We start from the raw sequence: 54546 nt of genomic DNA, 5'->3' as shown, positions 1-54546 counted from the left end.
GGAAGAACGGTGCAGCGGACGCCTATCTCAGCCTGCCGCAAAGTGACTGGTCGAAGTGGCTGCCGGAGCGTCTGACCCGGCACTGGAATTTCACCGAGATCAAGGCCGGCGGCGAGCTGTGGGTAAACTGGAGCAAGGGCGCGCTGCAGAGCGCGGCCGTGCGTCTGAACGCGCCGCAAATCAAAGGTGCCTACGCCGAGCGCAAGCCGATCCAGATCAGCAACCTGGCACTCAACGCCTATTTCCAGCGTGACGCCGCGGGTGCGCTGGTCATACTCGACTCCTTGGCCATGAACTTCGGCGAAACCCGTTGGGAATCGCGCCTGCAACTCAAGCAGAGCGGGGCCAGTGATAACACCCCGGAACTGTGGCACCTGCAGGCCGATCGCCTCGACCTTACGCCGCTCACGCCGCTGCTGAATGCGCTGGGCCCCTTGCCTGAAGGCGTCGCCACGGCGGTCGAGCGACTTAAAGTGACTGGTAGCCTGCGTAATGTACTGCTCGACTTCCGGCCAGCGGCCACGGACGACAGCAAAATCAGCTTTGCCGCCAACCTCGACCGGGTAGGCTTCAATGCCTATCACGGTGCACCGGCGGCGCGAAATGTCAGTGGCAGTATCAGTGGCGACCTGGGGCAGGGCGAGTTGCGCATGGACAGCAAGGACTTTTCCCTGCACCTGGACCCGATCTTCGCCAAGCCCTGGCAGTACCTCCAGGCCAACGCCAAGCTGACCTGGAAAATTGATAAAGAAGCCTTCACCCTGACCGCGCCCTACCTGAAGGTGTTGGGCGAGGAGGGCAAGATTGCCGGCGACTTCCTGATCCGCCTGCATTTCGATCATTCCCAGGAAGACTACATGGACCTGCGGGTCGGCCTGGTGGACGGTGATGGTAAATACACTGCCAAGTACCTGCCGACCGTATTGAGCCCGGCGCTGGACGAATGGCTGCGCACCGCGATTCTCAAGGGCGCGGTAGACGAAGGTTTCTTCCAGTACCAGGGCTCGCTGGCCCACGGCGCTGCAGAAGCCGATCGCAGCATCAGCCTGTTCTTCAAGGTTCATGACGCAGAACTGGCCTTCCAGCCAGGCTGGCCGCATGTCAGCAAGGTCAGTGGCGATGTGTTCATCGAGGACAGCGGGGTGCGGATTCTTGCCAGCAAAGGGCAGTTGCTCGACACCCAGGTTCGCGATATCTACGTCGAAATTCCCCATGCGGCTGCCGGCAAAAGCAGTCACTTGCTGCTCGACGGCGCTTTTGCCGGGGGGTTGGGCGATGGCCTGAAAATTCTCCAGACCGCGCCGATCGGTACCGCGCAGACCTTTGCCGGCTGGGAAGGCGAGGGCGACCTGCAGGGCAAGCTGAAGCTGGATATTCCGCTGGCCAAGGGCGAGCTGCCGAAAATCCTGGTCGACTTCAAGACCGCCAAGGCGCGCCTGAAATTGAGCGAACCGGCGCTGGAATTGACCCAGCTCAAGGGTGATTTCCGTTTCGACAGTACTAAAGGCCTTAGTGGTCAGAACATCACGGCACGGGCCTTTGATAAGCCGGTCTCCGCGCAGATCTTTGCCGATGGCAGTGCCGGCAATCTCAAAACCCGGGTGACGGCGTCGGGCCAGGTCGAGGTGAAAAAACTCACCGACTGGTTGAGCGTGACCCAGCCGTTGCCGGTCACCGGTGTGATTCCCTATCAACTGCAACTCAACCTTGGCGGAGCCGACAGCCAGTTACTGGTCAGCTCCAACCTCAAGGGCGTTGCCATCGATCTGCCTGCGCCGTTTGGCATGGCGGCGGATGTGGGGCGCGACACCACGTTCCGCATGACCCTGCAGGGTGAGGATCGGCGTTACTGGGTCAATTACGGCGAGCTGGCGAACTTCACCTATGAAGCGCCCGTCAGCAATTTCGCCGAAGGTCGTGGCGAACTGCTGCTGGGTGGCGGTCAGGCCGTCGTGCCGGGTGCCAAGGGCCTGCGAGTGCGCGGTTCGCTATCGGAACTGGACGTCGGGCCCTGGAAGGACCTGGCAGACAAATATGCCGGCAAGGATCCTGGCGGCAGTGCCAAGCAGTTGCTCAGCAGCGCCGACCTGAAGATCGGCAAACTCACCGCCATGGGCACGACGCTGGATCAGGCATCGGTGCAGTTGAACCGCAGGCCGGCCTCGTGGGCTTTGCAGCTCGACAGCCAGCAGGTCAAGGGCACGGTCGCCATCCCTGACGCCAAAGGTGCGCCGATTGCCATCAACCTGCAGTACGTGAAGTTGCCAGCGCCCGATCCGACGGTCCTCGCCGATGAGAACTCGCCGGACCCGCTGGCCACCGTGGACCCGACAAAGATTCCGGCGCTGGATGTCACGATCAACCAGCTGTTCCAGGGCAAGGACCTGGTTGGCGCCTGGTCGCTGAAGGTCCGCCCCACAGCCAAAGGCATTGCCCTCAACACCCTGGACCTGGGCCTCAAGGGCATCCTGCTGCAGGGCAGCGGTGGCTGGGAAGGCACACCGGGCGCATCGAGCAGCTGGTACAAGGGCCGGATCAGCGGCAAGAATCTCGCCGACGTACTGAAGGGTTGGGGATTCGCGCCGAGTGTCACCAGTGAAAACTTTCACATGGACGTCGACGGTCGCTGGCCCGGTTCGCCAGCCTGGCTGGCCACCAAGCGCTTCTCCGGCAGCCTCGATGCGTCGCTGAACAAAGGCCAGTTCGTCGAAGTTGATGGCGGCGCCCAGGCGTTGCGGGTATTTGGCCTGCTGAACTTCAACTCCATCGGCCGTCGCCTGCGCCTGGACTTTTCCGACCTGTTCGGCAAGGGCTTGAGCTACGATCGGGTCAAGGGACTGCTGGTCGCAAGTGACGGGGTCTACGTCACCCGCGAGCCGATCCTGATGACTGGCCCATCGAGCAACATCGAGTTGAACGGCACCCTGGACCTGGTGGGCGACAAGGTTGATGCCAAGTTGCTGGTGACCTTGCCGGTGACCAATAACCTGCCAATTGCCGCGCTGATTGTCGGCGCACCGGCCATCGGCGGCGCGCTGTTCCTGATCGACAAGTTGATCGGCGACCGCGTGGCGCGTTTCGCCAGCGTCAAGTACACCGTCAAGGGGCCGTGGAAAGAACCGAAAATCACTTTCGACAAGCCTTTTTGAAATCATCAGCCAGGCTCGATGGAGTAGCATGGCCCCTGTAGGAGCTGCCGCAGGCAGCGATCTTTTGATCTTGGCGATTTTAAAATCAACATCAAAAGATCGCAGCCTGCGGCAGCTCCTACGGGGTATGTTTCGATTTCACGATAGGAATACGTCATGTCATTTGCGGTGATTCAAATGGTCAGCCAAAGCGATGTGCTGGCCAATCTGGCCCAGGCCCGCCGCTTGCTCGAAGAGGCCGCCGCAGCTGGCGCGCGCCTCGCCGTGCTGCCAGAAAACTTCGCCGCCATGGGCCGCCGTGATATCGCTGACATCGGGCGCGCCGAGGCGTTGGGCGAAGGTCCGATCCTGCCATGGTTGAAACAGACCGCCCTCGACCTCAAGTTATGGATAGTGGCCGGCACGTTGCCGCTGCCGCCGGTGGATCAGCCGACGGCCAAGGTGCACGCCTGCTCGTTGCTGGTCAATGAACAGGGCGAGACGGTGGCGCGCTACGACAAGCTGCACCTGTTCGATGTGGATGTGGCAGACAACCGCGGGCGTTATCGCGAATCCGATGACTATGCTTATGGCAGTGGTGTCGTGGTAGCGGATACGCCAGTCGGCCGGGTCGGCCTGACGGTGTGTTATGACCTGCGTTTTCCAGAGCTGTACAGCGAATTGCGGGCTGCCGGCGCGGAGTTGATTACCGCACCTTCAGCCTTCACTGCGGTGACGGGCGCGGCGCACTGGGAGGTGCTGATTCGCGCACGGGCCATCGAGACACAGTGTTACGTGCTCGCGGCAGCCCAGGGTGGAACTCATCCGGGACCGCGCGAAACCTGGGGGCACGCCGCCATCATCGATCCTTGGGGGCGTGTGCTGGCCCAGCAGGATCAAGGCGAGGCCGTGCTGCTGGCCGAGCGCGATAGTAGCGAACAGGCGTCCATCAGGGCGCGGATGCCGGTGTCCAGTCACCGGCGCTTTTTCTCGCAGGGCGCACAGCGACCTGCCTCGCAATGAACGAATTTAAGGCGCAAAGCATATGAGCGAGTTGTTGTCCTCAGTCAGTGAACACCTCCTGGCACCTGGCGGCGTAACCATCGAGAGCCTGCAAGGTGTGCTCGGCGATCTCGCCGGCCCGGGCATCGATGCCGCCGACCTGTACTTCCAGGGACAGATCTCCGAGTCCTGGGCACTGGAAGACGGCATCGTCAAGGAAGGCAGCTTCAACCTCGACCAGGGCGTCGGCGTGCGCGCGCAGTCCGGTGAAAAAACCGGCTTTGCCTACAGCAACGCCATCACCCTCGAAGCCTTGGGCGCAGCGGCCCGTGCCGCGCGTTCGATCTCCCGTGCCGGCCAGAATGGCAGCGTGCAGGCTTTTACTACCCAGGACGTCGCCCAGTTGTACGGGCCGGATAACCCGCTGGAAGTGATGAGCCGTGCCGAGAAAGTCGAGTTGCTCAAGCGCATCGACGTCGCAACCCGTGCTCTCGATCCGCGCATCCAGCAAGTCACCGTGAGCATGGCCGGTGTGTGGGAGCGCATTCTGGTGGCTTCCACCGACGGCAGCCTGGCAGCGGATGTGCGTCCACTGGTGCGCTTCAACGTCAGCGTGATCGTCGAACAGAACGGTCGCCGCGAGCGCGGTGGCCATGGCGGCGGCGGTCGTACCGACTACCGTTATTTCCTCAGTGATGACCGCGCCATGGGCTACGCCCGCGAAGCGCTGCGTCAGGCGCTGGTGAACCTGGAAGCCATTCCGGCACCGGCCGGCACCTTGCCGGTCGTACTGGGCTCGGGCTGGTCCGGTGTGTTGCTGCACGAGGCGGTTGGTCACGGCCTGGAAGGCGACTTCAATCGCAAGGGCAGCTCCGCCTACAGCGGACGTATGGGCGAGATGGTTGCCTCCAAGCTGTGCACCATCGTCGATGACGGCACGCTGGCCGGTCGTCGCGGCTCGCTGAGCGTCGACGATGAAGGCACTCCGACCGAGTGCACCACGTTGATTGAAAACGGCGTGCTCAAGGGCTACATGCAGGACAAGTTCAACGCGCGCCTGATGGGCGTGGCCCGCACTGGCAACGGTCGACGTGAATCCTACGCGCACCTGCCGATGCCGCGCATGACCAATACCTACATGCTGGCAGGCGAGAGTGATCCGCAGGAGATCATTGCCTCGGTGAAACGCGGCATCTACTGCGCCAACCTCGGCGGTGGCCAGGTCGACATCACCAGTGGCAAGTTTGTGTTCTCCACCAGCGAGGCGTACCTGATCGAGGACGGCAAGATTACCGCGCCGGTCAAAGGCGCAACCCTGATCGGTAACGGGCCGGAGGCGATGAGCAAGGTGTCGATGGTCGGCAACGACCTGTCGCTGGACAGCGGCGTCGGAACCTGTGGCAAGGATGGGCAGTCGGTGCCGGTCGGTGTCGGCCAGCCAACGCTGAAGATTGATGCAATCACTGTGGGTGGCACAGGATCGTAAGGAACACGTGTTCCGTGCAGGAGCTGCCGCAGGCTGCGATCTTTTGCTTTTACAAGATCAAAAGATCGCCGCCTTTGGCAGCTCCTACCTCGGATGGGTTGTGCGCTACTTAACGCAAACCGCGTTGAGTCTCGTCCAGCTCACGGATGTACTTGAAGATTTTACGGCTCGATGCCGGCGGCTTGTTGGTCGCCAGTTCGTGCTGGGCCTGACGGATCAGGGAGCGCAACTGCTGGCGATCAGCCTCCGGGTAGTCGAGCACGAACTTCTCCAGGACCGCATCGTCGCCCGCGATCAAGCGATCGCGCCAGCGTTCCAGGCCATGGAAACGTTCGTTGTACTGCCGGGTGGAGGCATCGAGTTGATCGAGCAGAACAAGAATGGCGTCAGTGTCCTGGTCGCGCATCAGTTTGCCGATGAACATCAGGTGCCGTTTACGCGCGATATTCGCGGTGTGCTTGGGCGCATCGGCCAGTGCCCGGCGCATGGCGTCGGTCAACGGCAGTTTTGCCAGCAAGTCAGGCTTGAGTGTTGTAAGGCGCTCGCCAAGGTCAACCAGAGCATGCAGCTCGCGTTTAACCTGGGATTTGCTTTTTTCTCCCGTATCGAGGGAGTCGTCGTAAGAATCAACCATGGTGGCCGTCCGCAAAGAAACGCCGCCATGATAACCAGTCGGGGGCCGCTTGTCCGGCCCGGTCGCTCGATGACCCTCGCCGAAAGCAGAATTTGAGTGGAGAACAGCATGAGTGCAGTTGAAAGCGTCGGCCCGCAAGCGTTGCCGGCACTGCAGGAACAAGTCGAGCAGATCATTGCTGAAGCCAAGCGCCAGGGCGCCAGTGCCTGTGAAGTAGCAGTATCCCTGGAGCAGGGCCTGTCGACTTCGGTGCGCCAGCGTGAGGTCGAGACTGTTGAGTTCAACCGCGACCAGGGCTTTGGCATCACTTTGTACGTCGGTCAGCGCAAAGGCTCGGCCAGCACATCGGCCAGTGGGCCAGAGGCGATCCGGGAAACCGTGGCCGCCGCACTGGCAATTGCCAAGCACACCTCCGAAGACGAAGCCTCGGGCCTGGCAGATGCTGCGCTGATGGCCAAGGACCTGAAGGATTTCGACCTGTTCCACCAGTGGGACATTACCCCGGAGCAGGCCATCGAGATGGCCCTTAGCTGTGAAGCGGCGGCGTTTGCAACCGACAGCCGGATCAAGAACGCCGACGGTACCACCGTCAGCACGCATCAGGGCTGCCGAGTCTATGGCAACAGCCACGGGTTCATTGGCGGTTATGCATCGACCCGCCACAGCCTGAGCTGCGTGATGATCGCCGAGGCCGATGGCCAGATGCAGCGCGATTACTGGTATGACGTCAGCCGCCAGGGCAATTTGCTGGCCGATCCGGTGAGCATTGGCCAGCGTGCCGCGCAGCGGGCTGCCAGCCGGTTGGGCGCGCGCCCGGTGCCAACCTGTGAAGTGCCGGTACTGTTCTCCGCCGAACTTGCCGGTGGCTTGTTCGGCAGTTTCCTTTCGGCGATCTCCGGCGGCAGCCTGTATCGCAAATCTTCATTTTTGGAAGGCACCTTGGGGCAGCAACTGTTCCCGCAATGGCTGACCATCGACGAGCGTCCACACCTGATGCGCGCCATGGGCAGTTCGGCGTTCGACGGCGATGGCCTCGCGACCTATGCCAAGCCGTTCGTCGAGAAGGGCGAGCTGGTGTCGTACATCCTTGGCACCTATTCCGGTCGCAAGCTGGGGATGCCGAGCACCGCCAACGCCGGCGGCGTGCACAACCTGTTCGTCACCCATGGCGACGAAGACCAGGCAGCCTTGTTGCGCCGCATGGGCCGCGGCCTGCTGGTAACCGAGTTGATGGGGCAGGGCCTGAACATGGTCACTGGCGACTATTCCCGCGGTGCTGCCGGCTACTGGGTTGAAAACGGCGAAATCCAGTTTGCGGTCCAGGAAGTGACCATCGCCGGCAACATGCGCGACATGTTCAAGCAGATCGTTGCCGTGGGCAATGACCTGGAACTGCGCAGCAATATTCGCACGGGGTCGGTGCTGATCGAGCGGATGACCGTCGCAGGCAGCTGATATTTTTGCTGCAACACTAAAGGCACGCCACCCAACCGGATGGCGTGCTTTTTTTTCGCCTGCATATCACGGCAGGTAAAGCACGCCTGTTGGAGCAAGCTTTGCTCCCCAGAGGGATATCCGGGATCTCGGGGTTGTGTTGGTTATCATTATCATATAATAATAAATCTCATTACCGAATGAGCCCGGATCATGAGTTCTGCCTTGCACGAGCAGCCCTATCAAGAAAGCTGGCGCTGGATGAGTCGCCAGATCCGTTGCGCAATGGACCCTGACGAGCCGCGCCTGATTGAGCACTACCTGGCCGAAGGCCGGTACCTGGCGTGTTGCACGGCCACTTCTCCCTGGACCATAGCCGAAACCTCTTTCCGTTTGCTGCTTGATACCGCCGCCGACGTCGCACTGCCCTGGCACTGGCGCAGCTTGTGCCTTGACCAGGCCTGGCGTCCTCTGCGCGACCTGGAACGCCTCTCCTTGTGTAAATGCCGCCTCAAGCGCTGGCAACGCTACACCTGGCAACTGGCCACCTGCGAGTTGCAGCCCTCCATTCCTCTAGACGAACTGGTGCAAGGATTTTCTGATGAACAAGACACGTATTGAGCGCGACAGCATGGGCGAATTGAACGTCCCGGTAGACGCCCTGTACGGCGCGCAAACCCAGCGCGCAGTGGACAACTTCCCCATCAGCGGCAAGCCGATGCCGGTGCAGTTCATCCGTGCATTGATCCTCGCCAAAGCTGCAGCGGCCCGCGCCAACGTCGAGCTCAAGCAGATCAGCGAGTCCCAGGGCAAAGCCATTGTCGATGCGGCGCAAGGCTTGCTTGAGGGCGACTTCATGCAGCACTTCCCGGTGGATATCTTCCAGACCGGCTCGGGCACCAGTTCCAACATGAACGCCAATGAAGTGCTCGCCACCCTGGCCAGCCGTCTGCTCGGTGAGCCGGTCAATCCCAACGACCATGTCAACTGCGGCCAGAGCAGCAATGACATCATCCCGACCACGATCCATGTCAGCGCTGCCCTGGCGCTGCATGAGCAACTGTTGCCGGCATTGACCCGCCTGGTGCAGGTGATCGAGCGCAAGGCCGAAGAGGTTCACCACCACGTCAAGACCGGTCGCACGCACCTCATGGATGCCATGCCGGTGCGCATGAGCCAGGTGCTCAACGGTTGGGCCCAGCAACTCAAGGCCAACGTCGGGCACCTGCAGGATTTGCTGCCGAGCCTGCAATCCGTGGCTCAAGGCGGCACGGCGGTGGGCACCGGGGTCAACGCCCATCCCGAATTCGCGGTACGTTTCAGCGAACAGTTGAGCAAGTTGACCCTGGTGGAGTTCACCCCGGGCCAGGATCTGTTTGCGCTTATTGGCTCGCAAGATACGGCCGTCAGTGTTTCCGGCCAGTTGAAAGCCACCGCCGTGACCTTGATGAAGATCGCCAACGACCTGCGCTGGATGAACTCCGGCCCTTTGGCCGGTCTCGGTGAAATCGAACTCGAGGCGCTGCAGCCGGGCTCCTCGATCATGCCTGGCAAGGTCAATCCGGTCATACCGGAAGCCACCGCCATGGTTGCCGCCCAAGTGATCGGCAACGACACGGTCATCACCATCGCCGGTCAGTCGGGCAATTTCGAGCTCAACGTGATGTTGCCGATCATCGCCCAGAACCTGCTGAGCAGCATCGAATTGCTGGCCAATTCCAGCCATCTGCTGGGTGAAAAAGCCATTGCCAGCTTCAAGGTCAACGAAGCCAGGCTCAAGGAAGCGCTGTCGCGCAACCCGATCCTGGTCACGGCCCTGAACCCGATCATTGGCTACCAGAAAGCCGCTGAAATTGCCAAGAAGGCCTATCAGCAAGGCCGCCCGGTGATTGATGTCGCCCTTGAACACACTGACCTGACGCGCAGCCAGCTCGAGCTTTTGCTTGACCCGGTAAAGCTCACTGCAGGCGGCGTGTAACCACCGCTACCGTTTTGGAGGCTCACCATGGAGCACTGGAAACGCACGATCGAAAGAGCAAATCGCTGTTTCATGCAGGGCGAACTGGTCGATGCGCGCGAGGCTTACTTGCAGGCATTGGCGCTGGCCCAGGTGTTGTTCGAGCGCTGGGCGGATGCTGACCAAGCGGTGGCAGCCTGCGTCATCTCCCATCACAACCTGGCAGACCTGCACCTGCGGCTCAATCAGCCGGAGGAGAGCGCCGAATACCTGTGTGCCATCCACCAGCGGTTGCTGCAGGCCATGCAGGACACGCGACTGGCGCCAGCGTTGCGCGAAGCTGCGCTGCGCCAGAGCAGCAAGACCTATGTCGAGCTGCTGAATTTCATCAGCGAACACGGTGAATACCCACGGACCCACCGCCTGCTGCACATCGACGTTCCAACTGCCTACCGTCCTGCGCCTCTTCATCATGGAGTTCACTGAACATGGCCTTTACCCTGCCTGACTTGCCCTACGCCTACGATGCCCTGGAACCGCACATTGATGCCAAGACCATGGAGATCCACTACACCAAGCACCACCAGACCTATATCAATAATCTGAACGCGGCCGTCGAAGGCACCGAATTCGCCGAATGGACCGTGGAAGAGCTGGTGGCGGCCGTCCAGCAGCTGCCGGAAAAACTGCGTGCCGCCGTTATCAACCAGGGCGGTGGTCATGCCAACCATTCGCTGTTTTGGGAAGTCATGGCCCCGCACGGTGGCGGCGCCCCTGACGGCGCGTTGGCCCAGGCAATCGACGAGCAACTGGGCGGGCTCGACAGTTTCAAGGAGGCGTTCACCAAGGCTGCGCTGACCCGTTTTGGCAGTGGCTGGGCATGGCTGAGTGTGACCCCGCAGAAAAAACTGGTGGTGGAAAGCAGCGGCAATCAGGACAGTCCGCTCATGAATGGCAACACGCCCATCCTTGGCCTGGACGTGTGGGAGCACGCCTACTACCTGCAGTACCAGAACCGTCGCCCGGAATACGTCAACGCGTTCTACAACGTAATCAATTGGCTTGAAGTGGCGGCGCGCTACAAGGCGGCCCAGGGTTGAATCTCCAATGAAAAACCACCAAGGCTGATTATGGGCACTGAAACGCTGGCGATCGGAAGTGGGCGGATGTTTCGTTACGCATTCGGATCGCTGTTATTGCTGGCGGGTATGTCCTTGCTGGTCGCCCAAGGGCTGGCGTGGCTGGATCTTGAACCGAAACTGCTGCGTGCATTGCAGGGTGGGGCGATCTGCGCACTGGGTACGGCGCTGGGCGCGGTGCCGGTGCTGGTGATTCGCCGCATGCCGCAAGCCGTCAGCGATACGCTGTTAGGTTTCGGCGCGGGGGTCATGTTGGCGGCGACGGCGTTTTCGCTGATCGTGCCTGGGATCTCCGCCGCGCAGAGCCTCGGGCTTAAGCCTTGGGTCGCCAGTGGCCTGATCAGCCTTGGTATCATGCTTGGCGCTTTGGGTTTGTATCTGGTGGACCGCAAGGTCTCCGGGGCCTGCCCGGAAATGCTGGCAGGCGCGCAGGAAGGGCCGGCGATTGCGCCGAGGATCTGGCTGTTCGTGTTTGCCATCATTGCCCACAACATTCCCGAAGGCATGGCGGTCGGCGTGTCAGCCGGGGGCGGCATGCCTGATGCCGATAGCCTGGCGATGGGTATTGCGCTGCAGGATGTGCCGGAAGGGCTGGTGATTGCGCTGGTGTTGGCGGGGGCGGGGATGTCGAGGGTCAGGGCATTCCTGATCGGTGCCGCTTCAGGGTTGGTCGAGCCGGTTTTTGCGCTGCTGTGTGCGTGGCTGGTGAGCTTGGCCGAACTGCTATTGCCGCTTGGGCTGGCACTGGCGGCCGGGGCCATGTTGCTGGTGGTTACGCACGAAGTGATCCCCGAGTCGCGACGTCACGGTCACGACAAGCTGGCGAGCCTGGGGTTGCTGATTGGGTTTTGCTTGATGATGGTGATGGATACGGCGCTGGCTTGAAAATCAAAAGATCGCACAGGGTTCGTGTACCCCTGCAGGCGCTGCCGCAGGCTGCGATCTTTTGATCTTGACCTTGTTCTTTACTCGCCTTCGTCGAAGTAGTTGTTGATCAACGCTACCAGCGCATCCAGCGCTTCGTCCGCCTCTTCGCCTTCGGTACTCAAATGGATCTTGGTGCCCTTGCCAGCCGCCAGCATCATCATTGCCATGATGCTCTTGCCGTCCACCGTGGTTTCCGGCGTTCGTCCTACCCTGATGGTGCAATCCTTGAACTTTCCTGCGACCCCGACAAATTTCGCCGACGCGCGGGCATGCAGGCCCAGCTTGTTGATGATTTCAATTTCCAGAGCAGGCATCGCGATGTGAATCCTTTAGCTGAGGTCGCGGTGGCGGACCTGGACGTTCTTCAGGGATTGTTGCAGAACCTGGCCCAGACGTTCGGTCAGGTAGACGGAGCGGTGATGCCCGCCGGTGCAGCCAATGGCTATGGTGACATACGCGCGGTTGCTGGCAGCAAAGCGTGGAAGCCATTTGAGCAGGTAGGTGGAGATGTCCTGGAACATTTCCTCGACGTCCGGTTGCGCGGCCAGGTAGTCGGCTACCGGTTGATCGAGCCCGGATTGCTCGCGCAACTCTGGTTTCCAATAAGGGTTGGGCAGGCAGCGCACGTCGAACACCAGGTCGGCATCCACAGGCATGCCCCGCTTGAAGCCGAAAGACTCCACCAGGAACGCGGTGCCAGGCTCAGGCTGGTTCAACAGCCGCAGCTTGATGGTATCGCGCAACTGGTACAGGTTCAGGTTGGTGGTGTTGACCTTGAGGTCAGCCAGGTCGGCAATCGGACCCAGCAGATTGGACTCGTCCTGAATTGCCTCGGCGAGCGAGCGATTGGCATTGCTCAGCGGATGGCGGCGACGGGTTTCGGAAAACCGCTTGAGCAGGGTTTCTTCGTCGGCGTCCAGGTACAGCACGTCACACTTGATGTGACGGCTGCGCACTTCCTCCAGCAATTCCGGAAAACGGGACAGGTGGCTTGGCAGGTTGCGCGCGTCAATCGACACGGCCACCAGCGGTTGCGCGAGCTCGGTGTGGATCAGTGCTCGTTCGGCCAGCTCGGGCAAAAGCCCGGCGGGCAAGTTGTCGATGCAGTAGTACCCGCTGTCTTCAAGGACATCGAGCGCGGTACTTTTACCTGAGCCGGAGCGGCCGCTGACAATGATCAAGCGCATGATTAATGACCGTTCTGCTCGTCCAGGACAACCTGGTACAAGGCTTCATTGCTCGGGGCGCTGCGCAATTTTTCGCGCACTTCCTTGCGATCAAGCATGCTGGCAATCTGGCGCAAAAGCTCCAGGTGCGCATCGGTGGCGGCTTCCGGGACCAGCAACACGAACAGCAGGTCAACCGGAGCACCGTCGATGGCGTCGAAATCAATAGGGGCGTCGAGGTGCATCAGGGCGCTGACCGGCGAGGTACAGCCCTTGAGGCGACAGTGGGGGATGGCGATGCCGTTGCCAAAACCGGTCGAGCCGAGTTTTTCACGGGCGATCAGGGCCTCAAAGACATCTTGCATCTCCATATCCGGCACTTCGCGATGGATTAGGTTGGCAATTTGTTCGAGGGCTTTCTTTTTACTGCCGCCCGGCACGTTCACGAGGGAACGGCCGGGGGTCAGGATGCTTTCAAGTCGGATCATGAGTTGGGAGTGTTAACGACCGGTTGCGCCCTGGAGGAGGCTCTGGGTCTTTTCCTTATGCTTTTTGAGTTGGCGATCCAGCTTGTCGGTCAGCAGGTCGATGGCGGCATACATGTCCGTATGCTCGGCATTGGCGACCACTTCTCCGCCGGGGATATGCAGCGTGGCTTCGATTTTCTGCAGCAGCTTCTCGACGGTCATCGTGACTTGCACGTTGGTTATCTTGTCGAAATGCCTTTCCAATCGGGCGAGTTTTTCGCCGATGTAGGTGCGCAGGGGTTCGGTCACTTCCAGTTGGTGTCCACTGATGTTGACTTGCATACAGCTTCTCCTTCGTTGCCAGTGCATAAAGCGGTAGACCCGATGGTCTACCACTGGAACGCTGTGGCGTGGCTTTACATCAACCGCTTGCGTTCGCTCGAAGGCGCGATCCCAAGGGATTCGCGGTACTTGGCGACGGTGCGGCGAGCCACCTGAATGCCTTGTGCCTCCAGTAAACCAGCGATCTTGCTGTCACTCAACGGCTTTTTCTGATTTTCCGCTGCAACCAGTTTTTTGATGATCGCGCGGATCGCCGTGGACGAGCATTCACCGCCTTCCGAGGTGCTGACGTGACTTGAGAAAAAGTATTTCAGTTCATAAATACCCCGTGGGGTATGCATGAATTTTTGCGTGGTCACCCGGGAAATCGTCGATTCGTGCATGCCGACGGCTTCGGCGATGTCATGCAGTACCAGCGGCTTCATGGCTTCGTCGCCGTACTCCAGAAAACCCCGTTGATGCTCGACGATCTGGGTGGCAACTTTCATCAGGGTTTCGTTGCGGCTCTGCAGGCTCTTGATGAACCAGCGGGCTTCCTGCAACTGATTGCGCATGAAGGTGTTGTCCGCGCTGGTGTCAGCGCGACGCACAAACCCGGCGTACTGGGCGTTGACCCGCAATTTGGGCACCGACTCCTGGTTGAGTTCCACCAGCCAGCGCTCGTTGTCCTTGCGCACGATCACGTCCGGGACCACGTATTCGGCCTCGCTGGACTCGATCTGCGAGCCGGGTCGCGGGTTGAGGCTCTGCACCAGTTCGATCACCTGGCGCAGTTCATCTTCCTTGAGCTTCATGCGGCGCATCAGCTGGCTGTAGTCGCGGCTGCCCAGCAGGTCGATGTAGTCCGTGACCAGGCGCTTGGCTTCTGCGAGCCAGAGGGTCTTGGCGGGCAACTGGCGCAATTGCAGCAACAGGCATTCGCCGAGGTTTCGGGCAGCGATACCGGCCGGTTCGAATTGCTGGATGCGGTGCAGGACGGCTTCGATTTCGTCCAGCTCGATGTCCAGTTCCGGGTCGAAGGCTTCGAGAATTTCCTCGAGGGTTTCGTCCAGGTAGCCCTGATTGTTGATGCAGTCGATCAGGGTGACGGCGATCAGGCGGTCAGTGTCGGACATCGGGGCGAGGTTGAGCTGCCACAGCAGGTGGCTTTGCAGGCTTTCACCGGCCGACGTGCGGGTGGTGAAGTCCCACTCGTCATCATCGTTGCTGGGCAGGCTGCTGGCGCTGGTCTGGTAGACGTCTTCCCATGCAGTATCGACCGGCAGCTCGTTGGGAATGCGCTCGTTCCAGTCGCCTTCCTCAAGGTTGTCGACCGTTGGCGCGGTCTCCTGATAGGAGGGCTCCGAAACATCGGCGTTGGGCTGCTGCTCGGCTTTGTCGGCCAAGGGATCGGCGTTGTCGAAGTCGTCGCCGTCTTCCTGGCGTTCGAGCATCGGGTTGGACTCCAGCGCCTCCTGGATTTCCTGCTGCAGGTCCAGGGTCGACAATTGGAGCAGGCGGATGGCCTGTTGCAGCTGAGGTGTCATCGTCAGCTGCTGGCCCATTCTCAAGACTAGCGATGGTTTCATGGCAGGGGCTTAAACCTTATTCGCCGGCGCGCATGCGCCATCCACTACAGGGCGCCGAAGCGCCAAACGTAAGCAAATTATATGCCCGATTTTGCAGTGTTTGCCTAGAGCGCTGTAACAATAAAAAAGTATTGATTTTTCAAAGTGACAAGCGCTCGCGCGACTGGGCAGGCACCTCAGCGCTCGCGCGACTGGGCAGGCACCTCAGCGCTTACAGGCGGAACTCATGGCCCAGATACACTTCCTTGACCAGGTCGTTGGCCAGGATGGTCGCGGAGTCGCCCTCGGCAATCAGCTGGCCATCGTTGACGATGTAGGCTGTTTCGCAGATATCCAGGGTTTCGCGGACGTTGTGGTCGGTGATGAGTACACCAATGCCCTTGGCCTTCAGGTGATGGATAATCTGCTTGATATCGCCAACCGAGATCGGGTCCACGCCGGCGAAAGGTTCATCGAGGAGGATGAACTTCGGGTTGGTGGCCAGCGCCCGGGCAATTTCCACACGGCGTCGCTCGCCGCCCGACAGGCTCATGCCGAGGTTGTCGCGGATGTGGCTGATGTGGAATTCCTGCAGCAGGCTCTCCAGCTCCTTGCGGCGCCCGGCCTTGTCGAGTTCCTTGCGGGTCTCGAGGATGGCCATGATGTTATCGGCCACCGACAGTTTGCGGAAGATCGACGCTTCTTGCGGAAGATAGCCAATACCTGCCTTGGCGCGGCCGTGCATGGGCTGGTGACTGACATCCAGGTCGTCGATCAGCACGCGGCCCTGATCAGCCTGCACCAGGCCGACGATCATGTAGAAGCAAGTGGTCTTGCCGGCGCCGTTGGGGCCAAGAAGCCCGACGATCTGACCGCTGTCGATGGACAGGCTGACGTCACGCACGACCTGGCGGCTCTTGTAACTCTTGGCCAGATGCTGAGCTTTCAGAGTTGCCATTACTGGGCCTTCTGCTCGTCGGTTTTCTTTTTAGGCTGGATAACCATGTCGATTCGCGGGCGCGACTCGGTCACCTTGTTGCCCGTGGCGCGACCGGCGCTTGCCAGCTTCTTCACGGTGTCGTAGACGATTTTCTCGCCCTGGGTGACGTTGTTGTCCTTGTCGATGACCTTGGCTCGATCGATCAGCACGACGCGGTTCTGCGAGGCGTGATACTGGATCGTGACGCCATAGCCCTGGACAGGCTTGGCGTCGCCCTGGGTCTGCAATTGCTCGAAGTAAGCCAGGTTGCCCACGGAAGTCACCACGTCGATGTCGCCTGCCGGGGTGCGAGTGATGGTCACGGTGTTACCGGTCACCTTCATGGAGCCCTGGGTGATGATGACGTCGCCTTTGTAGGTGGCGATGCCGTTCTTGTCGTCCAGTTGGGCGTCGTCGGCCTGAATGCGGATAGGCTGCTCTTGATCGTTCGGCAGAGCCCAGGCGCTCACGCTTCCCAGTGCTGCGCCCAGGCTGAGCAAAATAGGGAGGGTTTTAACGAGCCTCATACTGTCCTCTTACGTTCGATAGCAGGTGTATCCTGCTTTCTTTCAAATACGCTTTCATTCCCGTGCCAGTCGACACGCCACCGGCGCCGTCGATTCTAACGGGTTGCTCCGTCTGCGCATATTGCTGCTTCGGGAACACGGTCATACGGGTGGTGGTAATCAGCGTCTTGCGGTTTTTCTCGTCGAAACGTGTGATACGCACCGAGTCGATCAGTTCCACTTCCGTACCATCCGGATTCACTTCACCGCGTTCGCTCTGTACATGCCAGGGAAACTCGGTGCCGCGGAACATGTTCAGGTCCGGGTTGGTCAGCAGCGTCACTTCAGTGGCTTTAAGGTGTTCGACCTTGTCCGACGTCATCTCGTACTGCAGCTTGCCATCGGGCAGGAACTGCACGCTGTGGGCGTTCAGGGCGTAATAGTCGATCGCCGTCTCATCGACGGCCACGGTCGGCTTGTCGAGAAAGCGTTCAGGGCTGATGTTCCAGTAGCCGACCGCAGCAAAAATCGCGGCGATGCAACCGAACAGCAGTATGTTGCGAAACTTTTTGCTCAGCATAGTTGGCTCACAGGTACGCGGCGTTTGCCGCATCGAGGCGGCCCTGGGCGCGCAGGATCAATTCGCAGAACTCGCGGGCAGCACCTTCGCCTCCGCGGGCCTGGGTGATGCCGTCGGCATGTTCACGCACGAAGCTGGCCGCATTGGCCACCGCCATGCCCAGGCCAACGCGGCGTATCACCGGCAGGTCAGGCAAGTCGTCGCCGAGGTAGGCGACTTGCTCATAGCTTAGGCCTAGTTCGCCAAGAAGTTCGTCCAGCACCACCAGTTTGTCTTCGCGCCCCTGGTACAGATGGGGAATGCCGAGGTTTTTCGCCCGACGCTCAACCACCGGGGTCTTGCGACCGCTGATGATAGCGGTCTGAACGCCGGCTGCCATCAACATCTTGATGCCTTGGCCGTCGAGGGTGTTAAAAGTCTTGAATTCACTGCCGTCTTCGAGAAAGTACAGGCGCCCATCAGTGAGCACTCCGTCGACATCAAAGATTGCCAGCTTGATATTCTTGCCACGTTGCAGCAGATCGTTGCTCATTACATGACTCCTGCGCGCAGCAGGTCGGAGAGGTTGAAGGCGCCGATCGGGCGATCCTCATCGTCCACCACTACGAGAGCGTTAATTCGGTTGTCTTCCATGATCTTCAAGGCTTCGGCGGCGAGCATCTCAGCCCGCGCGGTCTTGCCGTGAAGGGTCATGACCTGGTCGATGGTGGCGTGATGAATGTCGATGGCGCGGTCCAGGGTGCGGCGCAAGTCACCGTCGGTGAAGATCCCGGCGAGTTTGCCGTCGGCCTCCAGTATCGCGGTCATGCCCAGGCCCTTGCGAGTCATTTCCATCAGCGCGTCCTTGAGCAGGGTGCCACGCTGGACCCGGGGCAGGGCGTCGCCGGCATGCATGACGTTCTCGACCTTGAGCAGCAGGCGACGACCAAGTGCACCACCCGGGTGGGAAAAAGCGAAATCTTCCGCCGTGAAGCCACGCGCTTCCAGCAGCGCGACGGCCAGTGCGTCGCCCATGACCAGTGCCGCAGTGGTGGAAGAGGTGGGCGCCAGGTTCAGCGGGCAGGCTTCATGCTCGACTTGCACGTCGAGATTGACTTCGGCGGCCTTGGCCAGGGTCGAGTCAGGGTTGCCAGTCATGCTGATCAACTGGATGCCCAGGCGCTTGATCAGCGGCAGCAGGGTTACGATTTCAGTGGTCGAGCCGGAGTTGGACAGGGCCAGGATGATGTCGTCCCGGGTAATCATGCCCATGTCGCCGTGGCTGGCTTCGGCCGGGTGGACGAAAAACGCCGTGGTCCCGGTGCTGGCCAGGGTGGCGGCGATCTTGGTGCCGATATGCCCCGATTTTCCCATGCCGACCACGACCACGCGGCCCTTGCTTGCCAGAATCATCTCGCACGCGCGTACGAAATCTGCGTCGATGCGTGGAAGCAAGCCTTGTACAGCTTCCAGTTCGAGACGGATGGTGCGTTGTGCCGATTGAATTAGGTCGCTGGATTGGCTCATGTCGGAAATCGTATAGCCTGATGAAAAGGCGGCGATTATAGCGGTTATGATCGAAACCCTCACGCTAGTTCGTCGTGCTTTGTCATTCCCTGTTACGTAATCCTCTCGCTGGGAGTCTTTTGACCTGTCGTGCAGCTGAACATCGCCCGGCTTTAGCCTTGGGCGCCAAGCCCTTGCAGTGATATAGTTCGCCGCCAGTTCGGCCTGCCCACGGTGAATGTGCTTTCGCCAGAAAGACAGGCGTCCGAGTGTGAGGCTGCATCGCAAGGAGTTTAGATGAGTGCCGATAACGCCTACGCGGTCGAGCTGAAGGGACTGACCTTCAAGCGCGGTGCGCGCAGCATTTTCAATAACGTCGATATCCGTATTCCACGGGGCAAGGTCACCGGCATCATGGGGCCTTCAGGGTGCGGCAAGACCACGCTGTTGCGCCTGATGGGCGCACAGTTGCGGCCGACTGCCGGCGAAGTCTGGGTTAACGGCCAGAACCTGCCGAAGCTGTCTCGAAGCGATCTGTTCGACGCTCGCAAGCATATGGGCGTGCTGTTCCAGAGCGGTGCGCTGTTCACCGACCTCGACGTGTTCGAGAACGTGGCTTTCCCATTGCGTGTGCACACCCAGCTTCCGGAGGAAATGATCCGGGATATCGTCCTGCTCAAGTTGCAGGCCGTAGGCTTGCGCGGCGCGATCGACCTGATGCCCGACGAACTGTCCGGTGGCATGAAGCGGCGTGTCGCGCTCGCGCGGGCCATTGCCCTTGATCCGCAGATCCTCATGTACGACGAGCCCTTTGTCGGGCAGGACCCGATCGCCATGGGCGTGCTGGTGCGCCTGATCCGCCTGCTCAACGATGCGCTGGGTATCACCAGTATTGTGGTTTCCCACGACCTGGCAGAGACCGCGAGCATCGCCGACTACATCTATGTAGTGGGTGAGGCGCAGGTTTTGGGGCAGGGCACGCCGGACGAGCTGATGAACTCGGACGATCCGCGGATCCGCCAGTTCATGACGGGCGAACCTGATGGCCCGGTCGCGTACCACTTTCCAGCGACGGATTACCGCGCAGATCTTCTGGGGAAGCCTTGATGCGCAAGATTTCACTGATAGAACGTGTACGCCGGTTCGGCGCGGCGGCAATCGATGCCGTCGCGGTGTTCGGGCGGGCGACCTTGTTCCTGTTTCATGCCTTGCTCGGCCGTGGCGGCATCGGTGGTGGCTTCGGCCTGCTGATCCGGCAATTGCATTCGGTGGGCGTCATGTCCCTGGTGATCATCGTCGTCTCCGGGGTGTTCATCGGCATGGTGCTGGCGCTGCAGGGTTTCAACATCCTGTCCAGCTACGGCTCGGAGCAGGCGGTCGGGCAGATGGTTGCGCTGACCCTGCTGCGTGAACTGGGGCCGGTAGTCACCGCCTTGCTGTTCGCCGGGCGCGCAGGCTCTGCCTTGACGGCCGAGATTGGCAACATGAAGTCCACCGAGCAGTTGTCCAGCCTGGAAATGATTGGTGTCGACCCGCTCAAGTACATCATTGCCCCGCGCCTGTGGGCCGGCTTCATATCCCTGCCAGTGCTGGCGATGATTTTCAGCGTGGTGGGTATCTGGGGCGGTTCATGGGTGGCCGTCGACTGGCTGGGAGTCTATGAAGGTTCCTACTGGTCGAACATGCAGAACAGCGTGACGTTCTCTGAAGATGTGCTCAATGGCATCATCAAGAGTGTCGTCTTCGCCTTCGTCGTGACCTGGATTGCCGTATTCCAAGGCTATGACTGCGAGCCCACTTCCGAGGGTATCAGTCGTGCCACTACCAAGACCGTCGTATACGCCTCGTTGGCGGTGCTCGGCCTGGACTTTATTCTGACCGCCTTGATGTTTGGAGATTTCTGATGCAAAACCGCACCCTGGAAATCGGTGTCGGCCTTTTCTTGCTGGCTGGCATCCTGGCTTTGCTGTTGCTTGCGTTGCGGGTCAGTGGCCTGTCCCCGAGCGCAACAACCGATTCTTATAAACTTTACGCATATTTTGACAATATCGCCGGTTTGACGGTCAGAGCTAAGGTGACCATGGCCGGTGTGACCATCGGCAAGGTCACTGCGATCGATCTGGACCGCGACAGTTTCACCGGCCGGGTGACCATGCAGCTGGACAAGAGCGTCGATAACCTGCCGACGGACTCCACTGCATCTATCCTGACCGCTGGGCTGTTGGGCGAGAAGTACATCGGCGTCAGCGTTGGTGGTGAAGAAGCGCTGCTCAAGGATGGCGGGACCATCCACGATACGCAGTCGTCGCTGGTGCTCGAGGACCTGATCGGTAAATTCCTGCTCAACACCGTTAGCAAAGAAGCCAAATGAGGAGTTTTTGAATGATCTCTACCTTGCGACGTGGCCTGTTGGTATTACTCGCGGCTGTGCCGCTGATGGCTAACGCCGTGGCGGCGCCGTCGGCGCACGATCTGGTGCAGGACACCACTACCCGGTTGCTGGCCGATCTGGCTGCCAACAAGGCAAAGTACAAGCAGGACCCTAACGAGTTCTACAACGCCTTGAACGGCATTGTCGGACCGGTGGTCGATGCCGACGGCATCTCCCGCAGCATCATGACCGTGAAGTATTCGCGCAAGGCCTCGCCTGAGCAGATGCAGCGCTTCCAGGAAAACTTCAAGCGCAGCCTGATGCAGTTTTATGGCAATGCGTTGCTCGAATATAACAACCAGGGCATCACCGTTTCCCCTGCCAAGGATGAAAGCGGTAACCGGACCAGCGTTGACATGCAGGTCAAGGGCAGCAGTGGCTCCATCTATCCTGTGTCCTACACGCTGGAGAAAATCAACGGCGAGTGGAAAGTCCGCAACGTCATCATCAACGGCATCAACATCGGCAAGCTGTTCCGCGATCAGTTCCAGGACTCGATGCAGCGCAATGGCAACGATCTCGACAAGGTGATCAACAACTGGGCCGGCGAAGTTGCCAAGGCGAAGGAAACCACCGAGCAAGCTGCCGAGAAGCAAACCCAATGAGTGAGTCGGCCGTCCAGATGAATGAATCCGGCGAACTGCACCTCAGTGGTACGCTGGATTACCGCAGCGGCCCGGTTCTGCGCAAGCAGGGCCAGGCGCTGATCAAGGCCAGCAAGGCTGCGGCGCTGGTGGTTGACTGTTCGCAGGTGGTTAAGTCCAGCAGTGTCGGCTTGTCGTTGCTGCTGTGCTTCATGCGAGATGCCCAGGCCGCCGGCAAGGCCCTGAGCATCCGCGCGATGCCCGAAGATATGCGCGAAATCGCTCAGGTCAGTGAATTGACCGAGTTATTGGCGCATCCCTAACCGCATCTACAGGGAAGCCCCCCGTCAGAGTCCTGCTTAGCGGGGTTCGCAGGCGCGGGGCTTTTTTGTATGATGTCCGACCCGCGCGCACAAGGCGCCGATTGAGGTTGAGCATGCAGGCCGTAGAAGTGAAGAGCTTCCTTGAAGGAAAGCTGCCAGACACGAAGGTGGAAGTTGAAGGCGAAGGCTGCAATTTCCAGCTGAACCTGATTAGCGATGAACTGGCGGCGTTGAGCCCGGTGAAGCGTCAGCAGCAGGTCTATGCCCATTTGAACCCATGGATCACCGATGGCAGCATCCATGCGGTCACTATGAAATTTTTCAGCAGCGCGGCCTGGGCCGAGCGCACCTGAGCCCAAGGGCGTCGAGATTCTTATGGATAAACTGATTATTACTGGTGGCGTTCGTCTTGATGGCGAAATCCGCATCTCCGGGGCAAAGAACTCCGCCCTGCCGATCCTGGCCGCAACCTTGCTGTGCGATGGCCCGGTTACCGTTGCCAACCTGCCGCACCTGCACGACATCACCACCATGATCGAGCTGTTCGGCCGCATGGGCATCGAGCCGGTGATCGACGAGAAGCTCAGCGTCGAAATCGACCCGCGCACCATCAAGACCCTGATCGCCCCGTACGAACTGGTGAAAACCATGCGTGCGTCGATCCTGGTACTGGGCCCGATGGTTGCCCGTTTCGGCGAAGCCGAAGTTGCGCTGCCTGGCGGTTGCGCCATCGGCTCGCGTCCGGTTGACCTGCACATCCGCGGTCTCGAAGCCATGGGCGCGGTGATCGACGTGGAAGGTGGCTACATCAAGGCCAAGGCGCCTGAAGGTGGCCTGCGCGGCGCGCACTTCTTCTTCGACACCGTCAGTGTGACCGGTACCGAGAACATCATGATGGCCGCTGCGCTGGCCAAGGGTCGCAGCGTCCTGCAGAACGCCGCTCGCGAACCTGAAGTCATCGACCTGGCGAACTTCCTGATCGCCATGGGCGCCAAGATTACCGGCGCCGGCACCGACACCATCACCATTGATGGCGTCGACCGCCTGCACCCGGCTACTTACAAGGTAATGCCGGACCGTATCGAAACCGGTACCTACCTGGTTGCTGCTGCTGTTACCGGCGGTCGCGTGAAGGTCAAGGATACCGATCCGACCATCCTTGAAGCGGTGCTTGAGAAACTCAAGGAAGCGGGCGCGGAAATTACCTGCGGCGAAGACTGGATCGAGCTGAACATGCACGGCAAGCGGCCTAAAGCCGTCAACGTGCGTACGGCTCCGTACCCGGCATTCCCGACTGACATGCAGGCGCAGTTCATTTCGCTCAACGCCATTGCCGAAGGCACCGGTGCCGTGATCGAGACGATCTTCGAGAACCGTTTCATGCACGTCTACGAGCTGCACCGCATGGGCGCCAAGATCCAGGTCGAAGGCAACACTGCCATCGTTACTGGCACCGAGAAGCTCAAGGGCGCGCCAGTCATGGCCACCGACCTGCGTGCTTCGGCCAGCCTGGTGATCTCCGCGCTGATTGCTGAAGGCGACACCCTGATCGATCGCATCTACCACATAGACCGTGGTTACGAGTGCATCGAAGAGAAACTGCAGATGCTCGGCGCCAAGATCCGCCGCGTACCGGGCTAGTCCCTGCTGCAGCTGTGGTGAGGGAGCAAACTCCCTCGCCACGGTTTGCTGTTAACTGATTTGTTTCAAATCGAGGCTGATTCTTCGTTATCGGGAATGCCTCGATGTGTGTCCGGCGCCGATTGCGACCGGGCATGAGTACCTTTATTAAGGACTGACGTTTCCCATGTTGACCATTGCATTGTCCAAGGGCCGCATTCTTGATGACACCCTGCCGCTTCTGGCTGAAGCGGGCATCGTGCCGACCGAGAATCCGGACAAGAGCCGCAAGCTGATCATCCCCACGACCCAGCCCGACGTACGTTTGCTGATCGTGCGCGCTACCGATGTGCCGACTTACGTCGAGCATGGTGCCGCTGACCTGGGCGTCGCCGGTAAAGATGTGTTGATGGAATACGGCGGCCAGGGCTTGTACGAGCCACTGGACCTGCGAATTGCACTGTGCAAGCTGATGACTGCTGGCCGTGTCGGTGATGTCGAGCCCAAGGGCCGTCTGCGCGTGGCAACCAAGTTCGTTAACGTTGCCAAGCGTTATTACGCCGAGCAGGGCCGTCAGGTCGATATCATCAAGCTCTACGGCTCGATGGAGCTGGCCCCGCTGATCGGTCTGGCGGACAAGATCATCGACGTGGTCGACACCGGCAATACGCTGCGCGCCAATGGCCTGGAACCTCAGGATTTCATTGCCGACATCAGCTCCCGGCTGATCGTCAACAAAGCTTCGATGAAAATGCAGCACGCCCGTATCCAGGCGTTGATCGACACCCTGCGCAAGGCAGTGGAGTCTCGACACCGCGGCTGAGTCACCTGCGCGACCTTGAGTCGCGCCCGTCTATCCGCCTCATAGCCAGAATCTCAGGTGCCCAAGCGGAAACGACTGCTAAGTTAGGGCGCCTGAGTTTTTGCCATTCCTATGAGGCTCTCGCTATGACCGCACCGACTGCAATTCGCCGACTCAACGCTGCTGACCCGGATTTTGCGCATCATCTGGATCATCTGCTGAGCTGGGAAAGTGTGTCTGACGACTCGGTCAATCAGCGGGTGCTGGACATCATCAAAGCCGTGCGCGAGCGTGGCGACGCCGCCCTGGTGGAGTTCACCCAGAAGTTCGACGGCCTGGAAGTGGCCTCGATGGCCGACCTGATCCTGCCGCGCGAGCGCCTGGAACTGGCGCTCACGCGTATCACCATCGCTCAGCGCGAAGCCCTGGAAAAAGCGGCCACCCGGGTGCGCAGCTACCACGAGAAACAGAAGCAGGACTCCTGGAGCTACACCGAGGCCGATGGCACCGTGCTGGGCCAGAAGGTTACTCCGCTGGACCGCGCTGGCCTGTACGTGCCGGGAGGCAAGGCGTCGTATCCGTCTTCGGTACTGATGAATGCCATTCCCGCCAAGGTGGCTGGCGTGACCGAAGTGGTCATGGTAGTACCCACCCCGCGTGGCGAGCTCAATGAGCTGGTGCTGGCGGCGGCGTGCATCGCCGGCGTGGACCGGGTGTTCACCATTGGCGGGGCCCAGGCCGTTGCCGCATTGGCCTATGGCACCGAGAGCGTGCCGAAGGTCGACAAGGTCGTCGGCCCTGGCAACATCTATGTCGCCACCGCCAAGCGCCACGTGTTCGGCCAGGTCGGTATCGACATGATTGCCGGCCCTTCGGAGATCCTCGTGGTGTGCGACGGCCAGACCGATCCGGACTGGATCGCCATGGACCTGTTTTCCCAGGCTGAGCACGACGAAGACGCCCAGGCGATTCTGGTCAGCCCTGACGCCGAATTCCTCGACAAGGTGGCCGCGAGCATCAACAAACTGATGCCGACCATGGAGCGTGCCGAGATCATCGAAACCTCGATCAATGGCCGTGGCGCCCTGATTCTGGTCGAGGACATGAACCAGGCCATCGAAGTGGCCAACCGCATCGCCCCGGAACACCTGGAGCTATCGGTGGCTGATCCACAGGCCTGGCTGCCGTTGATTCGTCACGCGGGCGCGATCTTCATGGGTCGTCACACCTCCGAGGCCCTGGGCGATTACTGCGCAGGCCCCAACCACGTATTGCCGACTTCCGGCACCGCGCGGTTCTCCTCACCGTTGGGTGTGTACGATTTCCAGAAACGCTCCTCGATCATCTTCTGCTCCGAGCAGGGTGCTTCCGAATTGGGCAAAACGGCCTCCGTGCTGGCCCGTGGCGAGTCGCTGACCGCCCACGCGCGCAGTGCCGAATACCGCATCGTCGACGATCAGAAGGGGAACTGAACATGAGTAAATTCTGGAGCCCCTTCGTCAAGGACCTGGTGCCTTACGTGCCGGGCGAGCAGCCCAAGCTGACCAAGCTGGTGAAACTCAACACCAATGAAAACCCGTACGGTCCTTCGCCCAAGGCCCTGGCGGCGATGCAAACCGAATTGAATGACAACCTGCGTCTGTACCCGGACCCGAACAGCGATGTGCTCAAGCAAGCCGTTGCCCGTTACTACGCAGTGCAGGCTAACCAGGTGTTCCTGGGCAACGGTTCCGATGAAGTCCTGGCGCACATTTTCCATGGCTTGCTGCAGCACGATAAGCCGCTGCTGTTCCCGGACATCAGCTACAGCTTCTATCCGGTGTATTGCGGGCTATACGGCATCAAGTTCGATGCGGTGCCGCTGGATGAACAGTTTCAGATCAATCCGGCGGACTATGCCAGGCCGAACGGCGGGGTCATCTTTCCGAACCCGAACGCGCCCACCGGTTGCCTGCTGGCACTGGATGCAGTGGAGCAAATTCTCAAGGCCAGTCCGGATTCGGTGGTGGTGGTGGATGAGGCGTACATCGACTTCGGCGGTGAGACCGCGATCACTTTGGTGGATCGTTATCCGAACCTGCTGGTGACCCAGACCCTGTCCAAATCCCGGTCGCTGGCAGGCTTGCGGGTAGGTTTGGCGGTAGGCCATCCGGACCTGATCGAGGCACTGGAGCGAATCAAAAACAGCTTCAACTCCTATCCGCTGGATCGCCTGGCGAATGTCGGGGCGGCGGCGGCGTTCGAGGATCGCGATTACTTCGACAAGACTTGCCGGTTGGTCATCGAGCACCGTGAGTGGGTCGTCGCGCAATTGGAAGGCAAGGGGTTTGAAGTGTTGCCGTCGGCAGCCAACTTCATTTTCGCCCGTCATCCGCAGCACGACGCAGCGGGCCTGGCAGCCAAGTTACGCGAACAAGGCGTGATCGTCCGGCACTTCAAGCAGGAGCGCATTGCGCAGTTCCTGCGGATCTCCATCGGTACGCCGGAGCAGAACCAGGCGCTGATCGGCGGCCTCGGCAACCTGTAAGCCATCCCCCGATCCTGTGGGAGCGAGCCTGCTCGCGATAGCGGCTTGACAGTCAACGATGATGTTGAACGTTATGCCCTCATCGCGAGCAGGCTCGCTCCCACAGTGTTGTGTGCTGCTTACTCTTCTTCTTTCTCTTTGACCGGGGCCGGTGCCGGTGGCGGACGCAGACCGATTTCGGCGGTGAGCTTGATCTCTTTGCCGTTGCGCATCACCTGAATGGTCACCTTGTCCGTCGGCTTGATCCGCGCCACCTGGTTCATGGAGCGACGGCCGTCGCCGGCTGGTTCGCCGTCGATCGCGAGAATTACGTCGCCCAGTTGCAGGCCGGCTTTCTGCGCCGGGCCATCGCGGAAAATCCCTGCGACCACGATACCCGGGCGCCCCGACAGGCCAAATGACTCGGCCAGTTCCTGGGTCAGGGGCTGTACTTCGATGCCGAGCCAGCCGCGAATTACCTGGCCGTGTTCGATGATCGACTTCATCACTTCCATCGCCAGTTTGACCGGGATGGCGAAGCCGATGCCCTGGGAGCCGCCGGACTTGGAGAAGATCGCCGTGTTGATTCCGGTCAGGTTGCCGTTGGCATCGACCAGCGCGCCGCCGGAGTTGCCGGGGTTGATCGCGGCGTCGGTCTGAATGAAGTCTTCGTAGTTGTTCAGGCCCAGCTGGTTACGGCCAGTGGCGCTGATGATGCCCATGGTCACGGTCTGGCCGACACCGAATGGGTTGCCGATGGCCAGGGCGACGTCGCCGATGCGGATATTGTCAGAGCGCCCGACGGTGATCGACGGGAGGTTCTTGAGGTCGATCTTCAATACCGCGAGATCGGTTTCCGGATCGCTGCCAATCACCCGGGCCAGGGTTTCCCGGCCATCCTTCAGGGCCACGACAATCTGGTCGGCACCGCTGGTGACGTGGTTGTTGGTCAGCAGATAGCCTTCGGGACTCATGATCACGCCCGAACCCAGGCTCGATTCCATGCGTTTCTGCTTGGGCGAGTTGTCGCCGAAGAACCGGCGGAACTGCGGGTCCTCGAACAGCGGGTGGTTCGGTTTGTTGATGACTTTGGTGGTGTAGAGGTTGACCACCGATGGCGCGGCCGTGGTCACCGCGTCGGCATAGGACACCGGACCTTGCTGCACGCTGGTGGTTTGCGGGGCTTGCTGCAGATTCACATCGAGGCTTGGAAGCCCGACCCATTGCGGGTAGCGCTGGATGATCAACAGAGCGATAAGCACGCCGGCCAACAGCGGCCAGCCGGAAAAACGCAGCGCCTTGAGCATTAAGCACGTCCTGAAAGGTTGCAGGCGGTATGAGACCGCCCATAATGACGCGCATTATACGAGGCCGCGCGCGCCTCTGAACGGGATATTTAGGAGTCTTTTATGGCCGTCGCCCTGAGCACCCTGGTCGAAGAAGCTGACCGTTACCTGAACAGCGCCAGGATTGCCGATTATTGCCCCAATGGGTTGCAGGTCGAAGGTCGACCGCAGGTGATGCGTATCGTCAGTGGCGTCACCGCGAGCCAGGCGCTGCTGGACGCGGCGGTCGAAGCCCAGGCCGACCTGGTGCTGGTGCATCACGGTTATTTCTGGAAGGGCGAGAACCCCTGCGTCACCGGCATGAAGCAGCGTCGGCTGAAAACCCTGCTCAAGCACGACATCAGCCTGTTGGCGTATCACCTGCCACTGGACCTGCACCCGGATGTCGGCAACAACGTCCAGCTTGCCCGTCAGCTGGACATCACCGTGGAAGGCCCGCTGGATCCGGACAACCTGAAGATTGTCGGCCTGGTCGGCTCCCTCAGCGAGCCGATGACACCCCGGGATTTCGCCCGTCGAGTGCAGGAAGTCATGGGGCGCGGGCCGTTGCTGATCGAAGGCAGCGAGATGATCCGCCGCGTCGGCTGGTGCACCGGCGGCGGCCAGGGCTACATCGACCAGGCCGTGCTGGCCGGCGTTGACCTGTACCTCAGTGGCGAAGCGTCCGAGCAGACCTTCCACAGCGCCCGGGAAAACGACATCAGCTTCATCGCCGCCGGCCACCATGCCACCGAGCGTTACGGCGTGCAGGCCCTGGGCGACTACCTGGCGCGACGCTTTGCGCTGGAACACATCTTCATCGATTGCCCGAACCCGATCTGATTGAATCGCAATTCCTTGCGTAGGAGCTGCCGAAGGCTGCGATCTTTTGATCTTAAAAAAACAACGTCAAAAGATCGCAGCCTTGGGCAGCTCCTACCGGGGTGGTGTGCCAATCAGCCAGGCGTAGTAGCGGCCAAACGCGGGGGTATATTCATATACCCTTTCGATCTAGCCAGCGTCCTGATTAGAAGAGGTCGCTGTGCTAGGATTCCCCGCTCGAACACGGCCCGCTGGCCGTCCATAAGATCGTTTTCGTGAGTAGCCATGGTCGACAAACTGACGCATCTGAAACAGCTGGAGGCCGAAAGCATCCACATCATCCGCGAGGTCGCCGCCGAGTTCGATAACCCGGTGATGCTGTACTCCGTCGGTAAAGACTCCGCCGTGATGCTGCACCTTGCGCGCAAGGCATTCTTCCCAGGCAAGCTGCCGTTCCCGGTCATGCACGTGGACACCCGGTGGAAGTTCAAGGAGATGTACGCGTTCCGCGACCGCATGGTCGAAGAACTCGGCCTCGACCTGCTGGTGCACGTGAACCCCGATGGCGTCGCGCAGGGCATCAACCCGCTGACCCACGGCAGCGCCAAGCACACCGACATCATGAAGACCGAAGGCCTCAAGCAGGCCCTCGACAAATACGGCTTCGACGCCGCCTTCGGTGGTGCCCGTCGCGATGAAGAAAAATCCCGCGCCAAAGAGCGCGTGTATTCCTTCCGCGATACCAAGCACCGTTGGGACCCGAAAAACCAGCGCCCGGAGCTGTGGAACGTCTATAACGGCAACGTCAACAAAGGCGAATCCATTCGTGTGTTCCCGTTGTCGAACTGGACCGAACTGGACATCTGGCAGTACATCTACCTCGAAGGCATCCCGATTGTGCCGCTGTATTTCGCCGCCGAGCGCGACGTCATCGAGATGAATGGCACCTGGATCATGATCGACGACGAACGCCTGCTCAATCACCTGAGCGACGAAGACAAGGCGCGCATCGTCAAGAAGAAAGTCCGTTTCCGCACACTGGGTGACTACCCGCTGACCGGCGCGGTCGAGTCCGAGGCCACCAGCCTGACCGACATCATTCAGGAAATGCTCCTGACGCGAACTTCCGAACGCCAGGGCCGGGTCATCGACCACGATGGCGCAGGCTCGATGGAAGAAAAGAAACGTCAGGGTTATTTCTAAGGGGTTGTCATGTCGCACGTATCTGATTTGATCAGCGAGGACATCCTCGCCTACCTGGGCCAGCACGAACGCAAGGAAATGCTGCGCTTCCTGACCTGTGGCAACGTCGACGACGGCAAGAGCACCCTGATCGGGCGCCTGCTGCACGACTCCAAGATGATCTACGAAGATCACCTGGAAGCCATCACCCGCGACTCGAAAAAAGTTGGCACCACCGGCGAAGACATCGACCTGGCGTTGCTGGTCGACGGCCTGCAGGCCGAGCGTGAGCAAGGCATCACCATCGATGTCGCCTACCGCTATTTCTCTACCGCCAAGCGCAAATTCATCATCGCCGATACCCCGGGCCATGAGCAGTACACGCGCAACATGGCCACCGGTGCGTCCACCTGTGACCTGGCGATCATCCTGGTTGATGCCCGTTACGGCGTGCAGACCCAGACCCGTCGCCACAGCTTCATCGCCTCGTTACTGGGCATCAAGCACATCGTGGTCGCCATCAACAAGATGGACCTCAATGGCTTCGACGAAAGCGTGTTCGAGTCGATCAAGGCCGATTACCTGAAGTTTGCCGAAGGTATCGCCTTCAAACCGACCACCATGGCCTTCGTGCCGATGTCCGCTCTCAAGGGCGACAACGTGGTGAACAAATCCGAGCGTTCGCCGTGGTACACCGGCCAGTCGCTGATGGAGATCCTGGAAACCGTCGAGATCGCCAACGACCGCAACTACACCGACCTGCGTTTCCCGGTGCAGTACGTCAACCGTCCCAACCTGAACTTCCGTGGTTTCGCCGGCACCCTGGCCAGCGGCGTCGTGCACAAGGGCGATGAAGTCGTTGTGCTGCCGTCGGGCAAGAGCAGCCGTGTGAAATCCATCGTCACCTTCGAGGGTGAACTGGAGCACGCCGGTCCTGGTCAGGCGGTAACGCTGACCATGGAAGACGAGATCGACATCTCCCGCGGTGACCTGCTGGTGCACGCCGACAACCTGCCGCAAGTCACTGACGCGTTCGACGCCATGCTGGTGTGGATGGCGGAAGAGCCGATGCTGCCGGGCAAGAAATACGACATCAAGCGCGCCACCACTTACGTGCCGGGTTCGATCACCAGCATCGTTAACCGTGTTGACGTGAACACCCTGGAAGAAGGACCTGCCAGCTCGTTGCAACTGAACGAGATCGGTCGGGTCAAGGTGAGCCTCGACGCGGAGATCGCGCTGGACGGTTACGCCAGCAACCGCACCACGGGTTCGTTCATCGTCATCGATCGCCTGACCAATGGCACTGTCGCCGCCGGCATGATCATCGCCCAGCCGTTGGCTCATGGCAGCAGCACGCACCACGGCAAACTGGCTCACGTGGCCACCGAAGAACGCGCCCAGCGCTTCGGCCAGCAACCGGCAACCGTGTTGTTCAGCGGGCTGTCGGGCGCGGGCAAAAGCACCCTGGCCTACGCGGTTGAACGCAAGTTGTTCGACATGGGCCGTGCGGTGTTCGTACTGGATGGCCAGAACCTGCGTCACGACCTGAACAAGGGTCTGCCACAGGATCGCGCCGGACGCACCGAGAACTGGCGCCGTGCCGCACACGTTGCGCGTCAGTTCAACGAAGCCGGCCTGCTGACCCTCGCCGCATTCGTCGCACCGAGCGCCGAAGGCCGCGAACAGGCCAAGGACCTGATCGGCAAGGAGCGCCTGCTGACGGTCTACGTCCAGGCCTCGCCAGCGGTCTGTGCCGAGCGTGACCCGCAAGGCCTGTACGCCGCGGCAGGTGACAACATCCCGGGTGAATCCTTCCCGTACGACGTGCCGCTGGATGCCGACCTGGTAGTCGATACCCAGTCCCTGTCGCTGGAAGAAAGCGTCAAGCAGGTGCTGGATCTGCTGCGTCAGCGTGGCGCGATCTAAGCGTTAGCCGTTAATAAAAAACCCGCCGATGAGTGATCATCCGGCGGGTTTTTTGTTTCGGGTCAACTCGGTCAACTGTGGGAGCCAGCCCGCTGGCGATTGCGGTGTTTCAGTCAACCCATCTGCTGAATGTGAATCCGCTATCACCAGCAGGCTGGCTCCCACAGGAGATCAGTGTTTGGCTGGATATTTGCGATGCATCTGCTCCAACAGTGCATCCTTGTCTTCCCATAGCTGATTGATCCAGCCCTGGAACTGCAACCGGTACTCCCCATCCTGCTCATAATTCTTGCCGATGAACTCCGGTGGAATTTTCAACTCCTGGAAGTGCACCACCACATCCTGCACGTTCCCGCACAACAGATCCCAATACCCCGGACGCCCGCCCGGATAGTGAATGGTCACGTTGACGATCGACTCCAGCTGCTCACCCATCGCATCCAGCACAAACGCAATGCCGCCGGCCTTGGGTTTGAGCAGGTATTTGAAGGGTGATTTCTGCTGTGCGTGTTTACCTTCGGTGAAGCGCGTGCCTTCGGCGAAGTTGAACATGCCTACCGGGTAGTTGCGAAATTTCGCGCAGGTCTTGCGGGTGGTTTCCAGGTCTTTGCCTTTCTTCTCCGGGTGCTTTTCCAGGTAGGCCTTGGAGTAGCGCTTCATGAACGGGAAGCCCAGGGCCCACCATGCCAGGCCGATCACCGGGACCCAGATCAGCTCCTGCTTGAGAAAGAACTTCAGCGGCTGGATGCGGCGGTTGAGCACGTACTGCAGCACCATGATGTCGACCCAGCTCTGGTGGTTGCTGGTGATCAGGTAGGAGTGCTGATAGTCCAGGCCTTCCAGGCCGCTGAGGTGCCAGCGGGTGCGGCAGACCAGGTTCATCCAGGCCTTGTTGTTGCTGATCCAGGCTTCATGGGTATGGCTCATCAGCCAGCGCGTGAAGCGCTGGGTGATGGCGAAGGGCAGCACCTTGAAGATCGCCACGCAGAACAGGAACGAGCACAGCAGGATGGTATTGAGCGCCAGCAATAGCGATGCGATCACGCCGCGCACGGCGGCAGGCAGGAAACCCAGCATTTAAAGATCCATAGGTCGGTTGGCGGCTTGGATCGCGGTCAACGCGATGGTGTAGACGATGTCGTCGACCTGCGCGCCGCGCGGCAGGTCGTTCACCGGTTTGCGCAGGCCTTGCAGCATCGGCCCGAGGCTGACGCAGTCGGCGCTGCGCTGCACGGCTTTGTGTGTGGTGTTGCCGGTGTTCAGGTCGGGAAACACGAACACCGTGGCGCGACCGGCAACCTGGCTGTTCGGCGCCAGTTGCCGGGCCACGGTTTCGTTGGCGGCAGCGTCGTACTGCAGGGGGCCGTCGATCAGCAGCGAGTTCTGCTGTTCGTGGGCGAGCAATGTCGCTTCGCGGACTTTCTCGACTTCTTCACCGCTGGCGGATTCGCCGCTGGAATAGCTGATCATCGCCACCCGCGGAGTGATGCCGAAAGCCGCCGCCGAGTCGGCACTTTGCAGAGCGATCTCGGCCAGTTCGCTGGCGCTCGGGTGCGGGTTCATCACGCAGTCGCCGTAGACCAGCACCTCTTCCGGAAACAACATAAAGAACACCGATGACACCAGGGTGCAGCCCGGCGCGGTCTTGATCAGCTGCAGGGCCGGGCGGATGGTGTTGGCGGTGGAGTGGATGACCCCGGACACCAGCCCGTCGACCTCGTCCAGCGCCAGCATCATGGTGCCGATCACCACGGTGTCTTCCAGTTGCTGCTCGGCCATCGGCGCGTTGAGGCTTTTGCTTTTACGCAGCGCGACCATCGGCTCGACATAGCGCTCGCGGATCAGGTCCGGGTCGAGAATTTCCAGCCCCGGCGGCAGCTCGATATCGTGCGCACGGGCCACGGCTTCGACGTCTGCGGGCTTGGCCAGGAGCACGCAACGGGCGATGCCGCGGGCCTGGCAGATGGCCGCCGCCTGTACGGTCAACGGCTCGCTGCCCTCAGGCAATACGATGCGCTTGTTGGCGGCCTGGGCGCGCTGGATCAGTTGATAGCGGAACACTGCCGGCGACAGGCGCATTTCCCGCGGAGTACCGCAGCGCTGGTGCAGCCAGTTGGCGTCGAGGTGGCTGGCGACGAAGTCGGTGATGATCTCCGCGCGCTCGCGGTCGTCGATCGGGATCTCCTTATTCAGCCCGTTCAACTGGTTGGCAGTGTCGTATGAACCGGTGCTCACCGACAGCACGGGCAGGCCGGCCTGCAAGGCGCCGCGGCACAAGTCCATGATGCGCGGGTCGGGCAGGGTGTCGCTGGTCAGCAGCAGGCCGGCCAGCGGTACGCCGTTCATGGCGGCGAGGCTGACGGCGAGGATGATGTCATCGCGGTCGCCCGGGGTGACCACCAGCACGCCGGGCTTGAGCAGCTCGACAGTGTTGCGCATGGTACGCGCGCAGATGATGATTTTGCTCATGCGCCGGGTTTCGTAATCCCCGGCGTTGAGAATCTGCGCGCCCATCAGGTCGGCGACGTCGCGGGTGCGGGGGGCGTTGAGTTCCGGCTGGAACGGGATGCACCCGAGCAGTTTGAAATCACCGCTGCGCAGCAATGGCGAGTGTTCCTTCAGGCGTGAGGCGAAGACTTCCATGCTTTCATCGGTCTTGACCTTGTTGAGGATCACGCCGAGGACTTTCGGGTCCTTGGGGCCACCAAACAACTGCGCCTGCAATTCCACACGGCCGGACAGTTCGGTGAGCACTTCGTTTTCCGGCGCCGAGACCAGGATCACGTCGGCGTCCAGGCTCTTGGCCAGGTGCAGATTGACTCGCGCAGCGTAGCTGGCACTGCGGGTCGGGACCATGCCTTCGACGATCAGCACGTCCTTGCCGATCGCTGCCTGTTGATAGAGCGTGATGATTTCTTCGAGCAGCTCATCGAGCTGACCGTCGCCCAGCATGCGTTCGACGTGGGCCAGGCCCAGCGGCTGGGGCGGTTTGAGGCCATGGGTGCGCGCCACCAGTTCGGTGGAGCGTTCAGGCCCGGTGTCGCCCGGGTGCGGTTGGGCGATCGGTTTGAAAAAGCCGACTTTGAGACCGGCTCGCTCAAGGGTACGCACCAGCCCGAGGCTGATGGAGGTCAGACCCACACCAAAATCGGTGGGCGCGATAAAAAAAGTTTGCATGCGGATTCTCTAAGGGAGCGCAGGGGTGACCTTCTATTTTTGGAGGTCTACCGACATTCAGTCGCCAAGGTTATCGCTAACCGGGCCTTGTGCGCACCAACCGCAAGCAAAGGGCTGTCCTATTTTTTCAATGCGCTGCGCCGGGTCCATGACCCAGGCCCGGGATTGCCATGGCGGCTGGTGGCGCAGGTGCTGGGTATGGCCGCAGGAAAGCTCGGCAACCCAGTGCCCGTCCTCGTCCTGATGGAAACCTGTAACCCTGGAGTCCTGCATCGTCATCCGTCTGTCCGGGTTGTGTTCGCTTTCGGGCGATTGCTTCGCTAAACTTGGCCTTTCTATATTCTTCTGCAAAAGGTCTCGCCCCATGCTGATCGCCGCCAATAAGGCTGTCTCCATCGACTATACCCTGACCAACGACGCTGGTGAGGTCATCGACAGCTCCGCCGGCGGCGCGCCGCTGGTTTACCTGCAAGGCGCAGGCAATATCATTCCAGGCCTGGAAAAAGCCCTGGAAGGCAAGGCAGTTGGTGATGAACTGACCGTTGCCGTTGAACCTGAAGACGCTTACGGCGAGTACGCTGCCGAACTGGTCAGCACCCTGAGCCGCAGCATGTTCGAAGGCGTCGACGAACTGGAAGTGGGCATGCAGTTCCACGCTTCCGCTCCGGACGGCCAGATGCAGATCGTCACCATTCGCGATCTGGACGGCGACGACGTGACTGTCGACGGCAACCACCCGTTGGCCGGTCAGCGCCTGAATTTCCAGGTCAAGATCATCGACATCCGTGACGCCAGCCAGGAAGAAGTTGCCCATGGTCACGTCCATGGCGAAGGTGGTCATCACCACTGATTTTCTGCGCTAAGCTCAGAGAACTGGAGAGGCGCCCGAGGGCGCCTTTTTTAGTCCGCGGTTGTCCATGGCAGCGCCGCCAGGTAGCTGTTTCGAGAAGAACACGGGAATTTGGAGTTCGTCATGAGCGCTTTTCACGACCTTAAATTGACAGCCCTGGATGGTCAGGAGCTACCGCTGGCGCCTTTCAAAGGGCGCGTCGTGCTGGTGGTGAACGTTGCCTCCAAATGTGGCCTGACTCCGCAATACGCGGCGCTGGAAAACCTTTACCAGCAGTACAAGGACAAAGGTTTCAGCGTGCTCGGGCTGCCGTGCAACCAGTTTGCCGGGCAGGAACCGGGGACTGAGCAGGAGATCCAGGAATTCTGCAGCCTGAACGATGGCGTGACGTTTCCGTTGTCCAGCAAGCTGGAAGTGAACGGGCACGATCGTCATCAGTTGTATCGCCTGCTGGCGGGCGAGGGGGCTGAGTTTCCAGGGGACATCACCTGGAACTTTGAGAAATTCCTGCTGGGCAAGGACGGCCGCGTGCTGGCGCGGTTCTCGCCGCGCACGGCGCCGGATGATGCTTCTGTGATCCAGGCGATCGAGAAAGCGCTGAGCTGAAAAAGAAAGATCAAAAGATCGCAGCCGGCGGCAGCTCCTACGGGTGTTCACATTCCCTGTAGGAGCTGCCGAAGGCTGCGATCTTTTCGTTTCTGATCCTAAATCACTTAAATCAATAATGCTGTTCAGCCCTCGATGTTCTCCATATTATGGCTGTCATAAAGCCTGTCCCCCGTGGAGCGTCCTCATGCCCGTCAAAGCCCTGTTCAAACCGTTCCACCTCGGCACTCTCCAATTGCCGACCCGCGTCGTCATGGCGCCGATGACTCGTTCGTTCTCCCCAGGTGGCGTGCCCAATGCCAAAGTGATCGAGTACTACCGTCGACGTGCTGCCGCCGGCGTTGGCCTGATCATTACCGAAGGCACCACGGTCGATCACAAGGCCTCCAATGGCTACCCGAACGTGCCGCACTTCTATGGTGAGGCTGCATTGGCCGGCTGGAAGAAAGTGGTCGATGCGGTGCACGCCGAAGGCGGCAAGATCGTGCCTCAGCTGTGGCATGTCGGCAGTGTGCGGCGCACCGGCACCGAGCCGGACGCCAGCGTGCCGGGCTACGGTCCCTCGGAAAAGCTGAAGGACGGTCAGGTCGTGGTTCACGGCATGAGCAAACAGGACATCCAGGAAGTCATCGCCGCATTTGCCCAGGCGGCCAAGGATGCACAAAGCATTGGCATGGACGGCGTGGAAATCCACGGGGCCCACGGCTATCTGGTCGATCAGTTCTTCTGGGAAGGCAGCAACCAGCGCACCGACGAGTACGGTGGCAGCCTGGCCAATCGTTCGCGCTTTGCCATCGAATTGATTCAAGCGGTGCGTGCCGCGGTCGGTGAAGGCTTCCCGATCATCTTCCGCTTCTCCCAGTGGAAGCAGCAGGACTACACCGCCCGCCTGGTGCAGACCCCGCAAGCGCTGGGTGAATTCCTCCAGCCGCTGTCCGACGCCGGCGTGGATATTTTCCACTGCTCGACGCGCCGTTTCTGGGAGCCGGAGTTCGACGGTTCCGAACTGAACCTGGCAGGCTGGGCTCGCAAACTCACTGGCAAACCGACCATCACCGTGGGCAGCGTGGGCCTGGATGGCGAGTTCCTGCAGTTCATGGTCAACACCGACAAGATCGCTCAGCCTGCCAGCCTGGAAAAGCTGCTGGAACGCTTGAACAACGACGAGTTCGACCTGGTGGCGGTGGGGCGCGCGTTGCTGGTGGATCCGGACTGGGCGCAGAAAGTGCGCGATGGGCGTGAGGAAGATATCTTGCCGTTCAGCCGTGAGGCGTTGATGACGCTGGTTTAAGCGTCAACTGGGAAGGCCCCATCGCCAGCAGGCTGGCTCCCACAGGTTTTGTGTACACCGCAGACCCCTGTGAACCAGAAGGCTGGCTTTAACAGGTTTTGTGTACACCGCAGATCCCTGTGAACCAGCAGACTGGCTTTAACAGGTTTTGAGTACACCGCAGACCCCTTGTGGGAGCCAGCCTGCTGGCGATGACTGACTCAATGTCACCCTGGGCTCAGGGTGAGGTTGGTGCATTTGGCACCACGTGCTCCCCCTCACAAGCCCCCCGCAACTGCCCCTCAAACTGCTCGATAATCGCCGGCCAGCCCTGGCGACTGGCATGCTGCCTGGCGTTCAGACGCACGCAGCGCAACGTCTCGCGCTCCTCCAGCAACCATGCCGCCGCATCGCAAAACGCATCTTCATCCCCAGGCATCGCCAGCACCCCGTTGTAGCCATGACGAATATGCTGGGCCGCTGCAGCTTGATCGTACGCCACCACGCCCAGGCCCGAAGCCAGCGCCTCAAGCACTACATTGCCGAAGGTCTCGGTCATGCTCGGAAACAGAAACACATCCCCCGAGGCATAGTGACTGGCCAGGACTTCACCGCGCTGGGCCCCGCAGAAGATCGCATGTGGCAGTTCCTTTTCGAGCGCAGCCCGTTGCGGGCCGTCACCGATCACGATCAGTTTCAGATTCTTCTGTGGATAACTCGCCTTCAACGTATCGAAACACCGCTTGAGCAGGCCCAGGTTTTTCTCCGGCGCCAGGCGACCGACATGGATCACCGCGATGTCGCGCTCGGCCAGGCCCCACTGTTCACGCAGCGCCGGCAAACGCCGGGTCGGATGAAACAACTGGCTGTCGACCCCGCGGGACAGCAACGCCAACCGCTCGAAATGCCGACGCTCCAGCTCCATGCGCTGACTCACACTGGGCACCAGCGTCAGGCTCGAACGGTTGTGAAACCAGCGCAGGTAGTGAGTCAGCAGGCGGGTCAGCAGGCCGAAGCCATACTGGCTGGAGTACTGCTGGAAATTGGTGTGAAACCCGCTGACCACCGCAATGCCCAGGCGGCGTGCAGCGCGCAGCGCGGACAACCCCAGCGGTCCTTCCGTCGCGATGTAGAGCACATCCGGGCGATGGTGCTGCCAGCGCCGCAGCAACTTGTGCATCGACGACTGCCCCCACTGCAACCCTGGATAACCCGGTAGCGGCCAGCCCCGGCACAGCAGCAACTCATCGTCGCCAACCATTTGCTGGTCGCCATTCTGGCGCGGCCGCACCAGCTCCACGCGATGCCCGCGCGCGCGCAAGCCGTCGCACAAACGGCCAAGGGTGTTGGCCACGCCGTTGATTTCGGGAGGGAAGGTTTCGGTGATCAGGGTGATATGCAGAGCTGTCGTCATGACCCCAGTGTCGGCTGGGGCCATGTCGTCGGTGTGACGGAGAAATGATGGATTTGTGAACAGTCAGCGCTGGGTCACCAGGTTTTCCGCGCCACGTTCACGCACCCAGAACAACGTTGCGCCCGCGACGGCCGCCGGCATCATCAGGATATTGACCACCGGAATCAGCAGCACCAGGTAAACGCTCCCGCCAAAACTCATGCTCTGCCAGCGCTTTTCGCGCAGCCAGGCAAGCATCTCGTTCCAGCCCAGCTTGTGGTTATCCGCCGGGTAGTCGATGTACTGGATCGCCATCATCCACACCCCGAACAGCAGCCACAGCGGCGCGGCGATGATGTTGACCACCGGGATGAACGACAGGATGAACAGCCCAAGCGCCCGGGGCAGGAAGTAGCCAAGCTTGCGCATTTCCCGGGCCAGGGTGCGCGGGATCATGGCGATCAGCTCACCCCAGCTGAAAGCGGGGAAGTCGTCGGTGCCGCGCACCACCACTTCAACTTTTTCCGCGAGGAAGCCATTGAAGGGGGCCGCGATGATATTGGCCAGCATGGTGAAGGTGAAAAACACCATTAACACCACCAGCACGACAAAAATCGGCCACAGGATGTAACTGAGAAAACTCAGCCACTCGGGTAGGGACGGCATCAGCGTATCAACCCACAGGCTGAACTGATGGCTGGCCAGGTAGATCAATCCGACGAACAGTATCAAGTTGATCATCAGCGGCAACAGCACGAACAAACGCAGGCCGGGGCTCAGGACCAGCTTGAGGCCTTCACGCAGGTATTGCGGGCCAGAGAGAACGGGGGCGGGCATAAGGGGCTCCGAGCTAGGGGAAACGCGCCGACCTTACCGGCTTTGCCCGGGTGGCGAAAGCGCCGTGGCAGCGTCGACATCAGCTTTAACAAATTAGTCTATACAGTCGCGGTACCGGATAGAGACCACCTATGAGCTGGATTGTTATTGCGTATTTCCTTAATCTTCGCCCCCTCGATAAGCTGCACCCATTCTTTTTACAGGACTGTCGAGCCCAAGCCTTCCCCAAGTGCTTTCAACGGTCCTTTTTAATTCCCGCCGGCAACCCGGCGTTCCGCGCCAGTTGTTTGGGCCGGTCAACAGGAGCAGGTCATGTCTGAAGTCCGTCATTCGCGAGTGATTATTCTTGGTTCCGGCCCTGCCGGTTACAGCGCAGCGGTCTATGCCGCACGTGCCAACCTCAAGCCACTGCTGATCACCGGCATGCAGGCTGGCGGTCAGCTGACCACCACCACCGAAGTCGACAACTGGCCGGGCGATGTCCACGGCCTGACCGGCCCGGCGTTGATGGAGCGGATGAAAGAACACGCCGAGCGCTTCGAGACCGAGATCGTCTTCGATCACATCAATGCCGTGGACTTTGCTTCCAAGCCTTACAGCCTGACCGGCGACAGCGGGACTTACACCTGCGACGCCCTGATCATCGCCACTGGCGCCAGCGCTCGTTACCTGGGCCTGCCATCGGAAGAAGCGTTCATGGGCAAGGGCGTTTCGGCCTGCGCTACCTGCGACGGTTTCTTCTACCGCAACAAGCCAGTGGCGGTAGTGGGCGGTGGCAACACCGCGGTGGAAGAAGCGCTGTACCTGGCCAACATCGCCAGCACAGTGACCCTGGTCCACCGTCGCGAAACCTTCCGCGCCGAGAAGATCCTGATCGACAAGCTGAACGCCCGCGTTGCCGAAGGCAAGATCGTGCTGAAGCTGAACTCGACGCTCGACGAAGTGCTGGGCGACAACATGGGCGTGACCGGTGCGCGCCTGAAGAACAACGACGGCAGCTTCGATGAACTGAAAGTCGACGGCGTGTTCATCGCTATCGGCCATACGCCGAACACTTCGCTGTTCGAAGGCCAGTTGACCATGAAAGATGGTTACCTGGTTGTGCAGGGCGGCCGTGAAGGCAACGCTACCGCGACCAACCTCGAAGGTATCTTCGCGGCTGGCGACGTGGCCGACCACGTCTACCGCCAGGCCATCACCTCCGCCGGTGCCGGCTGCATGGCTGCACTGGATGCCGAGCGCTACCTGGACGACCTGCAGAACGCCAAGTTCTGAGAGCGTTGAAATGAAAAAACCGGCTTCGGCCGGTTTTTTTGTCCGTGAATCCTGTCAACACTCAACTGTAGGAGCGAGCTTGCTCGCGAAAAACCTCCATGCGACCCGTTTATCCAGGAAGCCCACAGCATCGTTGACGTCCATCGCGAGCAGGCTCGCTCCCACAGGCAGATCCGTTACAAATTCAACCCTTGATTCGTTCCTGCACGAAATCCATCACCTTCAACGACTGATAAATCGCATTCGCCGCGACCCGCCCAAACGGCCCGCCGTTCCAGTCCAGCAAGTAGGGTTTGAACTGCTCATACCGCCGGCTTTCCCCGCACACCGCTTCAGCGATGACGCGGCCCCCAATCGAACCGGTATTCAACCCGTGCCCACCAAATGAAGTACAGGCCCAGACACCCGGTTCCAGCCACCCGAGGTTGGGCATCTTGTTGGTTGAATAGCCCATCAGCCCGGACCAGGCCAGTTCGATTTTCACGGGGGCCAGCTGTGGGTAGACCGAGACCATGTCTGCCTTGAGCATGGCGGCCAGGGCTTGCTCATTCTGTTCGTTACGGGTGGTGATGCGTCCGCCCCAGAGCAGGCGATCGCCTTCCACTACCCGATAATAATCCGAAGCTCGACGGTCATCGGAAAACGCCGCGCCGGAATCGAGCACCGATTTGATCGAATCGCCCAGGTGCTCGGTCAGCACCACGTAAGTGGCAATAGGCAGGTAGGCGCGACTGAGCTTCTGCAGCTCCGGGCCACCGTAGCCGCCCGCGCAGAACACCAGGTGCTGGCAGCGTACGCTGCCGCGAGCCGTGCGGATCAACTTGTCCGCACCTTCGTGATGCCAGGCCAGCATTTTCGAGTGTTCGTGAACCTTGCCGCCCGCCGCTTCAATCGCCAAGGCCAGGCCCAGGCAGTAATTGAGCGGGTGAAAATGCAGGGCGTTCGGGTCTTCTACGCCCTGGAAGTAGCGTTGGGTGTGAGCCCGTTCTCGAACCTGCGCGGTGTTTAGGTAATTGAGTTCGTAGCCGAAGTCGCGGCGCATCGTCTCGATGTGAGACTTGACGCCAGCGCCGTCGTCGTAGCGCTTGACCCGGATCGTGCCGGCGGACGGCTCGCAACCGCCCAGCGCCAATTCGGCGATATTGTTGCGCACGATCTGTACGCCTTCGACTGACATCTGGAACAGTGCCCTGGCCTGATCCAGGCCTAGCTTCTTGCGAATGGCCCCCGAGCCTTCAGCCCAGCCCGGCGAGACCACGCCGCCATTGCGTCCGGACGCGCCCCAGGCCACCTGATGGGCTTCCAGCACGATCACCCTTTTGCCGCGTCGGGTCAGTTCCAGGGCCGCGGTGAGGCCGGCGATGCCGGCACCAATGATGCACACGTCACAGTTTTCATCGGTATTGAGTTCAGGCCTGGCCGCGCGGGGCAGCGAGGTTTGGGAGTACCAGGTGTTGGGGAAGGACATGGGTCGATCCTTGAAAATAGTTGACTGCACATGCACGCACACATTCAACCCTGCAGGAGCGCGCTTGCTCGCGAGAAACCATGGACACCGCGTTCATTCAGGCTGCCCGCGTTATCGTTGACGCCCATCGCGAGCGAGCTCGCTCCTACAAGGGAAGCGGGTTACTTGACGGTCGAGTAATCGACGCCGTACCACTTGGTCGACAATTTCGTCAGCGTGCCGTCCTTGTGCATTTCGTCGATGATGGTGCCCAGCTTGGCCTTCAACTCCGGATCACCTTTGTCGGTAGCCACGGCCAGCGGTTCATAGAAAGCGACGACGTTGTCCACGGCGCGTAGCGGGTAGCCTTTTTTGACCGCCGCATCCAGGGTGCTGCGCTGGGTAAGGATGGCGTCCAGGCGAGCGCCATCGCCCAGGCGCAGGTCGTCCAGCGGCCCGACGGAACCGGCGTAGGTTTTCATTTTTTCGGTCTTGACGTCGTACACCACGGGCGGCACATCGCTGGTTTCGATGGCCAATGCCTGGTTGAGGAAGTCCTCGGAAGTGGTGCCCCCTTCAACGCCGATGGTCTTGCCGTTCAAGGCTTTGTGGTCCGTGACCGTGGACTTGTCATGCACGGCAAAGACATAAGGCACGTAGTAATAAGTGCCCGGGAAGTCGAGGATGCGCGCGCGGCTTTTGGTTGCCGTCATCGAGCCCACGGACATGTCCCAGCGTCCGTTCCACTTGCCGGCGGTGATCACGTCCCAATCGGGCGTGATGAACTTGACCTCGACGCCCAGGCGCTTGGCGATTTCTTTCGAAACATCGATATCGAAGCCATCGATTTCATTCTTGTCGTTGATGAAGCCTTGTGGCGGCCAGGTGGCCGACGTGGCAACGGTCATCGTCTTGCTGCTCTGGATCTTGTCCAGCACCGCGCCGGCATTGGCGGCGCCGACAAACAACAGCGACATTGCGGCGGCGAGGGTGAGTACGCGTTTACTTCTGACCATGTCCATCTCCATGTCTCGTTATTGTTATGGCGGGCGAAGCGGTGTTCAGTGACCGATAATCTGCGAGAGGAACTTCTGCGCACGTTCGGTCTGCGGGTTATTGAAAAATTCGGCCGGGGTGGCCTGTTCGATCACCTGCCCCTGATCCATGAACAGCACGCGGTCGGCGACCTTGCTGGCAAAGCCCATTTCATGGGTGACGCAGATCATGGTCATGCCGTCGGTAGCCAATTCGCCCATCACGTCCAGTACTTCATGGACCATTTCCGGGTCCAGGGCCGAGGTCGGTTCATCGAACAGCATCACTTTGGGATTCATGCACAGCGCCCGGGCAATCGCCACTCGCTGCTGCTGGCCGCCGGATAATTGCGACGGATATTTGTCGGCATGCTCGGCAATGCGCACCCGCTCCAGGTAAACCTGCGCACGCTTCTTCGCTTCGCCAGCCGACACGCCTTGCACCAGTTGCGGCGCCAGGGTCAGGTTGTCCATCACGCTGAGGTGCGGGAACAGGTTGAAGCTCTGGAACACCATGCCGATTTCACTGCGCACGGCGCTGACACTTTCTGCCTCGCTGGTGAGGACGATGCCGTTGACCTTGATCTGGCCTTTCTGGAAATTCTCCAGATGGTTGATGCAGCGAATCATCGTCGACTTGCCCGAGCCCGAGGGCCCGCACACCACCAGGATTTCACCGGTGGCGACGGTCAGGTCGACATCGCGTAGCGCATGAAAATTGCCGTACCACTTGTTCAGGCCGGTGATGGAAATCATCGGGGGATTGGCTGGCGCAGCAGGGGCCAGGTCGAGACGTTCTGCGGTACTGGTGAGAGTCATCAGCCATCAACCTCTTGCCGTGGATCGGTTGACCCGTTTTTCGATTCGCGCCTGCACCCGCTCGAGAATGAACGACAGCGCCCAGTAGATCATCGCGGCGGTGATCAGCATTTCCAGGTGGCGGAAGTCAGCCCGGCCCTGGGTCTTGGCCAGGTACATCAACTCCCACACGCCGATCACCGAAACCAGGGAGCTGTCCTTGAGCATGGCGATGAACTGGTTGCCGGTGGGCGGGATAATCACGCGCAGCGCCTGGGGCATGATCACCCGGCTCAAGGTCTTGAACGGGCTGATATTCAACGCCCGGGAGGCTTCCCACTGACCCACCGGAATGCTCTGGATGCCGGCGCGGAAAATCTCGGTCATGTACGCGCCGTAGCACAGCGACAAGGCGAGGATGCCCGCCGGGACTGCGTCGACCACATACCCCAGCTGCGGCAGGCCGAGGTAGATCAGGTAGATCTGGATCAGCAACGGCACGCCGCGAAAGAACGAGGTGTAGAACGAGGCGAGGGCGTTGGCCAGGCCGTTGTTCGACAGCTTGGCGACCGCGCCGATCAACGCCAGCACGAAGGCAATCACGATCGCCACCGCCGAGATGTACAGCGTGGTGGCAGCGCCCTGGACGATCAGGAAACCGACCTTGTCGAGGATGAAGCTGTAGGACAGGTCGAAGGTGTCGAAGAACGCGAGGAACAGGATAAGAAGTTCAATCCAGACCACTGTGGTCTGCACCTTGAACTTCAGGCGTCCGAGGATGTGGAAGTTCAGCGTCCCCAGCGCGGCGATGGCCAGGCCGATGGCGATGTTGCGGGTAGTCAGGCTGTCGGGGGCATTGCCCAGCAGTGGATGCAGAAAGTTACCGAGGGCGCTGTTGCCCAGGTTCATCAGGTAGGCGCCGAGGAACAGTACAACGGCTACGCCGAGCAGGAATTGAGGATCGTTGGACTTCTTCTTATAAATTATATTGTCGTGATACATGCATGCCTCGGCGTTTAGATGGTGATGATCTCGCTGATAAGATGAGGTTGGTCAGGATTTGAACTTTGGGAGCCGGCAAGCCGGCTCCCACCATTCGAAATCGGGTGTGTTCAATGAGTATTGCGACGCACATTCAGGGACTGCAAGCGACCATAATTCGCTACGTCAGTCCCTGAGCTCATTTTGCCATCAGGTCAGTAGTGCCAGGCAGGACTCGAGGATGTCGAGGCCTTCCTCCAGCACGGCGGCCTCGGTAGTCAATGGCGCCAGCAGCCTGATGATGTGGCGCGACTTGCCACTGGGCATCAGCAACAAGCCGGCATCACGCGCCAGGGCCAGCAATTGGGTGAGCTGCGCTGCAGCCGGACTGCCGTCAGGATGAGTCAGCTCGATGCCGCGCATGGCGCCGACACCGGTCAGGCGCCCGAGGAAGGGCGACAGCTGGCGGGTGTGCCAGGACTGATAGCGGCTGACGATGGCTTCTTCCTGCTGCGCCCCCCAGCTGTGCAGCCGGGCGTCGGTCATTTCGTCAAGGGTCGCCAGCGCAGCCGCGCAGGCAATTGGGTTGCCGGAATAGGTGCCACCCAGCCCGCCCTTGGGCAGCACGTCCAGCAGCGCTTTGCGCCCGACCACCGCTCCCAGTGGCACTCCGCCGGCGATGCTTTTGCCCAGCAGAATCAGGTCCGGCTCGATGCCAAGGCGCGAAAATCCGAAGCGCTGGCCGGTACGGCCAAAGCCCGACTGGATTTCGTCGGCGATCAGCACAATACCCTTGTCATCGCACAAACGCCGCAGCGCCTGGGCAAACGCCGGGTCCATCGCGAGAAAGCCCGCTTCGCCCTGCACCGGTTCGAAGATGAAACAGGCGACGTCCGCAATGTCGATTTCCACGCTGAACAGACGGTCCATGGCTTTGAGGGCTTCAGCGCAGGTCACGCCATTGTCGTGGCTCGGATAGGGCAAGTGGTAAACAGGCCCGGGCAGCACGCCAACTTTTTGCTTGTAGGGCGCAACTTTACCGTTGAGGTTGAGGGTGGCCAGGGTACGGCCGTGAAACGCGCCGTCGAAAGCAATCACGGCGCTACGCCCGGTGGCGCCGCGGACGATCTTCAAGGCGTTTTCTGCGGCTTCTGCGCCACTGTTGGTGAGCATTCCGCTGACGGGGTAGTCGACGGGGATGAAGGCGCTGAGGCGCTCCATCAAATCGATGTAGGGCTGGTGTGGGGCGGCGTTGAATGCGTAATGGGTCAGCCGTGTGGCCTGATCTCGAATGGCTTCGACGATGCGCGGGTGGCAATGACCGAGGTTGAGCACGCCGATACCACCGATGAAGTCGATGTAGCGCTTGCCCTCGGTGTCCCAGACCTCGGCATTTTTGCCATGGCTGAGGGTGACGGGATGAACCACGTTGATCGAACGGCTGATGCTTTCGCTGCTCATGGGTGACCGACTCTGAAGAAGGGATGCTTCTTTTTATCTAAGCCGTGAGCGGTGGTGGCGGGCAAACGAAATAAAGTCGCCGGGTCAATCTTAAAAGTCGGGATGTTTTTGAAGATCAAAAGATCGTCCGAACGCGGCCCGAGCCTCCGGCAGCTCCTACAGTCTGGAACGCGTTCCAAGGTAGGAGCTGCCGGAGGCTGCGATCTTTTGATTTTGATTTCAGGTCAGCGACGAGTCAGAGGCTGCGCACTGAACTTCACACCCGCCAGCCCGTGGGCAATCAACGCCCGAATATTGCCATGATCGCTGCCCTCGGGCGTCGCCAGCACCGAACGGTAATGTTCACCGAACGCCAGCAGAGCCTCTTCATCGCTCAGGCCTTCCAGCAGCGCCAGGCCCAGGGTCTTGCACGAGCCTTCGTTCTGGCCGGCAGCATTGTCCACGCCGCCGTTGCTGAAGGCCTGGGGTTGGTAGTCGTAGCCCGCTGCGATAAAGGCCAGGGTGTCGGCAAAAACGTGTTCGCCGCTCTGCAGGCTGGCGCGCAGGGTGTTCAAGTCACTCATTGGGTTTTCCTTTGGCGAACGCCGCCTGTTGCTCGGCGCTGGCTTCTTGCTGGTATTGGCCTTTCCACTCGGCGTACGGCATGCCGTACACGACTTCGCGGGCGTCATCGAGGCTGACGTCGATCTGGCGTTCATCGGCGGCGGCTTTGTACCACTTGGACAGGCAGTTACGGCAGAACCCGGAGAGGTTCATCAGGTCGATGTTTTGCACATCCTTGCGGCTATCGAGATGCGCCACCAGCCGGCGGAAAGCGGCGGCTTCGAGTTCGAGGCGTTGTTGATCGGTCATAGGAATCTCTGAGGCAGCTCCAGGCGGCACGCTTCAAGCTGTAAAAAGTGGATGGCGTTGGCTCGCAGTTTACCGCTTCAAGCCTGCAACTTGCAGCTAGCGGCTGGCTGCAAGCGTTATCGATACTGACTCGGCGAAGCGCAGTGCGTGGGGCTTGTCCACTTCGACCTCGGCGTACAGCACCGATTCGTTGAGCATCACCAGATCGAGGATTTCCTGGGTCAGGCGTTCGAGCAGGGCAAAGCGATTACCCTCCACGTGAGCGATGATCGCCTTGGTGATGGTGCGGTAGTTCAGCGCGTGATCGATGTCGTTGTCGCGCACCGCCTCCTGGGCCGCGTACAGGATCGTCAGGTTGATCAGCACGTCCTGCTTGTTGAGGATCTCATCCTCGTTGATTCCGATGAAGGTGCGCAAACACAGGTCCTTGACCCGTATGCGTGCCATTCCTGGCTGAAGTTGTGGCATTGCTACTTGCTCCGTCCAATCAATTGCAGGAACTCCTGGCGGGTATTGCTCGACTCGCGAAAGGCGCCGAGCATCACCGAAGTGTTCATGGTCGAATTCTGTTTCTCGACGCCGCGCATCATCATGCACATGTGCCGTGCTTCGATAACGACTGCGACGCCGGCGGCATCGGTCACAGATTGCACCGCATCGGCGATTTGCCGGGTGAGGTTTTCCTGGATCTGCAGGCGGCGGGCGAACATGTCCACCAGCCGCGCGATCTTCGACAGGCCCAGCACCTTGCCAGTCGGAATATAAGCCACATGGGCCTTGCCGATGAAGGGCAGCAGGTGATGTTCGCACAACGAGTACAGCTCGATGTCGGCAACGATGATCATCTCGTCGGTATCCGAGGAAAACAGCGCGCCGTTGACGATGTCCTCGACACTCTGTTCATAGCCATGGCAGAGGTACTGCATGGCCTTGGCCGCTCGCGTCGGAGTATCGATCAGGCCTTCACGGTCGGGGTTTTCACCAATGCCGATGAGGATCTCGCGATAGCTCTGGGACAGGGCGTTGCGGGGTAGCGTTAGAGTCATGGAACATCCTCGCGGGGCCGTCTACTTGACGTGCCGTCCGCCGTTGACGGTCAGGGTCGTGCCGGTGACATAAGGGTTGTCGAGCAGGTAGCGCAGGCTTTGATAGATCACTTCGCTACCGGGTTCAATCCCCAGCGCGGACTTGGCCAGGGCCTTGGCGCGGTACGCTGCGTCGTCTTCAGGGTTGAACAGTAGCAGGGCCGGCGCAATGCCGTTGACCTTGATGGTCGGCGCGTACCTCGCGGCGAAGGACAGCGTCAGGCTATCGAGCCCGGCCTTGCTCGCACAATAGCCGATGTGGCGGCTGCTGCCCTTGCGCGTCACGTCGTCACTGATGTGCACGATGTCTGCCGGGCTCGAGCGTTCAAGCAGGTCGGCACAATGCAGGTTGATCAGGTAGGGCGCCAGCATGTGTACATTGAACATGCGGGTGAAGGCGAGCGCGTCGGTGTCGGGGGTTTCAGCCAGCCATTCGGAGGCATTATGCACGATGGCCCGCAGGCTGTCGGTGTGGGTTTTCAGCTCGGCGATGAAGGCGAGAATCCCGGCTTCGCTGGAGAAGTCGGCGAACACCGCCGTGGCGCCCAGATCGCGCAGGGCCTGCACACCGGGGCGTTCGGTGCGATAGCTGAAGATGACCGGCTGACCTTCCTCGAGCAATCGCTGCGCACAGTGCAGGCCGACTCGCTGGCCGGCGCCGGTGATGAGGATTGGGGCTGCGCAAGAGGTCATGTCGGGCTCGCTTTGCGGTAAGAGCCAAACTATACCAGCGCCGGGGTGGATCTACCTCCGTCCTGTGAGGCTCCGGGATTGAGGCCTGAGTACTGAGACCTGAGCACTGTGGGAGCAAAGCTTGCTCGCGATGGTCTGCACGTCGCGGCAGCCACGCTGTTGCCCCGCGTCATCGTTGGCGACCATCGCGAGCGAGCGCGCGCCTACAGGGGAGTGGTGGTGGCTTCAATGATTCTGCGCAGAAGCCTTCACCGCCACCCGCCGAGCAGAATCACCACTCAGCCATCCCGCCAGTACCTTCGTCGACAGCGGAATGAAGAAATAAACCATCAACGGCGTCAGGCACAGCGTACTGACCAGCACCCGCGGCAAAAGGCTCAGCTCGCCCAGCAACGGCTCCAGCACAAAGTTGAACAACAACGACACCGGAAAGAACGCCAGCCAGATAGCCACCGCCTGTTTCCAGCGCGGCGGACGTACACCTGCGGCGCCGAACCAGCCTTCAATACCGCTGACCCGATGCTCCTTGGGGTGGGCAAACAGGTCGCTGCCACGCGCCAGCCAGGCTGTACGCGAGGCGGAATGCTCCCAGGCGTGCATGGTTTGCTCGTCGGCGAAGCGGAAGATGATCTGGAATTCGTTATCGCCGGGCGGCGGAGCAAGCACGCCGGAGCCAAGATAACCTTTGAAGTCGGTGGCCAGCTGTTCGCCTTCGCGCAGCCAGTCCATCAGGTCCTGATAGCGCCCATCGGCGACTCGACGCGCAACCATCAGCGTGACGGGGGAAGTAGACATTGTGTATCTCCGTAAGACAAATGCGTCTCTCCGGGTAGGAGATTCGCCAGGCGCAGCACCGGGGTAATGGGCTGCGCGTTGAATCAAGCAAGGATTATTCCTGATTCTGGATAATTCACCAGCGCCTTTGGTCATTCATGAATTTCTTGAATGGTCAGGGGGCAGTAGAGCTAAGATGACTGCCTATTCTTGCAAGGACGTGGGGCCGCGAAATGCCTGTATTGACTGACATCGCCGCTTCTACGCTGCAAGCGCGTTCGCTGGAGCGCGAAGACCTGTTTCCCATTCGGGAGGTCTGTCGCCTGACCGGAATCAATCCGGTGACCCTCCGTGCCTGGGAGCGCCGTTATGGGCTGCTTCAGCCCACGCGCACCGAAAGCGGGCATCGCCTGTATTCCATGGCCGATATCGAAAAAGTTCGCAGCATCCTCGGCTGGATCGAGCGCGGTGTAGCGGTCAGCAAGGTCGGCAAGATACTGGCCAAGGCCGAACCTCTCCAGGCCCTGGCGAACATCATCCCTGACGAACTGGTGCTCGCCGACTATGCCCAGTGGCAGCAGCAAGTGCAGGCGGCGGTCAGTGGTTTTGATGAAGTGCTGCTGGAACAGATCTACGGCCAGATCTTTTCGAGTTATCCACTGGCGGTGGTCTTTCAGGACATCCTCATGCCGCTGTGGCAACAGTTGCTGCTGCGCCATGAAGGGTTCGGGCAAACCAGCGAATGGCTATTTCTCGACGGTTTCCTGCGCTCCCGGGTGTTGCAGCGCATGCAACTGATGCGCGTCATGCAACCGCGCCGGGTGATTGTCTGCGCCTTGGGCGACCAGGCCCGTGAGCTTGAGGTACTGGTGACGGCGCTGTACCTCAGCCATGTCGACTCGGCCATTCAGTTCCTGTCGATCGGTCAGCCTTTTGACGAACTCACCCTGGTCTGCGAACGGGTCAAGCCGCAGGCACTGGTGCTGGTGTCTAATCACGCGCCAGCCCCCGACTTTCCTCGACGTCTGAATCGACTGGCCCTGAGCCTGGATTGTCAGTTGTTCCTGGCCGGTGATGCGTCTGACCTGGCGCAAGAATGCCTGGCCGAGTCGTCGATCGGTTGCCTGGGCAGTGAAGGTGTGGTGATGCGCCAGCGCCTGAAACAATTTCTGGCGGGCAATCTCGATACTTAAATCAGAGGTGCAGGGCGGGGTGGGTCAGGCGATGTTGCTGAAGGATGAACTGACGCAGCCGCTCGGTTTCGTCCTTGTCGCTCTGACTTAGCTGATAAGCAAAAAAGCCGCTTTCGGTTTCTTTCTCGAATGTTCCGCGCAACGCGATCCGTTCATAGCCGGACGGGCTGAACCACAAGGCGAAGTGTTTCGGCGGTTTGGTCTTGTTGCGCACTTCCAGCAGAACACCTTTGAACGACACCTCATGTACCCACAGGGTACCTGGCTGGCCGTTGGCGTTTTCCAGTGCTACCGGCTCCTCAAGCACCAGGCGCCAGGGCCTCACCATCGGCCCGTCTTCGTAGATGCTGGGCACGCCGAGGCGCAGATGCAGCGCATGGAATTCGTCTTCGACCAGGTGCAATGGAAAAGTCATCTGCTGATTTTCGAAATTGGCCTGGATGGTGACTTGCTCGTGCGCAGCCAGGCGCGTGAGCAGATCACGGATTTGCGAACCACCATTTACCAACAGGCTCGACGTCGCATCCCGCATGTTCAGTTGCGGGTTGTGTTGCATGGTCTGGATGAAATCCAGCTCATCCTGCGTCAGGAGCGCGTCGCGTTGCATGATCTACTCGAAAGAAATAGTTACAAAGTCATCGGTGATTGTAGTTAATGACAATTAATTCGCCTTTTTGTTTTAACCGTTCGTCGCTTTCAGCGCGGCAAGCTCGGCCTGGACTTCAGCCAGTTGGGTCTCAAGTTGGGCAATGCGCTGCCGCGCCTTGACCTGAGCGCTGACGTCCTTCTGCACGCCAACGATGTACGTTATACCGTCGCTTTCGCTTTTTACCGTGGAAAGCGACAGCTCGTTCCAGAAGGGCGTCCCGTCCTTGCGGTAATTGCGCAGCGTTTCCCGGCATGAGCCACCTGTGCTCAAGGTCTCGCGAATGACCGCCAGTGCGTCCTGGTCGCGGTCGCCGGACTGCAGGAAGCGGCAATCCTGGTACAGGACTTCCTCGCTGGAATAGCCTGTCAAGCGTTCAAATGCCGGGTTCACGTAAATCAGGATGGTGTCTTGATCGCCTTCTTTCTCGGCAATCACGATACCGTCGTTGGAGGCGTTGATGACCAGTTGCAGCAGCTGGGCGTTGATCATTGAGAATCCTTTCCTGTCTGATTGACCTTCGCATTCTAAAAGAAACCATTGTGGGCCTGCTGGTAATATCCTCCTTAATTACTCAGCATTAGGATCAGATTGATGAAAGTCGCCATTTTTTCCGGCTCGGTTTACGGTTCTGCCGAAGAAGTCGCTCGTCACGCGGCAGGCATTTTGAAGGAGGCCGGTTTCGACACCTGGCATAACCCTCGGGCAACGCTTGCTGATGTGCAGGCTTTCGCCCCCGAAGCCTTGCTCGCAGTAACCTCGACCACTGGCATGGGCGAGCTGCCAGACAACCTGCAGCCGCTTTATTTCGCCATTCGCGACCAGCTGCCGGCGGCCTGGCGCGGTCTGCCGGGTGCGGTCATCGGCCTGGGCGATGCGAGCTACGGCGATACTTTTTGCGGCGGTGGTGAGCTGATGCGTGAACTGTTCGGCGAGCTGGGCGTTCGTGAAGTACTGCCGATGCTGCGCCTGGACGCCAGCGAGAGCGTGACCCCGGAAACCGATGCCGAGCCCTGGTTGGCAGAACTGGTGGTGGCGTTACGTAACTGACTCGCTCGGCCATCAAGCTGGCTGCCAATGCAACTACGCGAATCCCGGAGGCTGACTAGACTGCTGTCACGTGCAGAACAATAAGAACAGGAGTTCCTTGTCGTGAGCGTAGCCCCCGTCTCGTCACCGCCTAACGTCAAAGATCAGGTCAGCGCCGCCGAATGGCAGGCTCGCGTTGATCTGGCCGCCTGTTATCGGCTGGTCGCCCAGCATGGCTGGGATGACCTGATCTTCACGCACATTTCTGCCAAAGTGCCTGGCACTGAAGATTTTCTGATCAACCCTTTCGGGCTGATGTTTCACGAGATCACTGCGTCGAGCCTGGTCAAGGTGGATCAGGCCGGCAACAAGTTGATGGACAGCCCCTACGAGATCAATCCGGCGGGGTACACCATCCACAGCGCCGTGCATGAAGTGCGTCACGACGTGGTGTGCGTGCTGCACACCCATACGGCGGCCGGTGTCGCGGTGTCGGCGCAGAAGCAGGGCGTTTTGCCGATCAGCCAGCAGTCGCTGTTCGTCTTGTCCAGCCTGGGCTATCACGCTTACGAAGGTGTCGCGCTCAACCATGAGGAGAAAGCGCGACTGCAAGCCGACCTTGGTCAGAACAATTTCCTGATGCTGCACAACCATGGCCTGCTGACCTGTGGCAGCAGCATCGCCGATACCTTCCTGATGATGTTCATCTTCCAGCGCGCCTGCGATATCCAGGTGCTGGCGCAAAACGGTCGGGCCGAGTTGATCGCCATCGAGCCGCAGATTCTGGCTGGGGCCAAGGCGATGATTGCGGGTGTGACCAAAAGTGCTCAAGGGATGGGTGG

At 60.3% G+C, this 54546-nt stretch carries 59 protein-coding genes (2 of these 59 only partly in view); 29 read left to right on the top strand and 30 right to left on the bottom strand.

Features of this window, described 5'->3' with window-relative positions; translation table 11 throughout:
- The 3 genes from AAEZ05_RS08520 to tldD all read left to right on the top strand — a co-directional run.
- On the top strand, positions 1–3149 hold the 3' portion of the coding sequence (locus tag AAEZ05_RS08520; protein WP_350646916.1) for a YhdP family protein. 655 nt of this gene lie to the left of the window's left edge; the window shows 3149 of its 3804 coding nt (coding positions 656–3804); its start codon lies off the left edge, out of view; its stop codon occupies positions 3147–3149.
- A gap of 156 nt (positions 3150–3305) precedes the next feature.
- On the top strand, positions 3306–4151 hold the full coding sequence (locus tag AAEZ05_RS08515) for a carbon-nitrogen hydrolase family protein (protein ID WP_350646915.1): 846 nt from the start codon (positions 3306–3308) through the stop codon (positions 4149–4151).
- A gap of 22 nt (positions 4152–4173) precedes the next feature.
- On the top strand, positions 4174–5616 hold the full coding sequence (tldD, locus tag AAEZ05_RS08510; RefSeq protein WP_350646914.1) for a metalloprotease TldD: 1443 nt from the start codon (positions 4174–4176) through the stop codon (positions 5614–5616).
- Positions 5617–5725: 109 nt separating this feature from the next.
- Here the strand turns inward: tldD and yjgA are convergent, their stop codons facing one another.
- Positions 5726–6250: a ribosome biogenesis factor YjgA gene (gene yjgA / locus AAEZ05_RS08505; RefSeq protein WP_045061465.1), complete on the bottom strand. Its 525-nt coding sequence runs from the start codon at positions 6248–6250 to the stop codon at positions 5726–5728.
- Between the two features lie 108 nt (positions 6251–6358).
- On the opposite strand from yjgA, the gene pmbA reads away from it, so the two are divergent.
- The 6 genes from pmbA to AAEZ05_RS08475 all read left to right on the top strand — a co-directional run bounded on the left by pmbA (position 6359) and on the right by AAEZ05_RS08475 (position 11665).
- The gene (gene pmbA, locus AAEZ05_RS08500; RefSeq protein WP_350646913.1) at positions 6359–7705 is read left to right on the top strand and encodes a metalloprotease PmbA; all 1347 of its coding nucleotides are present in this window, start codon (positions 6359–6361) and stop codon (positions 7703–7705) included.
- 192 nt (positions 7706–7897) lie between these two features.
- Positions 7898–8305 carry a hypothetical protein gene (locus tag AAEZ05_RS08495; RefSeq protein WP_045061463.1) on the top strand — a complete coding sequence of 136 codons (408 nt, stop codon included), beginning with the start codon at positions 7898–7900 and terminating at the stop codon, positions 8303–8305.
- On the top strand, positions 8286–9662 hold the full coding sequence (locus AAEZ05_RS08490; protein ID WP_350599041.1) for a class II fumarate hydratase: 1377 nt from the start codon (positions 8286–8288) through the stop codon (positions 9660–9662). Before AAEZ05_RS08495 ends, AAEZ05_RS08490 begins: the two co-directional genes overlap by 20 nt.
- 27 nt (positions 9663–9689) lie before the next feature.
- Positions 9690–10127, top strand: a complete 438-nt coding sequence (locus AAEZ05_RS08485) for a DUF2753 family protein (protein ID WP_350646912.1) — start codon at positions 9690–9692, stop codon at positions 10125–10127.
- A 2-nt stretch (positions 10128–10129) separates the two neighbouring features.
- Positions 10130–10741, top strand: coding sequence for a superoxide dismutase (locus AAEZ05_RS08480; protein ID WP_350646911.1), 612 nt, complete (start codon positions 10130–10132; stop codon positions 10739–10741).
- A gap of 30 nt (positions 10742–10771) precedes the next feature.
- The gene (locus tag AAEZ05_RS08475; RefSeq protein ID WP_350646910.1) at positions 10772–11665 is read left to right on the top strand and encodes a ZIP family metal transporter; all 894 of its coding nucleotides are present in this window, start codon (positions 10772–10774) and stop codon (positions 11663–11665) included.
- A gap of 80 nt (positions 11666–11745) precedes the next feature.
- Here AAEZ05_RS08475 and AAEZ05_RS08470 read toward each other — a convergent pair whose 3' ends face one another.
- From AAEZ05_RS08470 to AAEZ05_RS08425, 10 genes are all read right to left on the bottom strand, one after another.
- Entirely contained in the window at positions 11746–12021 is a 276-nt protein-coding gene (locus AAEZ05_RS08470) for an HPr family phosphocarrier protein (RefSeq protein WP_045061458.1), read from the bottom strand.
- Between the two features lie 15 nt (positions 12022–12036).
- Positions 12037–12894, bottom strand: a complete 858-nt coding sequence (gene rapZ, locus AAEZ05_RS08465; RefSeq protein WP_122837511.1) for an RNase adapter RapZ — start codon at positions 12892–12894, stop codon at positions 12037–12039.
- Positions 12895–12896: 2 nt separating this feature from the next.
- On the bottom strand, positions 12897–13361 hold the full coding sequence (gene ptsN, locus AAEZ05_RS08460; protein ID WP_045061456.1) for a PTS IIA-like nitrogen regulatory protein PtsN: 465 nt from the start codon (positions 13359–13361) through the stop codon (positions 12897–12899).
- A gap of 12 nt (positions 13362–13373) precedes the next feature.
- Positions 13374–13682, bottom strand: coding sequence for a ribosome hibernation-promoting factor, HPF/YfiA family (hpf, locus tag AAEZ05_RS08455; protein ID WP_045061455.1), 309 nt, complete (start codon positions 13680–13682; stop codon positions 13374–13376).
- A gap of 74 nt (positions 13683–13756) precedes the next feature.
- Entirely contained in the window at positions 13757–15250 is a 1494-nt protein-coding gene (locus AAEZ05_RS08450) for an RNA polymerase factor sigma-54 (RefSeq protein ID WP_045061454.1), read from the bottom strand.
- A 211-nt stretch (positions 15251–15461) separates the two neighbouring features.
- Positions 15462–16187 (bottom strand): LPS export ABC transporter ATP-binding protein, encoded by a 726-nt coding sequence (gene lptB / locus AAEZ05_RS08445; RefSeq protein WP_045061453.1) that lies wholly within the window; start codon positions 16185–16187, stop codon positions 15462–15464.
- A complete protein-coding gene (gene lptA, locus AAEZ05_RS08440) occupies positions 16187–16735 on the bottom strand; it encodes a lipopolysaccharide transport periplasmic protein LptA (RefSeq protein WP_045061452.1) in 549 nt (182 codons plus the stop codon). The genes lptB and lptA overlap by 1 nt, the downstream gene beginning before the upstream one ends.
- Complete coding sequence (gene lptC / locus AAEZ05_RS08435; RefSeq protein ID WP_045061451.1) at positions 16722–17294, bottom strand: LPS export ABC transporter periplasmic protein LptC; 573 nt, start codon at positions 17292–17294, stop codon at positions 16722–16724. The genes lptA and lptC overlap by 14 nt, the downstream gene beginning before the upstream one ends.
- 7 nt (positions 17295–17301) lie before the next feature.
- Entirely contained in the window at positions 17302–17826 is a 525-nt protein-coding gene (locus AAEZ05_RS08430; RefSeq protein ID WP_045061450.1) for a KdsC family phosphatase, read from the bottom strand.
- Positions 17826–18800 carry a KpsF/GutQ family sugar-phosphate isomerase gene (locus AAEZ05_RS08425; RefSeq protein WP_045061449.1) on the bottom strand — a complete coding sequence of 325 codons (975 nt, stop codon included), beginning with the start codon at positions 18798–18800 and terminating at the stop codon, positions 17826–17828. Before AAEZ05_RS08425 ends, AAEZ05_RS08430 begins: the two co-directional genes overlap by 1 nt.
- A 276-nt stretch (positions 18801–19076) precedes the next feature.
- Here AAEZ05_RS08425 and AAEZ05_RS08420 point away from each other — a divergent pair, with 276 nt between their 5' ends.
- The 10 genes from AAEZ05_RS08420 to hisC all read left to right on the top strand — a co-directional run bounded on the left by AAEZ05_RS08420 (position 19077) and on the right by hisC (position 27066).
- Positions 19077–19886, top strand: coding sequence for an ATP-binding cassette domain-containing protein (locus AAEZ05_RS08420; RefSeq protein WP_045061448.1), 810 nt, complete (start codon positions 19077–19079; stop codon positions 19884–19886).
- Positions 19886–20683 carry a lipid asymmetry maintenance ABC transporter permease subunit MlaE gene (gene mlaE / locus AAEZ05_RS08415; RefSeq protein ID WP_045061447.1) on the top strand — a complete coding sequence of 266 codons (798 nt, stop codon included), beginning with the start codon at positions 19886–19888 and terminating at the stop codon, positions 20681–20683. Before AAEZ05_RS08420 ends, mlaE begins: the two co-directional genes overlap by 1 nt.
- Positions 20683–21150, top strand: a complete 468-nt coding sequence (gene mlaD / locus AAEZ05_RS08410; protein ID WP_350646909.1) for an outer membrane lipid asymmetry maintenance protein MlaD — start codon at positions 20683–20685, stop codon at positions 21148–21150. Before mlaE ends, mlaD begins: the two co-directional genes overlap by 1 nt.
- Positions 21151–21161: 11 nt before the next feature.
- Positions 21162–21815 (top strand): MlaC/ttg2D family ABC transporter substrate-binding protein, encoded by a 654-nt coding sequence (locus AAEZ05_RS08405; protein ID WP_122837517.1) that lies wholly within the window; start codon positions 21162–21164, stop codon positions 21813–21815.
- Positions 21812–22117, top strand: coding sequence for an STAS domain-containing protein (locus AAEZ05_RS08400; RefSeq protein ID WP_045061444.1), 306 nt, complete (start codon positions 21812–21814; stop codon positions 22115–22117). The genes AAEZ05_RS08405 and AAEZ05_RS08400 overlap by 4 nt, the downstream gene beginning before the upstream one ends.
- 113 nt (positions 22118–22230) lie before the next feature.
- Positions 22231–22470, top strand: a complete 240-nt coding sequence (locus AAEZ05_RS08395) for a BolA family protein (RefSeq protein WP_045061443.1) — start codon at positions 22231–22233, stop codon at positions 22468–22470.
- Between the two features lie 22 nt (positions 22471–22492).
- Positions 22493–23758, top strand: a complete 1266-nt coding sequence (murA, locus tag AAEZ05_RS08390) for a UDP-N-acetylglucosamine 1-carboxyvinyltransferase (RefSeq protein WP_205893559.1) — start codon at positions 22493–22495, stop codon at positions 23756–23758.
- Between the two features lie 166 nt (positions 23759–23924).
- A complete protein-coding gene (gene hisG, locus AAEZ05_RS08385) occupies positions 23925–24560 on the top strand; it encodes an ATP phosphoribosyltransferase (protein ID WP_007942738.1) in 636 nt (211 codons plus the stop codon).
- A 125-nt stretch (positions 24561–24685) separates the two neighbouring features.
- The gene (hisD, locus tag AAEZ05_RS08380) at positions 24686–26011 is read left to right on the top strand and encodes a histidinol dehydrogenase (protein WP_122837519.1); all 1326 of its coding nucleotides are present in this window, start codon (positions 24686–24688) and stop codon (positions 26009–26011) included.
- Positions 26012–26013: 2 nt separating this feature from the next.
- Entirely contained in the window at positions 26014–27066 is a 1053-nt protein-coding gene (gene hisC / locus AAEZ05_RS08375; protein WP_350646908.1) for a histidinol-phosphate transaminase, read from the top strand.
- Positions 27067–27185: 119 nt separating this feature from the next.
- Here hisC and algW read toward each other — a convergent pair whose 3' ends face one another.
- Positions 27186–28352 (bottom strand): Do family serine endopeptidase AlgW, encoded by a 1167-nt coding sequence (gene algW, locus AAEZ05_RS08370; RefSeq protein WP_045061439.1) that lies wholly within the window; start codon positions 28350–28352, stop codon positions 27186–27188.
- 102 nt (positions 28353–28454) lie between these two features.
- Here algW and AAEZ05_RS08365 point away from each other — a divergent pair, with 102 nt between their 5' ends.
- The 3 genes from AAEZ05_RS08365 to cysN all read left to right on the top strand — a co-directional run bounded on the left by AAEZ05_RS08365 (position 28455) and on the right by cysN (position 32303).
- The gene (locus AAEZ05_RS08365; protein WP_350646907.1) at positions 28455–29213 is read left to right on the top strand and encodes a Nif3-like dinuclear metal center hexameric protein; all 759 of its coding nucleotides are present in this window, start codon (positions 28455–28457) and stop codon (positions 29211–29213) included.
- Between the two features lie 264 nt (positions 29214–29477).
- The gene (gene cysD, locus AAEZ05_RS08360) at positions 29478–30395 is read left to right on the top strand and encodes a sulfate adenylyltransferase subunit CysD (protein WP_010463281.1); all 918 of its coding nucleotides are present in this window, start codon (positions 29478–29480) and stop codon (positions 30393–30395) included.
- Between the two features lie 9 nt (positions 30396–30404).
- Positions 30405–32303 carry a sulfate adenylyltransferase subunit CysN gene (cysN, locus tag AAEZ05_RS08355; RefSeq protein WP_045061437.1) on the top strand — a complete coding sequence of 633 codons (1899 nt, stop codon included), beginning with the start codon at positions 30405–30407 and terminating at the stop codon, positions 32301–32303.
- A 171-nt stretch (positions 32304–32474) separates the two neighbouring features.
- Here cysN and yihG read toward each other — a convergent pair whose 3' ends face one another.
- Genes yihG through AAEZ05_RS08340 form a run of 3 tightly spaced genes read right to left on the bottom strand, consistent with a single transcriptional unit; the run spans position 32475 to position 35876 of the window.
- Positions 32475–33380, bottom strand: a complete 906-nt coding sequence (gene yihG / locus AAEZ05_RS08350; protein WP_350646906.1) for a 1-acylglycerol-3-phosphate O-acyltransferase, YihG family — start codon at positions 33378–33380, stop codon at positions 32475–32477.
- Positions 33381–35480, bottom strand: a complete 2100-nt coding sequence (gene pta / locus AAEZ05_RS08345; RefSeq protein ID WP_045061435.1) for a phosphate acetyltransferase — start codon at positions 35478–35480, stop codon at positions 33381–33383.
- A 57-nt stretch (positions 35481–35537) separates the two neighbouring features.
- Positions 35538–35876, bottom strand: coding sequence for a DUF3565 domain-containing protein (locus tag AAEZ05_RS08340; RefSeq protein ID WP_045061498.1), 339 nt, complete (start codon positions 35874–35876; stop codon positions 35538–35540).
- Between AAEZ05_RS08340 and AAEZ05_RS08335 the strand changes: the two genes are divergently transcribed.
- The 3 genes from AAEZ05_RS08335 (at position 35845) to AAEZ05_RS08325 (ending at position 38227) form a co-directional block, all read left to right on the top strand.
- Positions 35845–36330, top strand: a complete 486-nt coding sequence (locus tag AAEZ05_RS08335) for an FKBP-type peptidyl-prolyl cis-trans isomerase (protein ID WP_045061434.1) — start codon at positions 35845–35847, stop codon at positions 36328–36330. The two genes, AAEZ05_RS08340 and AAEZ05_RS08335, sit on opposite strands and share 32 nt — an antisense overlap.
- A 123-nt stretch (positions 36331–36453) precedes the next feature.
- A complete protein-coding gene (locus AAEZ05_RS08330) occupies positions 36454–36936 on the top strand; it encodes a glutathione peroxidase (RefSeq protein ID WP_350646905.1) in 483 nt (160 codons plus the stop codon).
- Between the two features lie 187 nt (positions 36937–37123).
- Positions 37124–38227, top strand: a complete 1104-nt coding sequence (locus AAEZ05_RS08325; protein ID WP_045061432.1) for an NADH:flavin oxidoreductase — start codon at positions 37124–37126, stop codon at positions 38225–38227.
- 217 nt (positions 38228–38444) lie between these two features.
- Here AAEZ05_RS08325 and AAEZ05_RS08320 read toward each other — a convergent pair whose 3' ends face one another.
- Both AAEZ05_RS08320 and cysZ read right to left on the bottom strand, forming a co-directional pair.
- On the bottom strand, positions 38445–39644 hold the full coding sequence (locus tag AAEZ05_RS08320) for a glycosyltransferase family 4 protein (RefSeq protein WP_045061431.1): 1200 nt from the start codon (positions 39642–39644) through the stop codon (positions 38445–38447).
- Positions 39645–39683: 39 nt separating this feature from the next.
- On the bottom strand, positions 39684–40436 hold the full coding sequence (cysZ, locus tag AAEZ05_RS08315; protein ID WP_045061430.1) for a sulfate transporter CysZ: 753 nt from the start codon (positions 40434–40436) through the stop codon (positions 39684–39686).
- A gap of 312 nt (positions 40437–40748) precedes the next feature.
- Between cysZ and trxB the strand changes: the two genes are divergently transcribed.
- Positions 40749–41711 carry a thioredoxin-disulfide reductase gene (gene trxB, locus AAEZ05_RS08310; RefSeq protein WP_122837533.1) on the top strand — a complete coding sequence of 321 codons (963 nt, stop codon included), beginning with the start codon at positions 40749–40751 and terminating at the stop codon, positions 41709–41711.
- 184 nt (positions 41712–41895) lie between these two features.
- Here the strand turns inward: trxB and AAEZ05_RS08305 are convergent, their stop codons facing one another.
- The 11 genes from AAEZ05_RS08305 to AAEZ05_RS08255 all read right to left on the bottom strand — a co-directional run bounded on the left by AAEZ05_RS08305 (position 41896) and on the right by AAEZ05_RS08255 (position 50857).
- On the bottom strand, positions 41896–43179 hold the full coding sequence (locus AAEZ05_RS08305) for an NAD(P)/FAD-dependent oxidoreductase (protein WP_045061428.1): 1284 nt from the start codon (positions 43177–43179) through the stop codon (positions 41896–41898).
- Between the two features lie 161 nt (positions 43180–43340).
- Positions 43341–44174 (bottom strand): transporter substrate-binding domain-containing protein, encoded by an 834-nt coding sequence (locus AAEZ05_RS08300; protein ID WP_082069232.1) that lies wholly within the window; start codon positions 44172–44174, stop codon positions 43341–43343.
- A gap of 45 nt (positions 44175–44219) precedes the next feature.
- Entirely contained in the window at positions 44220–45011 is a 792-nt protein-coding gene (locus AAEZ05_RS08295; RefSeq protein WP_045061426.1) for an amino acid ABC transporter ATP-binding protein, read from the bottom strand.
- Between the two features lie 6 nt (positions 45012–45017).
- Entirely contained in the window at positions 45018–45992 is a 975-nt protein-coding gene (locus tag AAEZ05_RS08290) for an amino acid ABC transporter permease (protein WP_045061425.1), read from the bottom strand.
- 189 nt (positions 45993–46181) lie between these two features.
- A complete protein-coding gene (locus AAEZ05_RS08285; protein WP_045061424.1) occupies positions 46182–47432 on the bottom strand; it encodes a 2-aminoadipate transaminase in 1251 nt (416 codons plus the stop codon).
- 224 nt (positions 47433–47656) lie between these two features.
- Complete coding sequence (locus AAEZ05_RS08280; RefSeq protein WP_045061423.1) at positions 47657–47995, bottom strand: HopJ type III effector protein; 339 nt, start codon at positions 47993–47995, stop codon at positions 47657–47659.
- Entirely contained in the window at positions 47988–48284 is a 297-nt protein-coding gene (locus AAEZ05_RS08275; RefSeq protein ID WP_045061422.1) for a DUF1244 domain-containing protein, read from the bottom strand. The genes AAEZ05_RS08280 and AAEZ05_RS08275 overlap by 8 nt, the downstream gene beginning before the upstream one ends.
- A 96-nt stretch (positions 48285–48380) precedes the next feature.
- Positions 48381–48752: a dihydroneopterin triphosphate 2'-epimerase gene (gene folX, locus AAEZ05_RS08270; RefSeq protein ID WP_045061421.1), complete on the bottom strand. Its 372-nt coding sequence runs from the start codon at positions 48750–48752 to the stop codon at positions 48381–48383.
- Positions 48753–48754: 2 nt separating this feature from the next.
- On the bottom strand, positions 48755–49330 hold the full coding sequence (folE, locus tag AAEZ05_RS08265; protein ID WP_045061420.1) for a GTP cyclohydrolase I FolE: 576 nt from the start codon (positions 49328–49330) through the stop codon (positions 48755–48757).
- Positions 49331–49351: 21 nt separating this feature from the next.
- Entirely contained in the window at positions 49352–50062 is a 711-nt protein-coding gene (gene folM / locus AAEZ05_RS08260) for a dihydromonapterin reductase (RefSeq protein ID WP_045061419.1), read from the bottom strand.
- A 225-nt stretch (positions 50063–50287) separates the two neighbouring features.
- Entirely contained in the window at positions 50288–50857 is a 570-nt protein-coding gene (locus AAEZ05_RS08255; RefSeq protein ID WP_045061418.1) for an antibiotic biosynthesis monooxygenase, read from the bottom strand.
- A gap of 212 nt (positions 50858–51069) precedes the next feature.
- Here AAEZ05_RS08255 and AAEZ05_RS08250 point away from each other — a divergent pair, with 212 nt between their 5' ends.
- The gene (locus AAEZ05_RS08250; protein WP_152644312.1) at positions 51070–52029 is read left to right on the top strand and encodes a MerR family transcriptional regulator; all 960 of its coding nucleotides are present in this window, start codon (positions 51070–51072) and stop codon (positions 52027–52029) included.
- 1 nt (position 52030) lies between these two features.
- Here AAEZ05_RS08250 and AAEZ05_RS08245 read toward each other — a convergent pair whose 3' ends face one another.
- A complete protein-coding gene (locus AAEZ05_RS08245; protein WP_122837544.1) occupies positions 52031–52636 on the bottom strand; it encodes a hypothetical protein in 606 nt (201 codons plus the stop codon).
- Positions 52637–52708: 72 nt separating this feature from the next.
- The gene (locus AAEZ05_RS08240; protein WP_045061415.1) at positions 52709–53167 is read right to left on the bottom strand and encodes a PAS domain-containing protein; all 459 of its coding nucleotides are present in this window, start codon (positions 53165–53167) and stop codon (positions 52709–52711) included.
- A gap of 102 nt (positions 53168–53269) precedes the next feature.
- On the opposite strand from AAEZ05_RS08240, the gene AAEZ05_RS08235 reads away from it, so the two are divergent.
- Together AAEZ05_RS08235 and AAEZ05_RS08230 are read left to right on the top strand one after the other, a co-directional pair.
- Entirely contained in the window at positions 53270–53725 is a 456-nt protein-coding gene (locus AAEZ05_RS08235; protein ID WP_045061414.1) for a flavodoxin, read from the top strand.
- 102 nt (positions 53726–53827) lie between these two features.
- Positions 53828–54546: the 5' portion of a class II aldolase/adducin family protein gene (locus AAEZ05_RS08230; protein ID WP_350646904.1), read on the top strand. The gene runs 64 nt beyond the window's last position; 719 of the gene's 783 nt are visible here — the first part of the coding sequence; its start codon is at positions 53828–53830; its stop codon lies beyond the right edge, outside the window.

Origin of the sequence: Pseudomonas sp. HY13-MNA-CIBAN-0226 (genome assembly GCF_040310305.1) — a bacterium.
GTDB classification, from domain to species: domain Bacteria; phylum Pseudomonadota; class Gammaproteobacteria; order Pseudomonadales; family Pseudomonadaceae; genus Aquipseudomonas; species Aquipseudomonas gregormendelii.
Note: the sequence above shows the minus strand (reverse complement) of the source record. Positions and strands in the feature narration are given on the sequence as shown.

Coding starts and splice junctions, on each gene's coding strand:
- murA (WP_205893559.1), top strand. CDS start 22,493: ATGGATAAACTGATTATTACTGGTGGCGTTCGTCTTGATGGCGAAATC.
- AAEZ05_RS08395 (WP_045061443.1), top strand. CDS start 22,231: ATGCAGGCCGTAGAAGTGAAGAGCTTCCTTGAAGGAAAGCTGCCAGAC.
- AAEZ05_RS08490 (WP_350599041.1), top strand. CDS start 8,286: ATGAACAAGACACGTATTGAGCGCGACAGCATGGGCGAATTGAACGTC.
- AAEZ05_RS08240 (WP_045061415.1), bottom strand. CDS start 53,167: ATGATCAACGCCCAGCTGCTGCAACTGGTCATCAACGCCTCCAACGAC.
- AAEZ05_RS08285 (WP_045061424.1), bottom strand. CDS start 47,432: ATGAGCAGCGAAAGCATCAGCCGTTCGATCAACGTGGTTCATCCCGTC.
- pmbA (WP_350646913.1), top strand. CDS start 6,359: ATGAGTGCAGTTGAAAGCGTCGGCCCGCAAGCGTTGCCGGCACTGCAG.
- tldD (WP_350646914.1), top strand. CDS start 4,174: ATGAGCGAGTTGTTGTCCTCAGTCAGTGAACACCTCCTGGCACCTGGC.
- AAEZ05_RS08335 (WP_045061434.1), top strand. CDS start 35,845: ATGCTGATCGCCGCCAATAAGGCTGTCTCCATCGACTATACCCTGACC.
- AAEZ05_RS08300 (WP_082069232.1), bottom strand. CDS start 44,174: ATGGTCAGAAGTAAACGCGTACTCACCCTCGCCGCCGCAATGTCGCTG.
- AAEZ05_RS08425 (WP_045061449.1), bottom strand. CDS start 18,800: ATGAGCCAATCCAGCGACCTAATTCAATCGGCACAACGCACCATCCGT.
- lptA (WP_045061452.1), bottom strand. CDS start 16,735: ATGAGGCTCGTTAAAACCCTCCCTATTTTGCTCAGCCTGGGCGCAGCA.
- AAEZ05_RS08250 (WP_152644312.1), top strand. CDS start 51,070: ATGCCTGTATTGACTGACATCGCCGCTTCTACGCTGCAAGCGCGTTCG.
- AAEZ05_RS08235 (WP_045061414.1), top strand. CDS start 53,270: ATGAAAGTCGCCATTTTTTCCGGCTCGGTTTACGGTTCTGCCGAAGAA.
- AAEZ05_RS08405 (WP_122837517.1), top strand. CDS start 21,162: ATGATCTCTACCTTGCGACGTGGCCTGTTGGTATTACTCGCGGCTGTG.
- AAEZ05_RS08305 (WP_045061428.1), bottom strand. CDS start 43,179: ATGTCCTTCCCCAACACCTGGTACTCCCAAACCTCGCTGCCCCGCGCG.
- AAEZ05_RS08290 (WP_045061425.1), bottom strand. CDS start 45,992: ATGTATCACGACAATATAATTTATAAGAAGAAGTCCAACGATCCTCAA.
- AAEZ05_RS08420 (WP_045061448.1), top strand. CDS start 19,077: ATGAGTGCCGATAACGCCTACGCGGTCGAGCTGAAGGGACTGACCTTC.
- AAEZ05_RS08470 (WP_045061458.1), bottom strand. CDS start 12,021: ATGCCTGCTCTGGAAATTGAAATCATCAACAAGCTGGGCCTGCATGCC.
- AAEZ05_RS08275 (WP_045061422.1), bottom strand. CDS start 48,284: ATGACCGATCAACAACGCCTCGAACTCGAAGCCGCCGCTTTCCGCCGG.
- AAEZ05_RS08495 (WP_045061463.1), top strand. CDS start 7,898: ATGAGTTCTGCCTTGCACGAGCAGCCCTATCAAGAAAGCTGGCGCTGG.
- AAEZ05_RS08280 (WP_045061423.1), bottom strand. CDS start 47,995: ATGAGTGACTTGAACACCCTGCGCGCCAGCCTGCAGAGCGGCGAACAC.
- cysD (WP_010463281.1), top strand. CDS start 29,478: ATGGTCGACAAACTGACGCATCTGAAACAGCTGGAGGCCGAAAGCATC.
- AAEZ05_RS08295 (WP_045061426.1), bottom strand. CDS start 45,011: ATGACTCTCACCAGTACCGCAGAACGTCTCGACCTGGCCCCTGCTGCG.
- cysN (WP_045061437.1), top strand. CDS start 30,405: ATGTCGCACGTATCTGATTTGATCAGCGAGGACATCCTCGCCTACCTG.
- hisG (WP_007942738.1), top strand. CDS start 23,925: ATGTTGACCATTGCATTGTCCAAGGGCCGCATTCTTGATGACACCCTG.
- AAEZ05_RS08365 (WP_350646907.1), top strand. CDS start 28,455: ATGGCCGTCGCCCTGAGCACCCTGGTCGAAGAAGCTGACCGTTACCTG.
- hisD (WP_122837519.1), top strand. CDS start 24,686: ATGACCGCACCGACTGCAATTCGCCGACTCAACGCTGCTGACCCGGAT.
- pta (WP_045061435.1), bottom strand. CDS start 35,480: ATGCAAACTTTTTTTATCGCGCCCACCGATTTTGGTGTGGGTCTGACC.
- AAEZ05_RS08320 (WP_045061431.1), bottom strand. CDS start 39,644: ATGGCCCCAGCCGACACTGGGGTCATGACGACAGCTCTGCATATCACC.
- hisC (WP_350646908.1), top strand. CDS start 26,014: ATGAGTAAATTCTGGAGCCCCTTCGTCAAGGACCTGGTGCCTTACGTG.
- mlaD (WP_350646909.1), top strand. CDS start 20,683: ATGCAAAACCGCACCCTGGAAATCGGTGTCGGCCTTTTCTTGCTGGCT.
- cysZ (WP_045061430.1), bottom strand. CDS start 40,436: ATGCCCGCCCCCGTTCTCTCTGGCCCGCAATACCTGCGTGAAGGCCTC.
- yihG (WP_350646906.1), bottom strand. CDS start 33,380: ATGCTGGGTTTCCTGCCTGCCGCCGTGCGCGGCGTGATCGCATCGCTA.
- AAEZ05_RS08245 (WP_122837544.1), bottom strand. CDS start 52,636: ATGCAACGCGACGCGCTCCTGACGCAGGATGAGCTGGATTTCATCCAG.
- lptC (WP_045061451.1), bottom strand. CDS start 17,294: ATGCTGAGCAAAAAGTTTCGCAACATACTGCTGTTCGGTTGCATCGCC.
- yjgA (WP_045061465.1), bottom strand. CDS start 6,250: ATGGTTGATTCTTACGACGACTCCCTCGATACGGGAGAAAAAAGCAAA.
- folM (WP_045061419.1), bottom strand. CDS start 50,062: ATGACCTCTTGCGCAGCCCCAATCCTCATCACCGGCGCCGGCCAGCGA.
- algW (WP_045061439.1), bottom strand. CDS start 28,352: ATGCTCAAGGCGCTGCGTTTTTCCGGCTGGCCGCTGTTGGCCGGCGTG.
- hpf (WP_045061455.1), bottom strand. CDS start 13,682: ATGCAAGTCAACATCAGTGGACACCAACTGGAAGTGACCGAACCCCTG.
- mlaE (WP_045061447.1), top strand. CDS start 19,886: ATGCGCAAGATTTCACTGATAGAACGTGTACGCCGGTTCGGCGCGGCG.
- trxB (WP_122837533.1), top strand. CDS start 40,749: ATGTCTGAAGTCCGTCATTCGCGAGTGATTATTCTTGGTTCCGGCCCT.
- AAEZ05_RS08340 (WP_045061498.1), bottom strand. CDS start 35,876: ATGGAGACAGCCTTATTGGCGGCGATCAGCATGGGGCGAGACCTTTTG.
- AAEZ05_RS08325 (WP_045061432.1), top strand. CDS start 37,124: ATGCCCGTCAAAGCCCTGTTCAAACCGTTCCACCTCGGCACTCTCCAA.
- rapZ (WP_122837511.1), bottom strand. CDS start 12,894: ATGCGCTTGATCATTGTCAGCGGCCGCTCCGGCTCAGGTAAAAGTACC.
- AAEZ05_RS08515 (WP_350646915.1), top strand. CDS start 3,306: ATGTCATTTGCGGTGATTCAAATGGTCAGCCAAAGCGATGTGCTGGCC.
- AAEZ05_RS08430 (WP_045061450.1), bottom strand. CDS start 17,826: ATGAGCAACGATCTGCTGCAACGTGGCAAGAATATCAAGCTGGCAATC.
- AAEZ05_RS08485 (WP_350646912.1), top strand. CDS start 9,690: ATGGAGCACTGGAAACGCACGATCGAAAGAGCAAATCGCTGTTTCATG.
- folX (WP_045061421.1), bottom strand. CDS start 48,752: ATGCCACAACTTCAGCCAGGAATGGCACGCATACGGGTCAAGGACCTG.
- AAEZ05_RS08450 (WP_045061454.1), bottom strand. CDS start 15,250: ATGAAACCATCGCTAGTCTTGAGAATGGGCCAGCAGCTGACGATGACA.
- lptB (WP_045061453.1), bottom strand. CDS start 16,187: ATGGCAACTCTGAAAGCTCAGCATCTGGCCAAGAGTTACAAGAGCCGC.
- AAEZ05_RS08330 (WP_350646905.1), top strand. CDS start 36,454: ATGAGCGCTTTTCACGACCTTAAATTGACAGCCCTGGATGGTCAGGAG.
- ptsN (WP_045061456.1), bottom strand. CDS start 13,361: ATGATCCGACTTGAAAGCATCCTGACCCCCGGCCGTTCCCTCGTGAAC.
- AAEZ05_RS08480 (WP_350646911.1), top strand. CDS start 10,130: ATGGCCTTTACCCTGCCTGACTTGCCCTACGCCTACGATGCCCTGGAA.
- folE (WP_045061420.1), bottom strand. CDS start 49,330: ATGACTCTAACGCTACCCCGCAACGCCCTGTCCCAGAGCTATCGCGAG.
- AAEZ05_RS08400 (WP_045061444.1), top strand. CDS start 21,812: ATGAGTGAGTCGGCCGTCCAGATGAATGAATCCGGCGAACTGCACCTC.
- AAEZ05_RS08255 (WP_045061418.1), bottom strand. CDS start 50,857: ATGTCTACTTCCCCCGTCACGCTGATGGTTGCGCGTCGAGTCGCCGAT.
- AAEZ05_RS08475 (WP_350646910.1), top strand. CDS start 10,772: ATGGGCACTGAAACGCTGGCGATCGGAAGTGGGCGGATGTTTCGTTAC.